General features: G+C 45.0%; 58 protein-coding genes (1 of these 58 running past the window's edge). 13 read left to right on the top strand and 45 right to left on the bottom strand.

What is annotated here, in order from left to right; all coding sequences use genetic code 11:
- Together uxuA and G9U52_RS26780 are read right to left on the bottom strand one after the other, a co-directional pair.
- Positions 1-616: the 5' portion of a mannonate dehydratase gene (gene uxuA / locus G9U52_RS26785; protein ID WP_166153735.1), read on the bottom strand. The gene continues 458 nt to the left of window position 1, outside the view; 616 of the gene's 1,074 nt are visible here — the first part of the coding sequence; its start codon is at positions 614-616; the stop codon falls past the left edge of the window.
- Positions 617-720: 104 nt separating this feature from the next.
- Positions 721-1,407 carry a GntR family transcriptional regulator gene (locus tag G9U52_RS26780; protein ID WP_166153734.1) on the bottom strand — a complete coding sequence of 229 codons (687 nt, stop codon included), beginning with the start codon at positions 1,405-1,407 and terminating at the stop codon, positions 721-723.
- A gap of 656 nt (positions 1,408-2,063) precedes the next feature.
- Here G9U52_RS26780 and G9U52_RS26775 point away from each other — a divergent pair.
- Positions 2,064-3,041: an aldo/keto reductase gene (locus tag G9U52_RS26775; RefSeq protein ID WP_166153733.1), complete on the top strand. Its 978-nt coding sequence runs from the start codon at positions 2,064-2,066 to the stop codon at positions 3,039-3,041.
- 149 nt (positions 3,042-3,190) lie between these two features.
- Here the strand turns inward: G9U52_RS26775 and G9U52_RS26770 are convergent, their stop codons facing one another.
- A complete protein-coding gene (locus tag G9U52_RS26770) occupies positions 3,191-3,376 on the bottom strand; it encodes a hypothetical protein (RefSeq protein ID WP_166153732.1) in 186 nt (61 codons plus the stop codon).
- A gap of 287 nt (positions 3,377-3,663) precedes the next feature.
- Between G9U52_RS26770 and rarD the strand changes: the two genes are divergently transcribed.
- Entirely contained in the window at positions 3,664-4,563 is a 900-nt protein-coding gene (gene rarD / locus G9U52_RS26765; protein WP_166153731.1) for an EamA family transporter RarD, read from the top strand.
- A 110-nt stretch (positions 4,564-4,673) separates the two neighbouring features.
- Here the strand turns inward: rarD and G9U52_RS26760 are convergent, their stop codons facing one another.
- The 10 genes from G9U52_RS26760 to G9U52_RS41035 all read right to left on the bottom strand — a co-directional run bounded on the left by G9U52_RS26760 (position 4,674) and on the right by G9U52_RS41035 (position 16,536).
- Positions 4,674-5,108 carry a DUF350 domain-containing protein gene (locus tag G9U52_RS26760; protein WP_166153730.1) on the bottom strand — a complete coding sequence of 145 codons (435 nt, stop codon included), beginning with the start codon at positions 5,106-5,108 and terminating at the stop codon, positions 4,674-4,676.
- Positions 5,105-6,418, bottom strand: coding sequence for a glutathionylspermidine synthase family protein (locus G9U52_RS26755; protein WP_166153729.1), 1,314 nt, complete (start codon positions 6,416-6,418; stop codon positions 5,105-5,107). Before G9U52_RS26755 ends, G9U52_RS26760 begins: the two co-directional genes overlap by 4 nt.
- A 70-nt stretch (positions 6,419-6,488) precedes the next feature.
- Positions 6,489-6,782, bottom strand: a complete 294-nt coding sequence (locus G9U52_RS26750; RefSeq protein ID WP_166153728.1) for a hypothetical protein — start codon at positions 6,780-6,782, stop codon at positions 6,489-6,491.
- A 42-nt stretch (positions 6,783-6,824) separates the two neighbouring features.
- Positions 6,825-7,283 (bottom strand): hypothetical protein, encoded by a 459-nt coding sequence (locus G9U52_RS26745; RefSeq protein WP_166153727.1) that lies wholly within the window; start codon positions 7,281-7,283, stop codon positions 6,825-6,827.
- A 242-nt stretch (positions 7,284-7,525) separates the two neighbouring features.
- Positions 7,526-8,758 (bottom strand): VWA domain-containing protein, encoded by a 1,233-nt coding sequence (locus G9U52_RS26740; protein ID WP_166153726.1) that lies wholly within the window; start codon positions 8,756-8,758, stop codon positions 7,526-7,528.
- A gap of 3 nt (positions 8,759-8,761) precedes the next feature.
- Entirely contained in the window at positions 8,762-11,374 is a 2,613-nt protein-coding gene (locus G9U52_RS26735; RefSeq protein ID WP_243767580.1) for a DUF5682 family protein, read from the bottom strand.
- Positions 11,287-12,378: an ATP-binding protein gene (locus G9U52_RS26730; RefSeq protein ID WP_166153725.1), complete on the bottom strand. Its 1,092-nt coding sequence runs from the start codon at positions 12,376-12,378 to the stop codon at positions 11,287-11,289. Before G9U52_RS26730 ends, G9U52_RS26735 begins: the two co-directional genes overlap by 88 nt.
- Entirely contained in the window at positions 12,354-14,177 is a 1,824-nt protein-coding gene (locus tag G9U52_RS26725; RefSeq protein ID WP_166153724.1) for a HEAT repeat domain-containing protein, read from the bottom strand. Before G9U52_RS26725 ends, G9U52_RS26730 begins: the two co-directional genes overlap by 25 nt.
- A 54-nt stretch (positions 14,178-14,231) precedes the next feature.
- Positions 14,232-15,746, bottom strand: coding sequence for an SWIM zinc finger family protein (locus G9U52_RS26720; protein ID WP_243767579.1), 1,515 nt, complete (start codon positions 15,744-15,746; stop codon positions 14,232-14,234).
- 394 nt (positions 15,747-16,140) lie between these two features.
- Complete coding sequence (locus tag G9U52_RS41035; RefSeq protein WP_166153722.1) at positions 16,141-16,536, bottom strand: MerR family transcriptional regulator; 396 nt, start codon at positions 16,534-16,536, stop codon at positions 16,141-16,143.
- Between the two features lie 546 nt (positions 16,537-17,082).
- Between G9U52_RS41035 and G9U52_RS26710 the strand changes: the two genes are divergently transcribed.
- The 3 genes from G9U52_RS26710 (at position 17,083) to G9U52_RS26700 (ending at position 20,152) form a co-directional block, all read left to right on the top strand.
- Positions 17,083-17,541 carry a MarR family winged helix-turn-helix transcriptional regulator gene (locus G9U52_RS26710; RefSeq protein ID WP_166153721.1) on the top strand — a complete coding sequence of 153 codons (459 nt, stop codon included), beginning with the start codon at positions 17,083-17,085 and terminating at the stop codon, positions 17,539-17,541.
- A gap of 23 nt (positions 17,542-17,564) precedes the next feature.
- Positions 17,565-18,749 carry an MFS transporter gene (locus G9U52_RS26705; protein ID WP_166153720.1) on the top strand — a complete coding sequence of 395 codons (1,185 nt, stop codon included), beginning with the start codon at positions 17,565-17,567 and terminating at the stop codon, positions 18,747-18,749.
- Positions 18,750-18,943: 194 nt separating this feature from the next.
- Positions 18,944-20,152, top strand: coding sequence for an MFS transporter (locus G9U52_RS26700; protein ID WP_243767578.1), 1,209 nt, complete (start codon positions 18,944-18,946; stop codon positions 20,150-20,152).
- Positions 20,153-20,223: 71 nt separating this feature from the next.
- On the opposite strand, the gene G9U52_RS26695 is transcribed toward G9U52_RS26700, so the two are convergent.
- The 8 genes from G9U52_RS26695 to G9U52_RS41030 form a co-directional block, all read right to left on the bottom strand.
- Positions 20,224-21,897 (bottom strand): ribonuclease J, encoded by a 1,674-nt coding sequence (locus G9U52_RS26695; RefSeq protein ID WP_166153719.1) that lies wholly within the window; start codon positions 21,895-21,897, stop codon positions 20,224-20,226.
- Between the two features lie 192 nt (positions 21,898-22,089).
- Positions 22,090-22,749: a response regulator transcription factor gene (locus tag G9U52_RS26690; protein WP_166153718.1), complete on the bottom strand. Its 660-nt coding sequence runs from the start codon at positions 22,747-22,749 to the stop codon at positions 22,090-22,092.
- A 46-nt stretch (positions 22,750-22,795) separates the two neighbouring features.
- Complete coding sequence (locus tag G9U52_RS26685) at positions 22,796-24,559, bottom strand: sensor histidine kinase (RefSeq protein WP_166153717.1); 1,764 nt, start codon at positions 24,557-24,559, stop codon at positions 22,796-22,798.
- A gap of 377 nt (positions 24,560-24,936) precedes the next feature.
- Positions 24,937-26,829, bottom strand: coding sequence for an FTR1 family iron permease (locus G9U52_RS26680; protein WP_166153716.1), 1,893 nt, complete (start codon positions 26,827-26,829; stop codon positions 24,937-24,939).
- Positions 26,830-26,870: 41 nt separating this feature from the next.
- Complete coding sequence (gene efeB / locus G9U52_RS26675; protein ID WP_166153715.1) at positions 26,871-28,187, bottom strand: iron uptake transporter deferrochelatase/peroxidase subunit; 1,317 nt, start codon at positions 28,185-28,187, stop codon at positions 26,871-26,873.
- 4 nt (positions 28,188-28,191) lie between these two features.
- Positions 28,192-29,028 (bottom strand): iron uptake system protein EfeO, encoded by an 837-nt coding sequence (efeO, locus tag G9U52_RS26670; RefSeq protein WP_166153714.1) that lies wholly within the window; start codon positions 29,026-29,028, stop codon positions 28,192-28,194.
- 216 nt (positions 29,029-29,244) lie between these two features.
- On the bottom strand, positions 29,245-29,385 hold the full coding sequence (locus G9U52_RS26665; protein WP_166153713.1) for a hypothetical protein: 141 nt from the start codon (positions 29,383-29,385) through the stop codon (positions 29,245-29,247).
- The gene (locus G9U52_RS41030; RefSeq protein WP_279538756.1) at positions 29,382-29,516 is read right to left on the bottom strand and encodes a hypothetical protein; all 135 of its coding nucleotides are present in this window, start codon (positions 29,514-29,516) and stop codon (positions 29,382-29,384) included. The genes G9U52_RS26665 and G9U52_RS41030 overlap by 4 nt, the downstream gene beginning before the upstream one ends.
- Positions 29,517-29,609: 93 nt before the next feature.
- On the opposite strand from G9U52_RS41030, the gene G9U52_RS26660 reads away from it, so the two are divergent.
- Both G9U52_RS26660 and G9U52_RS26655 read left to right on the top strand, forming a co-directional pair.
- Complete coding sequence (locus G9U52_RS26660; RefSeq protein ID WP_311764933.1) at positions 29,610-29,789, top strand: ATP-binding protein; 180 nt, start codon at positions 29,610-29,612, stop codon at positions 29,787-29,789.
- Between the two features lie 309 nt (positions 29,790-30,098).
- Positions 30,099-30,818: a hypothetical protein gene (locus tag G9U52_RS26655; RefSeq protein ID WP_166153711.1), complete on the top strand. Its 720-nt coding sequence runs from the start codon at positions 30,099-30,101 to the stop codon at positions 30,816-30,818.
- A gap of 89 nt (positions 30,819-30,907) precedes the next feature.
- Here G9U52_RS26655 and G9U52_RS26650 read toward each other — a convergent pair whose 3' ends face one another.
- Together G9U52_RS26650 and G9U52_RS26645 are read right to left on the bottom strand one after the other, a co-directional pair.
- Positions 30,908-31,477, bottom strand: coding sequence for a histidine phosphatase family protein (locus G9U52_RS26650; protein WP_166153710.1), 570 nt, complete (start codon positions 31,475-31,477; stop codon positions 30,908-30,910).
- 153 nt (positions 31,478-31,630) lie between these two features.
- Positions 31,631-32,599 carry a phosphotransferase gene (locus G9U52_RS26645; protein ID WP_166153709.1) on the bottom strand — a complete coding sequence of 323 codons (969 nt, stop codon included), beginning with the start codon at positions 32,597-32,599 and terminating at the stop codon, positions 31,631-31,633.
- Between the two features lie 396 nt (positions 32,600-32,995).
- On the opposite strand from G9U52_RS26645, the gene G9U52_RS26640 reads away from it, so the two are divergent.
- Positions 32,996-33,502: a C40 family peptidase gene (locus G9U52_RS26640; RefSeq protein WP_166153708.1), complete on the top strand. Its 507-nt coding sequence runs from the start codon at positions 32,996-32,998 to the stop codon at positions 33,500-33,502.
- Between the two features lie 53 nt (positions 33,503-33,555).
- Here G9U52_RS26640 and G9U52_RS26635 read toward each other — a convergent pair whose 3' ends face one another.
- The 5 genes from G9U52_RS26635 to G9U52_RS26615 all read right to left on the bottom strand — a co-directional run bounded on the left by G9U52_RS26635 (position 33,556) and on the right by G9U52_RS26615 (position 37,408).
- Positions 33,556-35,979, bottom strand: coding sequence for a heavy metal translocating P-type ATPase (locus tag G9U52_RS26635; protein WP_166153707.1), 2,424 nt, complete (start codon positions 35,977-35,979; stop codon positions 33,556-33,558).
- 96 nt (positions 35,980-36,075) lie between these two features.
- Complete coding sequence (locus G9U52_RS26630) at positions 36,076-36,276, bottom strand: copper ion binding protein (protein ID WP_166153706.1); 201 nt, start codon at positions 36,274-36,276, stop codon at positions 36,076-36,078.
- 39 nt (positions 36,277-36,315) lie between these two features.
- Positions 36,316-36,648, bottom strand: a complete 333-nt coding sequence (locus G9U52_RS26625; RefSeq protein WP_166153705.1) for a metal-sensitive transcriptional regulator — start codon at positions 36,646-36,648, stop codon at positions 36,316-36,318.
- 86 nt (positions 36,649-36,734) lie between these two features.
- Positions 36,735-36,920 (bottom strand): HNH endonuclease, encoded by a 186-nt coding sequence (locus G9U52_RS41845; protein WP_166153704.1) that lies wholly within the window; start codon positions 36,918-36,920, stop codon positions 36,735-36,737.
- Positions 36,921-36,991: 71 nt separating this feature from the next.
- Positions 36,992-37,408: a hypothetical protein gene (locus G9U52_RS26615; protein ID WP_207953215.1), complete on the bottom strand. Its 417-nt coding sequence runs from the start codon at positions 37,406-37,408 to the stop codon at positions 36,992-36,994.
- A gap of 235 nt (positions 37,409-37,643) precedes the next feature.
- Between G9U52_RS26615 and G9U52_RS26610 the strand changes: the two genes are divergently transcribed.
- Complete coding sequence (locus G9U52_RS26610) at positions 37,644-38,102, top strand: GNAT family N-acetyltransferase (RefSeq protein WP_166153702.1); 459 nt, start codon at positions 37,644-37,646, stop codon at positions 38,100-38,102.
- Between the two features lie 136 nt (positions 38,103-38,238).
- Here the strand turns inward: G9U52_RS26610 and G9U52_RS26605 are convergent, their stop codons facing one another.
- From G9U52_RS26605 to G9U52_RS26575, 7 genes are all read right to left on the bottom strand, one after another.
- The gene (locus G9U52_RS26605; RefSeq protein WP_166153701.1) at positions 38,239-39,816 is read right to left on the bottom strand and encodes an aminotransferase class V-fold PLP-dependent enzyme; all 1,578 of its coding nucleotides are present in this window, start codon (positions 39,814-39,816) and stop codon (positions 38,239-38,241) included.
- Entirely contained in the window at positions 39,813-40,388 is a 576-nt protein-coding gene (locus G9U52_RS26600) for a glycerol-3-phosphate acyltransferase (protein ID WP_166153700.1), read from the bottom strand. The genes G9U52_RS26605 and G9U52_RS26600 overlap by 4 nt, the downstream gene beginning before the upstream one ends.
- 88 nt (positions 40,389-40,476) lie before the next feature.
- Positions 40,477-41,208 carry an aminoglycoside 3'-phosphotransferase gene (locus G9U52_RS26595; protein ID WP_166153699.1) on the bottom strand — a complete coding sequence of 244 codons (732 nt, stop codon included), beginning with the start codon at positions 41,206-41,208 and terminating at the stop codon, positions 40,477-40,479.
- 484 nt (positions 41,209-41,692) lie between these two features.
- Positions 41,693-42,160, bottom strand: coding sequence for a hypothetical protein (locus tag G9U52_RS26590; protein ID WP_166153698.1), 468 nt, complete (start codon positions 42,158-42,160; stop codon positions 41,693-41,695).
- Between the two features lie 35 nt (positions 42,161-42,195).
- Positions 42,196-42,927, bottom strand: a complete 732-nt coding sequence (locus tag G9U52_RS26585; protein ID WP_166153697.1) for a class I SAM-dependent methyltransferase — start codon at positions 42,925-42,927, stop codon at positions 42,196-42,198.
- Between the two features lie 17 nt (positions 42,928-42,944).
- On the bottom strand, positions 42,945-43,970 hold the full coding sequence (locus G9U52_RS26580) for a S66 family peptidase (protein ID WP_166153696.1): 1,026 nt from the start codon (positions 43,968-43,970) through the stop codon (positions 42,945-42,947).
- 142 nt (positions 43,971-44,112) lie between these two features.
- On the bottom strand, positions 44,113-46,041 hold the full coding sequence (locus G9U52_RS26575) for a PAS domain S-box protein (RefSeq protein WP_166153695.1): 1,929 nt from the start codon (positions 46,039-46,041) through the stop codon (positions 44,113-44,115).
- A gap of 416 nt (positions 46,042-46,457) precedes the next feature.
- On the opposite strand from G9U52_RS26575, the gene G9U52_RS26570 reads away from it, so the two are divergent.
- Positions 46,458-46,916: a GreA/GreB family elongation factor gene (locus G9U52_RS26570; RefSeq protein ID WP_166153694.1), complete on the top strand. Its 459-nt coding sequence runs from the start codon at positions 46,458-46,460 to the stop codon at positions 46,914-46,916.
- Between the two features lie 14 nt (positions 46,917-46,930).
- Positions 46,931-47,128 (top strand): sporulation protein Cse60, encoded by a 198-nt coding sequence (locus tag G9U52_RS26565; protein ID WP_166153693.1) that lies wholly within the window; start codon positions 46,931-46,933, stop codon positions 47,126-47,128.
- A gap of 103 nt (positions 47,129-47,231) precedes the next feature.
- Here G9U52_RS26565 and G9U52_RS26560 read toward each other — a convergent pair whose 3' ends face one another.
- The 5 genes from G9U52_RS26560 to G9U52_RS26540 form a co-directional block, all read right to left on the bottom strand.
- Complete coding sequence (locus tag G9U52_RS26560; RefSeq protein WP_166153692.1) at positions 47,232-47,942, bottom strand: AAA family ATPase; 711 nt, start codon at positions 47,940-47,942, stop codon at positions 47,232-47,234.
- A gap of 36 nt (positions 47,943-47,978) precedes the next feature.
- Positions 47,979-48,557: a hypothetical protein gene (locus tag G9U52_RS26555; RefSeq protein ID WP_166153691.1), complete on the bottom strand. Its 579-nt coding sequence runs from the start codon at positions 48,555-48,557 to the stop codon at positions 47,979-47,981.
- Entirely contained in the window at positions 48,558-48,749 is a 192-nt protein-coding gene (locus G9U52_RS26550; RefSeq protein ID WP_166153690.1) for a serpin family protein, read from the bottom strand.
- A 150-nt stretch (positions 48,750-48,899) separates the two neighbouring features.
- Positions 48,900-49,079 carry a hypothetical protein gene (locus G9U52_RS26545; RefSeq protein ID WP_166153689.1) on the bottom strand — a complete coding sequence of 60 codons (180 nt, stop codon included), beginning with the start codon at positions 49,077-49,079 and terminating at the stop codon, positions 48,900-48,902.
- A 35-nt stretch (positions 49,080-49,114) separates the two neighbouring features.
- Positions 49,115-50,707 carry a DUF5050 domain-containing protein gene (locus G9U52_RS26540; protein ID WP_166153688.1) on the bottom strand — a complete coding sequence of 531 codons (1,593 nt, stop codon included), beginning with the start codon at positions 50,705-50,707 and terminating at the stop codon, positions 49,115-49,117.
- A 321-nt stretch (positions 50,708-51,028) separates the two neighbouring features.
- Between G9U52_RS26540 and G9U52_RS40315 the strand changes: the two genes are divergently transcribed.
- Positions 51,029-52,360, top strand: coding sequence for a hypothetical protein (locus tag G9U52_RS40315; RefSeq protein ID WP_243767576.1), 1,332 nt, complete (start codon positions 51,029-51,031; stop codon positions 52,358-52,360).
- 73 nt (positions 52,361-52,433) lie between these two features.
- Here the strand turns inward: G9U52_RS40315 and G9U52_RS26530 are convergent, their stop codons facing one another.
- Positions 52,434-52,607, bottom strand: coding sequence for a hypothetical protein (locus G9U52_RS26530; RefSeq protein WP_166153687.1), 174 nt, complete (start codon positions 52,605-52,607; stop codon positions 52,434-52,436).
- Between the two features lie 109 nt (positions 52,608-52,716).
- Here G9U52_RS26530 and G9U52_RS26525 point away from each other — a divergent pair, with 109 nt between their 5' ends.
- The gene (locus G9U52_RS26525) at positions 52,717-52,917 is read left to right on the top strand and encodes a hypothetical protein (protein ID WP_166153686.1); all 201 of its coding nucleotides are present in this window, start codon (positions 52,717-52,719) and stop codon (positions 52,915-52,917) included.
- Between the two features lie 126 nt (positions 52,918-53,043).
- Here the strand turns inward: G9U52_RS26525 and G9U52_RS26520 are convergent, their stop codons facing one another.
- The 4 genes from G9U52_RS26520 to G9U52_RS41840 form a co-directional block, all read right to left on the bottom strand.
- Positions 53,044-54,078 carry a stalk domain-containing protein gene (locus tag G9U52_RS26520; RefSeq protein WP_166153685.1) on the bottom strand — a complete coding sequence of 345 codons (1,035 nt, stop codon included), beginning with the start codon at positions 54,076-54,078 and terminating at the stop codon, positions 53,044-53,046.
- A gap of 305 nt (positions 54,079-54,383) precedes the next feature.
- The gene (locus G9U52_RS26515) at positions 54,384-55,985 is read right to left on the bottom strand and encodes a glycosyl hydrolase family 18 protein (protein WP_166153684.1); all 1,602 of its coding nucleotides are present in this window, start codon (positions 55,983-55,985) and stop codon (positions 54,384-54,386) included.
- Between the two features lie 210 nt (positions 55,986-56,195).
- Positions 56,196-56,738, bottom strand: a complete 543-nt coding sequence (locus G9U52_RS26510; RefSeq protein WP_166153683.1) for an HD domain-containing protein — start codon at positions 56,736-56,738, stop codon at positions 56,196-56,198.
- Between the two features lie 529 nt (positions 56,739-57,267).
- Entirely contained in the window at positions 57,268-57,570 is a 303-nt protein-coding gene (locus tag G9U52_RS41840; RefSeq protein ID WP_375790291.1) for an MOSC domain-containing protein, read from the bottom strand.
- Positions 57,571-57,671: the final 101 nt, after the last annotated feature.

The raw sequence follows: 57,671 nt of genomic DNA, 5'->3' as shown, positions 1-57,671 counted from the left end.
GGATCGCCATCTTGATCCCATTCAGCTCGGCAACGGGAATAATCTGCTCCAGGAAATATTGCAGATTGTTCCACAAATCCTCCTCCGTTACTTCCCTGTAAGCATCAAACACGGAGGATAAATGCTTCAAGCGTTCCGGCTCCCAGCCCGGCATCGTAAACTCGGGATTTTCGTTAATTTTCGCAACCAATTCCAGTGGATTCATCGCGTCCACCTTCAGCTTTTCATAAAACATCGCTGTCGATCCATCCTCCAGCTCCTTGAATAAATCCGTCCGTACCCAGTCGAATACGGGCATGAAGTTATAACAAATCACTTTGGCACCGACCTTCGCCAGCCTTTCGATCGTTCGCTTGTAATTCTCGATGTAAAGATCACGGCTTGGCAAGCCGAGCTTAATATCCTCGTGGACATTCACGCTCTCAACAACTTCAAGATGGAAGCCGTAAGGCTCTACCAGCTCTTTGTAAGCGAGGATGTCCGCCATCGGCCATTCTGCACCTGCCGGCAAATGATGCAGTGCCCATACGATTCCCTCAACACCGGGGATGTGTTTGATTTGCTCAAGTGTAACAGTGTCATTGCCTTCCCCATACCATCTAAATACCATTTTCATCTGAACTAACCTCCAGAGTCATTCAATCTTATTATATTAATATAACTAGTATACTAGATGGGTTATGGTTTAGTAAAAAGAAATTTATGAGCAGTTTGAGCAATTTATTTGAAATACTTGGGGTATTTCTGCTTTAATTCTTCTTTTTCAATCACAACCAGCTCCAAATGGTCTCTTAATACCTTTTCGGCTTCATCCGGATTTTTATCCCTGATCGCACGGACGATTCCATGGTGCTGGATCATAATGATTTTCCAATCATGGTTGGTCGATAATCTTAAGAAACGGATCCGGTTATAGTGGGTCGTTACCTGTTGAATAAGCCCCCATGCACGGGACCTGCCACAGCCGATAATAATCGATTTATGAAACTCTTCATCCAGCTCAAACAGCCGTTCATAGTTTTCCTCAGACTCGCATAGCTCCTGCAATGAAATTAGGTTCTGCAGACCCAGCACCTGCTCCTTATTCAGCTTCATACAGGCTTCACGTACGATAGCCGCCTCCAGTGTTTCCCTAATAAACCGGGATTCCTCGACATGCTGCAAATCGATTAAAGAAATCATAGAGCCCTTCTGGGGTGTAGTCTCAATAAGCTCCTCCTGCGATAATTTAACAAGTGCTTCACGTATCGGCGTTCTGCTGACCTCAAGCATTTCCACCAAATCTTTTTCCGATATTAAACGGCCTGGCTCCAGCCTTAATTCCATAATATTTTTTTTGAGTGTGTCATAGACATAATCCCTGATTAATCCTTTTCTATCTTTAAGCGCCGTTATTTGAGTAGACATCCCAATCCCCCTGTGCTCCTGTGAGCTTATACTAAGCTAATAATTCTAGTATACCTCATATAAACAGCGGAAGGGTACCCACGAATATTTGTTTATAAACTCTTTTGGCAAATACTGAAATTAGTAATAGGAAATCGGTTGTGGGAGTAAACATACGTGTGGAGCAAAATATAGGAGGATATCGATTACGACATCGATAGTACTGACCAAATTACATTTGACTATATCAAAGAGGATGGTGACCGCAAATTGGAGGGCTGATCAAAATCGCAGTTAAAAAGGTACACAAGGATTTGGGCGCGGATATATTCGGGTTTGGCGAGCTCGTCCAGCAAAAAAAACCTGAAGCCTAGCATCAGATTCATTTAGAGATCTCTTGTTTTGAGCGTATGGGTATAGGCCTTTTTCATAAACGTCGCTTTTAAACCTCTGTCCATACTATTGTCATGCAAAATCAAATAAAAGTTTGACATAAAATGGTGCCAGTTGATTTTGGTTTGTTTTACAATGTCTTCCATGTCGCCTCGCCTCACTTTAATTATTGATTAATAGTTATGTTTACCCTGTTGCGAGCTTTTTTAATCAAGACTCATCTCTGGGTTGAGGGTTGAGGGCAATGAAGGAAGATGCAAAATAAATTTTAGAGGCGGCATAACATGAAGTATATAAATTTGGGACGTACGGGCTTAAAGGTAAGCCGACTTTGCTTGGGAACGATGAATTTCGGGCAAAGTACGGATGAAAAAGAAGCCTTTCGTATTATGGATACGGCGCTGGATGCAGGCATTAGCTTTTTCGATACAGCTAATGGCTACGGTGGCGAGAAACGTGGGCTTACCGAGGAAATCATCGGCCGGTGGTTCGCCCAAGGAGGCAACCGGCGCGAGCGTGTTGTTCTGGCTACCAAGGTATACGGCAACATGGAGGACCCGAATGACGGACCCAATACAGAGAGTGGATTATCTGCCTATAAAATTCGCCGGCATTTGCAAGGCTCCTTAACCCGGCTGCAAACCGACCATATTGAGCTTTACCAAATGCACCACATCGAACGGAATGCTACCTGGGAGGAGCTCTGGGAGGTCTTTCAATCGTTAGTCCAGCAAGGAACCGTCGATTATATCGGCTCCAGTAATTTTGCAGGCTGGCATCTTGCGCTGGCGCAAGCCGAAGCGAAGTCACGGCATATTCTTGGGCTGGTATCCGAGCAGCATAAATATAGCCTATTATGCCGTGAGCCCGAGCTCGAAGTGCTGCCGTCGGCGCTGCACCACGGGATCGGCGTTGTCGCGTGGAGCCCGCTTGCCGGGGGCTTGCTGGGCGAAAACGCGCTTAAGCCGCACCGAGGGTCCAGATCGGCCCAAGAGCGCGTGGCGATTGAAGCCAAGCGGGCACAGCTGGAGCGCTTCGCCAGCCTTTGCTTGGAGCTTGGCGAAAGCCAATCCAATGTAGGCTTGGCTTGGATTCTGGCCAATCCGGCTTTAACGGCACCGATTATAGGTCCTCGCACCCAGGAGCAGCTGGAAAACGCTCTGAGGGCAGTAGAGCTTGTATTGGCTGAGGATACCATGGCCGAATTAAGCCTTATTTTCCCCGGCCCTGGCAAGCCCGCACCTGAAGCGTATGCTTGGTAAAACGGGAGGCTAATGGTCCACTTTGAACGGAGTACCCTACATAAAAGAACCTCCACCCACTTTCAAACAGTGGGTAAGGAGGTTCTTTTTCTTATATGGGGTTAACTGCTCATCAGCTTCGCATGGAGTAAATTTGGGGTAAATACCACTCAGCTGGCAAGCCTATTATTCTCGATCCATTTATAATAAATATCCAAGACAGTGACCAAAGCGTGGCTTTTCTTGTCAACATACTGCACATAGTCCGAATCCTGTTGTAAAACCTGCAACAAATCCTTTTGTAAAAAGCTTAATTTCACTTGCAGCTCTTTTTCTGCATATTCCAAAATAGTCAAATCCATCCGCCCCCTCATGATTTGCGCAAACGAATATCTGATCCTATCCTTATTAAAACATGGGAATGTTAACGCTGCTGCTCAACTAAGTAAAGGATTTGTTGATGCCATTAGGTTTCGCTTTGATACTCGCCCCCTTTCAGTAACTCCAAAGATAATCGAGCGAGATGATCGTACAAAACCGCTGTGTGCCTTGTCAAGCTTGTCATTGCATTTTATCATACTTCATGCTATATTTCATTTGTTTGAATATAGTCGAACATTAGAACATATAAGGAGCAGCAAATATGAAGCAGGGTATCATCTATGCCGTTTTTTCTTATTTGACATGGGGGCTTCTCCCGTTATATTGGCGGATCTTTACCGCGATGCCGGCGTGGGAGATTTTAGCACATCGTATTGTCTGGTCGTTCGTATTTGTTGCCATCCTTGTTACGTTTGCAAAGCAATGGAAGCAATTAAAAGGTGTTGTTGCCAATAGGCGAAGCAGGATTGCCGTTGTCCTTTGCTCCCTGTTAATTAGCCTGAACTGGTTACTGTTCATATGGGCCGTTAACAACCATCAAGTGCTTGAAACGAGCTTGGGCTATTATATGAATCCCCTTATTAGCGTCTTATTGGCGGTTGTTTTTTTGAAGGAAAGGCTCTCGCCAGGGCAATGGTTCTCCATTCTGCTGGCAGGATCCGGCGTTCTGATTATGGCGATTCAATATGGGCATATCCCTTGGATAGCGATTGCGTTGGCAGTTTCCTTTGCGCTATATGGGCTTGCCAAAAAGGCAGCGAAGTTAGATATTCTGCTCGGCCTGACTTGGGAAACCATCGTCGTATTGCCGATTTCGTTGGGCTATCTGCTCTATATTCAAGCGCAAGGAACAAGCACCTTCACGGATTTGTCGGGTACATCGGTTGTGCTTTTAATGCTATCCGGCGTAGCTACAGCCTTACCTTTGTTCTGGTTTGCCAAGGCAACAAAGCTGTTGCCTCTTTCATTGGTTGGGTTTATCCAATATATCGCCCCAACAACGAGTTTGCTGCTAGCGATCTTTTTGTTCAATGAGCCTTTTACACAGTGGCAATTGATCAGTTTTTCGTTGATCTGGCTTTCATTAATTGTCTATACCCTGGCGTCGTTCAAAAAATCAAATGCTAACCGCCGTTTGGCGGAAATCCAGAAGGTTTCCTGAGCGAGAATGCGCAGTGAGAACCCGATAAGCTGGGATTTAGGCAGGGCAATTAAAGAAAAACAGATGAAGGATCAAGCGGTGAAATTTCTCCGCTTGATCCTTTGTTGCCCTTAATAGCTAATTAACGAGGCCATCAGCAAACCCGAAGCTATGCTTAAAAAGCAGGAAAATAACCCGACCGACACATTACCCTTCGGAATTTCAGCCAAAACCTTGAACGGAGCAAGCATTCCAAATAAATAAAAGACAATAATTTGAAAAGCGATCCCCAGCACACCCCATATTACCAAATCCAGCAAGCCGATCGAATGGTAAACTGCTGAGGCAAGCACTAAGGCTTGGCCGACAATTTTGCCACCCAGGTCGTAGGCTGCCGCCCGAGCCGCTCCTACTTTTACCGGGTCTGTCACATCACTGCCCTCTCGGATTAATTTAAATTCGCTATACGGCGTTGTAAATACAAAAAATAAAAGGCCGATCCCCAATAACGGTACGGTAATCCCCAAGTAAATCAAGAAATCGATAATGGATTGCCACTGCATCATTGCTCCTCCACCTCTTTCGTTTCATCAAAGCCCACTGGTAAATAATAAGATAAGTTGCTCGTAATTAAACCGCCAACCCGAGCCACAACGGCTGAGGCTTGCCCTCCAATCAAAAAGCAGCCCCAAAGCAAGCGCCCCGTCACCGGGCCTTTCAGCGTTTCTACAGTGATTTGCGGTAGCTCTATGTAGGTTTGGTAAATCATCGGCTGGTTGGCATATTCATCCTCACCGCTTTGCTCCCAAAGCGAGCCGTCTGGACCATAAATGGCCACTCCACTGCCTTCTCTGCCGAATATCGGCTTCACGACATATGCTTCATTACGCACATCCGTACCCTGACTCTTGGAAAAACGATTTTCCAAATAGGTGGGCAGCATATAAGCTTCAATAATGGCATGCTCCTCCGCGCTATAAAACTGGTTCTGCTCATGCAAATTCCAGATTAACGCCTGTAACGCCTTGGTCTGTGCCAAAAAGCCTGACGGTGGATTTATTATAGCCAGCTGCCCCTGAGTGATAAGCTGAAGCATATGCTCCCCTGTGGGATAACCATCCTCGTCCTGCTCCTCAGCCAGCTTCTCAATCGCATGCAAGCGATAAAGCAAATCTACAGGCGATAGCTGCTGCGTCGCTTCATCGATCACCCATAATCGGTCGCCATCTACGCGCAGCTCGGACAGAGGCACGAACCTCCCGGGCAGCTTGGATTGCCCGAGCAGATAACGCGTTGTCCCTGCGTCCTCCTCATGCCAGTCGAGCGCACTGAAATACATATGCTCCGTCCGGAAGCCGGCTGCGCGATAGGCTTCGACGGTTTCGGCGAACGCCTGCTGCAGTGAGGCCGTACAGCCCTCGTTGGGGTCCTTCGCTCCATACACGGCACATACATGCCCATTGACATGAAAAGCCTCGACAATACCTGTGGGCGTGTCGCTGTTGAATTCCAGCATCTTGATGTCCGAGCCGTTGACGGCAAAATCGAACCTGCCGATCATCGTCGGCAGCAATGTATCCATGCTTAATCGAACAGCCGCATAGGTTGAAGGCGCAAGTCCAAGCTCGCCTAGCAGTGCATCGTCGGCCTGCTGGACAATCTGTACAGTGCGGGCGTATACCCGCTTAAGCCCTTCCGCGGCTTCCTGCATTCGGCGGTGCAGGCTACGGTCCAACCACTGGATGCCGGCCAATGCATATTCATCGCCGTACATCATGTCCCAGGTGAACACGCCTTCCGCCTTTAGCGGTCCGTAAATCTGCTCACGCCGAGCTGCATAACCAAGCTCCTGCCTATCGGCTTTCAAAAGTACCATATGAACCTCCCCCTGTTCTTTCCTCATATATACCCAAGTACAGTAAAGCTAAGCTGCACAGCCAACAGGTTTATGAGGAACTGGAGCCAGAGCTGCTGCCTACCCCGCCGTGAGGTGTAGAGCCCTTGGAAATACCCGGGGATGAATCGTTAGTGGAGCCATTATTGGTTCCTACACCGGAGTTGCCCCCACCGTAAAAATAGCTGCTTCGCGACCCACTTCCATTATCGCAATAACCATCCTGATTGGCATCCACACAGTTGGAATTGGCAGCTCGATTCGTGCACCCTGGGGCTGCCACTAGCGCTGCCGCTACAAACAAAGTAACTAATTTGTAGGACTGGGATTGCTTTTTATTTTCCATCGTCCTTGTCTTCCCCTATCCTGTTAGTTTGCGTTCGTATAGCTAGGTTTGAGAGCTCGCCAGGACTGCATAATATACGTAGGTTTCCCGGTCCTCATCAATTTCTGTCGAGGTGCGTGACCATTCTACGCCTTCCCTGTACACATAATTGGCCTGCAGTCGCAGCAGCATTTCCAGGCTTTTCTGAAAAACAAACGTATGAATAAGCTTGTAATCCGCTGTGTACTCACTAAACTCACGCAGCTCCAAGCTTAAGCCATTGGACTTCCCTTGCCTAGGGCTGCCCCATGGGGCAGGCTTCTCCTCCAAGGATCGCTTGACGTAAATCACATAACCATCTACCTCTGCCGCGCATGATGTTTTTTCATAAACGGTGCCTTCTTTAATAAAATAATCACAAGCAAATCGCATTGATACCTCATCCAGATCGATGCGGTCATAATAGTACAGCACCGGGAACGTGTTTCCCTCTCCGAACAGCCGATACTCCAAGCGTGCCATAACTCTCCCCCCTTCCTTATGAATATACGGCTAATTGTTATAGAAATTACCGCTTTGCCAATATTTGAGCGAGAAGATGAAAGAGCTGGAAAAACTAATGAAAGCTCCAGCAAACCCTAGTGCCTCAGCTCCTATTTTGTCGAAGGACATACAATTAAGCGGACACAGGAGCCCATATTGGTACGAAATCAATAGTACGCCTATTATCGACTAGTTTATGGACAGAGTCAGTCCGTTCCCTCTTATTGCTTTGCACCCGCTTGTACTCGGTCTGCCAGCATTTGCAAATCTAACCCTTTAAGCGCTCCTTCAATAAATTCCGGAAGCCGGTCAGGTGTGCAGCCAAAGCAAGGAATCCCGAATTGGGCCAGCTTCTTGGCAACCGTTTCATCGTAGGAGGGCACCCCTTGATCGGATAAAGCGAGCAAACAGATCGTTTTCACTCCAGCCTGCTGCAGCGCGGCCAACCTGCGCAGCAGCTCAGAGCGGTTCCCTCCTTCGTACAGATCGGTTACCAGAATGAACAAGGTTTTCTTCGGCTCCGTGACAAACTGCTCGCAATAAGCGACCGATTTATTAATGTCGGTGCCGCCCCCAAGCTGGATGCCGAATAACATGTCCACCGGATCCTCTGCACATTGCTCCGTTAAATCGACCACCTCGGTATCGAAGGCTACGACGCGTGTATCCAGCGCAGGCATACTGGCGAATATCGAGCCAATAATCGACGCATAGATAACCGAGTTGGCCATCGAGCCGCTCTGGTCGATATCGAGGATCACGGTCCATTCTTTGCTTTTGCGTGCGCGATCAAAGAAGTAGACCTTCTCGGGAATTAACAGCTTACGCTCCATATCGTAGTGCTTAAGGTTTTTCTGGATCGTGCGGTTCCAATCCAGGCCTGTGAACGAAGGCAGCGGTGAATGCCTCCTGCGGTTTAAGGCTCCTGTGACAGCACGCTGGATGTTTTGCGACAGCCTTTTAATAATCTCATCGACGACGGCTTTCACCAGCTGCCTTGCCGTTTCTTTGGTTTTCTCGGGAATCTTGCCCTTTAGCGCCATTAAGGTTGCTACCATTTGAATATCCGGCTTTACCTGCGCCAACAGCTCCGGCTCAAACAGCAGCTGCGTCAGCCCTTTGCGCTCAATCGCGTCTGCCTGAATAACCGATACGACATCGGCTGGAAAAAAAGTGCGGATATCGCCAAGCCATTTGGCCAGCTTCGGCGAGGATGCCCCGAGACCCGCTGACCTTGAACGGCTGGAGCTGCCTCCACCCCTATCTATGCTGCCCGTGTCCGCTGTATCGTCATAGATCGCAGCCAGCGCCTCATCCATTAAGGCTGCATCATGATCCAGGATACGACCTGAACCCGATCCGGAGCCGCCTCCAAAACATTGCAGCTTTTCCTCCGAAGCCGCTCCCAGCACCAACCTCCAGCGTTTTACCTGCTCCTGGTTGATCGTTGTCATCGTCTACAAATCCTCGAAGTCAAAGTCGTTAAGCTCATCGAGTTTCCCCTTTTCTTCGTTAGTGAGTGGACGCTGCAGCATTTCACCTGTCTGGTCGGCATCGAATCCCCAAATATCGCCCATCATTTCGGCAATCGCCGCTTTTTCTCTGGGTTCAAACGAACCAAATGCCCTTCGAAGAAATACGAGCGACCGATGAAATTGTGCTTCCTCCAACGATTCCATATAGCTATCCAACTGCCGCCACAGCGAAGTGCGGGACAGCAGGGCATAACGGTTGCGCATAGATAAGCCTTCAAACCAGCCTGCTCCCAAATCAGCCGGAATCCCGGGGGACAGCCGCCGCGATACCTCTTGGGCACTTTGATCCTCCGATACCTCATTACGCTCCAATAAAATCGCAAAGGCAAAACCCGAGCACTTTGCATTCCGGTCGTCGCGCGAGGCGAGGTCTTGCAGCTTATGTATCCACAGTGCATCATCGACACTATCAAAATGCTCCTGTGCCACCCCATGCAGCGTATGGATAGCGGCTATCACAGATTTCGAGGCATCATCATTACAATTGGCTGCATCACTAAGCAGCAGAGCCCCCCTCAAAAATAGCTGTTGCAAGAGCGGCACTAATGAATCCGTATCCATTCTGCGTAAGGAGCCATATTGGATGAGCACGGATAGCTCATAAGCGGCAGCAGCGATTTGGTTGAAATTACCTGCGTCAACGGCAAGCTCCTGCAGGCTGCCCCGCGCTTGCTCCATCAGCTTGGGCAGATCACAATCACAAGCAATACGGATTAGCTTGGAGGCTTCGGTAATATCACCGCAGGCCTCAAGCCGCTCATTCAGTACAAAAGCAGTGGCGAGCTCAATCGTCTCGCCTTTTAACGTCGATTCGACTACCTGAATCTCCGCTTCGGGTGTCCATTGCAGCACCCAATTCTCGGACCATGAAGCCGCACCCTGATTGACATATTGCTTGCGGGCAAAGTTAATGTCCAACAGCTTCAGCCGATGCAGCAGCACCGAACGCTTGAGGTCGATAAAGGCGGCCTCCTCCGATTTCACCCGGCGGTTTTCCCGCAAATCCAGCTCTAAAGTCGTCGCTACGGTGGATTTGTATTTCTCCAGCTTCAGCCGCTTCAACTCGCGGTTCATATCGTCCTGGATTGGCGTTTGGCTAACGCCCTCCGGGAGGCTCCCGATCGCGGTGCCCACATCGGTTCTGGCCAGAGCTTCGGCAATCGTGCTGAGCTCTCCATAGCCCAAGCATACAACCGCCGCATCGCGCAAATCCTGCCAGGTCGGCTGGCTGCCTCCTTGCATAGAGGCCAAGGCCTCGGCTAACCGTACCGCTTCTATTAAAGCCGCGGTGGAGCGGTAGTTGCCTTCCTCACGGAGACGTGCAGCCACGTGGGAAAAGTATAGTGAGGGCAGCCCGCTCAAGTCACCCTTTTTCAGACATTCCCAGAATAAAGTGAAATAAGCCGGCGCTTGGTTGCCCGCCCCATAGCCCGAGTGGGTGGAAAGCTTGTAAAAGGAGTACGGCATTAACGTTAGCTTAGTTGATGCCTTCGGCAAGCTCGCACGCTGCTTATCCGTCATTACCGGAAGCCGCAGATCCAGCGCGGAGGCATGATGCGCACCTGTAACTACAACGACTTTACCAGGCACATGCCCAGCCTTCAGCACCTCTTGAATACGGCGCCTCATATAGGCTTCACGTATTTCATTATAGGCGGTCTCCGCAGCGTCATGCTCACGCTCATCAAGCTCCGATATTTCCCTCATTTGCGCCGAAAACTCATAAACCGCATGCCGATAGGCATCCTTTTGCTGGTTATGCTCAAAATGGCGCTCCCAGTAGGAGTCATAATTCGGCTCACCCGCCAGCTCGGCAATCTGCTCATATCGCTCATGCTGCTTACGAAGATAAGTCTGCAGGCTGTTTTCAGCCTTGGCTTCTTCGGGCGGAGCTGCTTGCAGCCCATCCTCAGTTGGAGCTCCTTGTGGACCAGTCCGCGAGCCATCCTTTGGCTCGTCCTCGGGCTCCATCGAGCTTTTGCGCCAAGCCCGCCGCTGCTCATGAAGAGCCAGCGCCGTCTCGGAGGGCAAATCGATAAATTCCGTGTGCACACCATGGCGGTTCGCCCATAAGAAGGCTTGGTATTCGGGCGAATACTCAGCCATTGGATAGAGCAGCGTCCGTATAGGAAGCTCATTCGTATAGGCCAAAATAGCAATGGGAGGCACCACGCCGCGGGAGGTCATGTCCGCAATAACGTGACTAGCATCACTAGGCCCTTCGACTAAGATAGCCGTCGGCTGGACCGTATCAAGAAAAGACAGCAAATGGTGGGCACCTGCAGGGGATAGATGCCGAATCCCAAACACATGAAAACCTTCATGCTGTTCACTGCCCTTAAGCTGGCTTGTCAGGCTTGTTTCGCTTGTACTTGCCTCACTCGAGGAGCTTGACAAGCTTGACGAACCGCCAGCAGCCCTGCCAGCACTCTTGATAGCGCTCCCGCTCAACCGTTCATCTCCGAGCAAGCGTTGTACAAGCTTCTCCATGATGATCCCCGCTTCTTCATCACGTTTTCCAAATATTCCTTCCATACCAGACGATCCTTTTCCTCGTCCTTCACAATTGCGCCTTGCAGGCCCGCAGCAACATCCTCATCGGTAATCGTGCCATTACCGAAGCTAGCCGCCAGTGCCATGCTGCCTGTTAAGAGCGAAATCGCCTCAGCCGTCGAGATGACACCACTTGGAGGCTTCACCTTATTTTTACTGTCTACGGTCATCCCGTTCCGAAGCTCACGGAAAATCGTTACGACCTTTAGAACGGCATCATCATCAGGAGGTGATGCGTTCAATTCATAATTGGCGGAAATTTCTCCAACCCGCTTGCGGACAATGCCGACCTCCGTATCAATATCCGAGGGTGCAGGCAGTACAATAATATTAAAGCGCCTTTTCAGCGCCGCTGACATTTCATTAACCCCGCGGTCACGCGTATTCGCCGTTGCAATCACGGAGAAGCCACGGGCTGCCGAAAGCTCCCTATCCAGCTCGGGAATCGACAACGTTTTTTCGGACAAGATCGAAATTAGCGCATCCTGCACCTCCGAGGCGCAGCGCGAAATTTCCTCGAATCTTGTGATTCCGCCGCTTTCCATCGCCCGAAAGATCGGGCTTTTGATCAGCGCTTGATCCGAAGGTCCTTGCGCCAGCAGCATCGCATAATTCCATGAATAGCGGATATGCTCCTCGCTTGTACCAGCGGTGCCTTGAATCACCTTGGAGGAATCCCCATGTATCGCGGCGGTCAGGTTCTCGGACAGCCATGATTTGGCGGTACCGGGCTCACCGATCAGCATAAGCGCCCTATCCGTAAGCAAGGTCGCAATCGCCATTTCCACCAAGCGCCGATTCCCAATATATTTGGGTGTAATATCGATGCCTCCAGCCTTGCCTCCTGTTATAAAGGTTAACACCGATTTAGGTGAAAGCTTCCAGCCCGAGGGCAGTGTATCCTTATCAGCTTGCTTCAAAGCTTCTAGCTCATGCTCATATAAACGCTCAGCAGGCAGCCTTAAGACATCTTGCTTTTGATCCATCCCCATATTCCCGCTCCCTTCTCATCTATAGCCGATTCTTCTGGTTTTTCTGCTATTTGCTCGGCAACATCAAGTACCTGCCTTTTGACACTTTCATAAGTTAAGGTTTCCGCGAATTGCTTCAGCCTGTCAGCGTAAGATCGCGGGAGCATGTAGAAAAGTGCGTATTGCACCTCCGAGAAATAATATAAATCCTTTTTTTCCTTCTCTAGCACACTCATTAGCATCTCGGGAGCTTCTTTACACCCGATACGAAACAGCGCAAGCAGGATACTAGCCGTTTGATGATTGAGTTTGGGCTTAAGCTGGAAATTGCTGATCAGGTATGCTTCCACTTTTTTATCAGGCGTCTCCGCAAGCTCTGCTACCAGCTCCGGCTCATTAATATCCATTAAAACATGAATCCATCTAGGATCCAGCCGCTTCTCATCTTTATAAGGCGAATAGCCATTTCCGGCAAGATCCAATTTACGCTTCCATGAGGGCATCAAACGATGCAACGCGGAAATCAAGAAAGAATGCGCCCATGATTTCTTTTTCTGGGTCTTCAGCTCTTTGGCATACCGTTCATAGACCTCATCAGCGGGCAATGTTCGGAAAGCGGCATTAAAGCTTGTGATCATATACCTGCCCTTATAAACCGGCTGCAGGCTAACCAAAAATTCATAAGCCTCGGGAGTTCCCATCCACAGCAAAATATTGGCGGCATTTTCCTGGATTGCATCCGTTTCTGGAATCATAAAGCCTTCTGTTAAGAGCAGCTTTTTCAAAAAGGTAAGCACCTCTTGCTGCTGTTTGCTCCCATCCAAGCATACAACATCGGCCTGCAGCTGTAAGCATGCTTCCTGCATATCCGTGCCGCTAACGATTCGCTCCAAGGCTTCCTCCGCATTAGCGATTATTTTCAGCGTAAGCTCGGGAACCTCACAATCGCTTGCCGTCTCCACAGCGATTTCACGGTCTTTAACCGTTGTTATTGCCTTAAACAGGCGGTCTACAGCTTTCTCGGTTCCAAGCTTTGCCAAGCCTGCGAAGGCTGCCTTACGAATTTCCTTTTTCTTATCATCGGCTTGCTCCAGAATAAAGCTTTCTTGCTCGGGGTAATTCCCCAGCAGCTCAATAGCTGCGGTTCGGACCTCTGTAGAGCCCTCGCGCGCAGCTTGTAAATACAGCTCTAAACCGGATTCCTTTAAAATCGGATACATCAGGTTAAGCCGCCTTGCATGCGAGCGCCCTCCCAACAAATCGAATTGCTTGCGGAGCAATGGGAGTGCAGCGTCCCCAAAATCAGGGATCACCTTTTCACTTACAAAATCAGCAACCTCCGCATAACCATCATCAAGCGCGTTTACAGCAACAGTGAGAATCCGAAAGTCCTTCAGCAGTTGGTTCTCATAAGCTTGGTTAAGCCGCTCCATCCTTCCTTGCCCCTTGGTCGTCAACGACTCGATAATCGGGCTCAGCTTACGGTAAGCAAGCTTCGTGGATAATTCAATATCCGTCCCCTCAACCTCCACGCTTTCCCCCTGTACCTCAGTAGCGCCTTGTGTATATAAAATTGAATTTAGCAATGTGCTTAAATCCAGCAGCTTTACAGCTCCGCCATCATTTTTACTAGCGGGCTCCACGACCTCCGTGAGCGCCTGTGCCACTCTTTTAAAAACCGCTGCGGTTTCGCCAAGCTTTTGCAATTGGGGCAGTATTTTGGTCAGGCGCAAATCACCTTCAGCCATCCTGCTCCCGGCAATAAATAAACGCCTTACCTCAAGCTGTAAATCATATAAAATATGTATACTCATCAACTTATCTCCTAACTTATTAAGTCCAGCTAACAATCCAAGCCAGCATCTAAATTAATATAAGAATCGGATGATATCTTCAGTCGCCACAATGCTTAGGGGCTGTGCCTGTAGCTGGTTTTTATCCATATTATGGCCAAATTTAACGAGTATCGCCTGATTCTTCACATATTGCTTATTCAATAAAGCAACCAATGAGGTCGTATCATGGTCAGGAAAAGCGATATTGGCCAATTGCAGCTGTTTGCCCTGTGCATCTACAATTATCAGGGAATCTTCAATTTGCCTGATTTCGCTATAAAACAGCAGCAGGACGGGATGCTTATCCGACAACGGATTTTTAATCTGGTTTTTGACCAGCTTAATCGCATCGGGAAAGGAAGTGTATGCTGCATTTCGGATTACCGCCAAATCTTCGATAGCCACTCCACGCAAGGTGGAGGTATCCCATCGAACTCTCGCATTGAGCTCTCCAGGGTACATAACCAGCTCTTCTGTGATGACGACCTCATATACCGTATCTTCCTCGCGCATATGCTTTACCGCTTTAAAAGGACGGTAAGAACGGGTGACTTCCAATTTACCCGTCAATAAATCAAACCAATAGCCCTCATCGACGAATTCGCTGCGCGCTTGATCCGCATAGGAAAGCAAGGATAGCTGCATCAGCTCTGCGCCAGGACGCACACGCCCTTGCTCACGAAGCTCTGTAAGCTGCCAAGCGTGGCCGATCCACTCCTCCAGCGTCGTTTCACTGTCTATCGGAGTTTCGGGATTCTCGAGGCGTCCGCTTAAATACTCCCGGCTTTTCTTCACCAAGGTATGCAAAATACCTAAGCTCTCGACAATCGAGGTATATAAGGATTCCTTCATTTCAGAGCTGCTTGTTGCCTGCAACGCATTCAGCTTAAAAAGCAAGGCACGAAAAGCGGTTTGCAGCCCCGGGATGTAATAGTTACCGAGCTGCTTGGCTTGATCCTCCAAGGTTTTCACTGTTTTCTTGTCCAGACTACCGAGACCCGAATTCGTTAGCTGATGAATAAGCTTCTCCAATAAAGAGATGCCTTCGAGCTGTGATGCTATTTTTTTGAGCAAAGCCGACTGATTCGTTTTTTTACGTTTCTCCGAAACTTCGCCTATCGGTTCTTTTTTCTTTTCTTCTTTCTTTTCTTCGCGGATTTCGGCTTTCTCCCTTTTCTTGACAATGTCCTCGGGAATATCAGCGATTTCAAAGGTTTGGCCTAGTGCATAAGCGTACATGAGTCCCAGAATATGCTTGCAGGGAAATTGCCGGCTTGGGCAGCTGCAGCGAAAAATGGGCTCCTCCAGTTTGATATAATCGACGGAGCAGTGATAAGGCTCTTTGCCGCTGCCCTTGCACTCACCGAAAATGATCGTCTCATCCGCGGATTTACCCAGAATGGGGAAGCTGTTCTTTTTAACCAGATCACGGCCATTTTTCATTGCGCTGCTGTTGATTGCCAAAGAATCTACATGTGCTTCATTAAAAGAAATCATCGTTGTTCCTTTCTTGTACAGAATAGTGGGATGAATTAGTGCTTTGCACAATAAAATAGATGCTTTATACGACAAAAACTGCTTTATACAAGCAAGCATAGATTTGGTATTTTTACCCTTTAATTAAAAAAACGAATCGTAATATGGGATTATTTTGCACATGAATTTATAGTAAAGATGACTCTCCACTCATCTATGCACATATATCGGCTAACGTGGCAGTAAGCGTAAGTGATAGCCATGGTGAGTCCCTTTCATAGGGTAGGTATATGTACACGTTGTGAGCTGCCACATAGGGTTTACATTGTTCAACTAATTGAAGTATTCTAGGCGAATCCCCCTTGCTAATCCTTCTAGCCTCCATCACAATCCTCCTCATAAATAATAGGGTAAACTCAAAAAAAAAGGTCCAGCATTAAGCCAGACCCTTCTTCTAATATTCCAATTATAATGTCGACGTCCAGGCTGCACCAGGTTTGATCCCCAGCTTTTCGCCAGATTCCAATTTAAAGTCGATTAAATCCAAGATGACTTGCAGATGCTCCATTTGGGCTTTAATTTTAAGCTTATGCTCCTGCAATAGGGCATCTTGCTCAGCAGCTGTTTGTAGACTCTCTCCATCCGCAAGCAAATAAAGCTTCATTTCGTCTAACGACATCCCTGTTTTTTTCAAGCAAGTAATCATATGCATGACTTGCAAATCCGCTAAGCTATACATACGGTGGCCATTACCCTTACGCATCGCTGGTGGGAGCAGTTGGATTTTTTCATAGTAACGAATCGTATCTTCGCTGATCCCGGACTGCTCCGATATTTGTTTAATGGAGAAGGATTCGCCCACCCTGCTCACCTGCTTTCTAATTTAAATTTACATAGCCTTATCATACTACTTGGAGCCAGCTCCAAGTCAAGCGGCATTAGAACCGGATGCCACGATTTGACAGAGTATGACTGGAACCGCTTTATGGCATAGACAAAAAAGCTCTCGATCCCGAAGAAAAAGGGCTATTCTATGCTTATATTTACTAATGGCTTGGGAGACAATACCTGTTGTTGCATGATACTTATAACCTTATAAAGGGTTCTTTTTTTGCGCTAAAAGTTCTACTAAAAAGATATTAGCCTTAATGGTTTGGTCGTTTCTATCGAGTTTCACAAAAATCCATTCATTCCTTCTATTAATAATAGTGCCTTTTCCATCGCGTGTTAGAACTCTTGTTTCATTTAACTTGACTGCAAATGGATACTGTACGGACTGACTACGAAGTATTTTTCGGGGCATATAGACCTTCCCTCTAATATAATTGACAATTAATTAATGCTGTACATATAATATACATATATATAGTTGCTATAGCAATTAATTTATTAGAGAGGTGATCCTAATTTGAATGAGTCCCATGATACTAATGATTCCATCGGTGTTCTAATCAGCCAAACTGCCAGAAGGCTGAACCAGCTTTTAACGTCCAAATTTCAATCCTTCGATATTACGTCTGAGCAGTGGTCTTTGCTGCTCCGCTTAGCTAAGCAGGATGGAATCACACAGAAAGAGCTTGCTATCCGCAGCTTTAAAGACCCGACCAATGTCACAAGAATATTAGACCAGCTGGAGCGAAAGGGTTGGATTCAAAGAGTCCAAAACAACGAGGATAGGCGATCTTTTTTAACCTATGTAACCGAGCAGGGCAGGCTGTTGAATGAACAATTGTTGCCTGTAGAAGCTGAATTCTTAAATAACATCGGTGCATCCTTATCAGATGGGGATCTGTCCCAGCTTCGAAAGACATTAACGCAAATTAACACGAATATTGATGCAAGCTTGAAGACAAGCTTAAGTAAATAACAAATGGAAGAAGAGTACCTAGAATGCAAAAGACCACTTTATGGAACAAAGATTTTATATTGATTAGTTTAAGCAGCTTTTTTATATTTATTACGTTTTATATGCTGGCTGTTACGCTTCCTTCCTTTGTCCTGGATGATCTGCAGGGCAGCAATCAGCAAATCGGCCTGGTGACGACCGTATTCATTATTGCAGCGGTTATTTTCCGCCCGTTAACCGGACTTTGGTTTGATGAGCTTAACCGAAAAAAAATCATTTTTTACTCGCTAGCCCTTTTCACCGTATGCAGTCTCTTATATCTTACAATCCATAGCTTTTCCATGCTGCTCATCCTGCGGATTGTTCACGGCGTTGGATTCGGCATTGCAGCTACCGTTACGTCAGCTATTGCGATTGAAATTATTCCAGTGCAGCGTAGAGGTGAGGGGATCGGCTATTTCAGCCTTTTTATGAGCCTTGCTATGGTCATTGGTCCTTTTTTAGGACTCACTGTTTTGTCCCATTATCATTTTACTGCCTTATTCGGGGCATGCTTCGTTTTCTCTTTATTGGCATTCGCTTGCAGCCAGCTAACACGAATTCCACTGAAGCTGAAGCTGCAGAATCAGCCTGCTATCGTAAAGTCCTATAATTGGCGCAGATTTATTGAGCCTAAAGCGATCCCCATCTCTCTTGCCGGGAGTATATTGGCCTTTTCCTACGGAGCCATTTCTACGTTTATATCGGTGTATGCCAAGTTCTTAGGGATGGAACAAATGGCCAGTTATTTCTTTATGGTGTTTGCCGCGATGATCCTGGTATCCCGTCCCTTCACAGGCAAGCTATTCGACCGAGCAGGCGAGCATGTTCTTGTCTATCCAGGAATTGCTCTGTTCGTGATCGGCATGCTTTGGTTAAGCCAGGCCCATTCAGTAGCTGTATTTTTAGTGGCGGGTGCAATTATCGGCTTGGGCTTCGGTGCCTTGCTGCCCAGCTTTCAAGCAATAGCCGTGCAAGTCTCCCCTAGCCATCGCAGAGGCTTGGCCATGGGCACTTACTTCATGCTATTCGATTCTGGCTATGGGCTTGGCTCTTATATTCTTGGCATGGTAGCTGCCAAATCGGGTTACCGAACGATGTATTTGGTAGGCAGTCTTATTGTTGCTTGTACAGCTATCATCTACTATATGCTCCATCATCGACGCTCGAAAGCCCGCTTGGCGCAGTGACTTCCCTTCCAGACATTCTATTAAACAAACAACCCAGCAAGCAAAGAAGCCAGTCTAACACGGAATAAAGTGTTGGATTGGTTTCTTTGCTTTAATCAAAATTATCGTTTAATAAAATTCATAAATGCAGATCATACTACAAATGGAGATAGGCAGGCTGGAACATTTGGGTTACCAGAAAAGGTGGAGTTAGTTTGGATAATACTAAAAAGCTCGAACTTGCGGCCGTAGCCTCCGTGCCCATTATTATGACATTGGCAAATTCGATGCTTATCCCTTTGCTGCCGATTATGGAGAAGCAATTAGGCATTTCTTCCGTACAATCCAGCCTTATTATTACCGTATATGCTGCCATTGCTATTATTTTCATACCCATTGCCGGTTATTTATCAGATCGATTTGGTCGTAAAAAAGTTATTATACCCAGCCTAATCCTTGCCGCTGTCGGAGGCGGCGTATCAGGATTAGGAGCTTGGCTTATGGGTGGTCTAGAAGCCTATTGGGTAATACTTGCGGGGAGATTCGTACAGGGGATTGGAGCCGCGGGTGCTTTTCCTATTGTAATTCCTCTCGTCGGGGACATGTTCAAGAGCGAAGAAGAGGTGACAAATGGGCTTGGAATCGTAGAGACCTCTAATACGTTTGGCAAGGTACTAAGCCCCGTGTTAGGCTCTGCACTTGCTCTTCTGTTGTGGTTTCTACCCTTTCTCATCATCCCCTTGTTCTGTCTGATCTCCATTCTGGCAGTCTCCTTCCTGATCAAAATACCCGGTGGCGAGCTGGATGAAAAGCTCACGCTGAAGGTATTCGCAAACTCAATCAAACAAATCCTCCAGCAAAAAGGACGCTGGCTCTACACCATATTTGGTATTGGTGGCATCAGCATGTTTGTGCTATTCGGGTTTTTATTCTACCTTTCCTCAATACTTGAAGATAGGCATCAGATCCAGGGAATTCAGAAAGGGCTGATGCTGGCGATTCCACTTGTCGCTGTCTGCTTCTTCTCATTCTTAACTGGAAAGCTGGTCGGCAAGAACAAACAACGGATGAAGTGGCTTACTTTTACAGGGCTTGTAATTGTAACTGCAGCGATGCTGGCCTGTGGCTGGTTGCAGGTTAAAGCGTTATTTCCATTAATGTCCCTTCTTTTTGCCACGGGTATTGGTATTGGTATCGTATTGCCTTGCTTGGATGCTATGGTCACCGAAGGTATTGATAAAAAGCAGCGCGGCACCATTACCTCACTTTACAGCAGTATGCGATTTATCGGTGTAGCAGCAGGTCCCCCTCTCACGTCATTGCTGTTGGGCAATGAGACAGCTTTATTCTATACATTTGCCGCTATTGCTGCTGCGGCGGCGTTGTTCGCTCTGTTCACGATTAAGCCTAAAACGGCGGGATGAGCTATCTATAATTTATTTCTGGATAAAAACGTGTAAGAGGAGCTTCCATTGGCAGCTCCTCTTACACGTTTTTATATTTCCATAATAATAGGCAGAATGACCGGCCTTCTTCCCGTATGCTCATACAAATACCTTCCCAGAACAGCCTTCACATTGATTTTAAGGGAACTCCATTGATTAATATTCTGGGCCTGCAATTGATTGATCGTGTCTTTAACGATACGGTTCGCTTCATCTATTAAAGCTTCGGACTCACGAACATACACGAATCCCCGGGATATTATATCTGGACCTGATATGATCTTGCCGTCTGTCTTACTAAGTGTAACCACCATAACTAGAATACCGTCCTCCGATAGATGCTTGCGGTCACGCAATACGATGTTTCCTACATCACCCACACCCCATCCGTCCACGAGGGTGTTTCCCGCTGCTACTTTCCGATTCTGGCTGGCGACTTGATTCTCAATATCGACGACATCACCAATATTAATAATGAAGATATTGTCACTTTCCACTCCAACGGATTCAGCAAGCAAGCTGTGCTGGTGAAGCATACGGAATTCCCCGTGAATAGGAATAAAGTACTTCGGTTTCATTAATGTCAGCATTAATTTCAACTCCTCTTGACTTGCATGGCCAGAAACATGCATACCAGTCACCGAGCCTGAGCCATAGATAACTTTGGCGCCCAACTGAAATAAATTATCTACAATACGCGCTACATTTCTTTCATTTCCTGGTATGGGCGATGCAGAGATAATGACTGTATCTCCAGCGGCAATTTCTGCTTGCCTATATGTTGAGCTGGCAAGGCGGGACAAAGCTGCCATAGGCTCCCCTTGGCTTCCAGTGCACAGGATGGCAATTCTATCCGGAGCCATCCGGCTGATCTCATTAGCTTCCACGAGCATACCTTCAGGAATGTGTAAATACCCTAGCTCTGAAGCAATTCTTACTACATTCACCATGCTTCGGCCTAGTAAAGCTAGCTTTCGATTGGTTAGAACCGCCGCATCCACAACCTGCTGAAGTCGATGTACGTTTGAGGCGAAGGTTGAGATAAATACTTTTTGCTTGGCTTTACTGAAGGCTTCTTCAATATGCTCACCAACAATACGCTCTGAAGGAGTAAATCCCGGACGTTCTGCGTTTGTGCTTTCAGACAATAGAGCTAAAACACCATTCATGCCTATTTCGGCCATCTTGTGGATATCCGGATATTGTTCGTTTACTGGTGTTAAATCGAATTTAAAATCCCCAGTATGTACAACAGTTCCTTCAGGTGTGTGAAAGGCAATGCCCAGACAATCAGGGATACTATGATTAGTTCTGAAAAAGGTCGAAGTGATAGATCCCAATTCAATCCTTGAATCAGAATTAATTTCAACCAAGGTGGCGTCCGCAAGAAGTCCAGCTTCTTTTAGCTTGCCTTCTATTAATCCCAGAGTTAAACGTGTTGCATAGATCGGCATGTTCAACTGCCTTAATATGTAAGCTACGCCTCCGATGTGGTCTTCATGGCCGTGGGTAATGATTAAAGCTCGTACATTATCTTTGTTTTCCAGCAAGTAGCTAATATCCGGAATAATTAAATCAATACCTAATAAGCTTTCATCGGGAAATTTGGATCCACAATCGATGACTATAATATCATCCTCGAATTGGATTACATACATATTTTTCCCGATTTCATTCACGCCTCCTAAAGCGAAAACGGACAGCCGCTGTTTGTTAATGTGCATAATCATCCCCCTTTTTTGGCATGCTTCATTCATAAACATTCAATGAATCACGTTCCATCTAAAGTATTGCCATTAAGGTATTGGATAATGCTTAAACAAACCGAACCTGCCATATACAACAACAAAAAAACAGAATCCCTTGTTAAAGAAAGGTTCCGTTTTTTGTATACAATTTGTCACTATCACTATTAGCTATTTCAGTATTCCCAGCTCTCTTGCCAGAACGATCGCTTGGCTCCGCCTTTTCACATCAAGCTTGCCATACAAATTGAACACATGATTTTTGACAGTGCCTTCCGTAAGTACGAATTGATCCGCTATTTCCTTGTTCGATAAGCCTTGTGCCAAGGCTTTCAATATCTCAATCTCACGGTTCGTCAAGGGTTCAACAAGCTTCCCTCGGTCATTCCCATTCAGTGATGGAAGCGCTGCTTCCTTGGAAGGGGATCGAGATGGGGCTGTAGCCGCTGCCTCTGCCTGCTGGAGATTTCGCGCCTGCTCAGCAAGCACCCTATGGAGCGTCTTATTTAGCCTTTCTTGGGATACAGGCTTTACAATATAGTCATAAGCATGGACGTCAAAGGCCGACAATGCAAATTCCTTATGGGAGGTAACGAATACAAGCTTCACCTGCACGCCGCTTGCCCTCAATCTTTTGGCAAAATCAAGGCCACCTTCCCTAGGCATACTAATGTCTACAAACACAAGATCCGCATCATGGCTCTCTAAATATAAATAGGCCGTTGCCGTGTCCTGGAAGCATTCCACGATTTGGATCTTATCGAACTTGCTCAGCATTCGTTTCATGATCAAATGCATGGCTCTTTCATCATCAATAACAACGACCTTCACAGCTTTTTGCTCCTTCCGTATTGTAGGGTAGAGCCAGAATCTGCTTTTAGGAAGAAGCAGGAATGGAGAAGTAAAAGGTGCTGCCCTGCCCAAGCTTGCTCTCGAACCAAATTTCCCCCCCATTCATGCGGACAAATTCCCTGCATAGGGTAAGCCCCAGTCCGACGCCTACCTCCCCGGCTGTTCCCGCTAAGGATACCGGCATCCCTTCCTCTTGAAATAACGTTCTCGCCTGGTCTGGGGCAATGCCTGTTCCCGTATCCCGAACGGATACAATGATCTTACCCTCTGCCTCGTCGGCTTTTAAATGGATGCTGCCTTCATATTCCGTAAATTTGATAGCATTGGAAAGCAAGTTACGAATAATCAAATCAAGCATTTCTTTGTCAGCCAGCACCAACATACCTTTAGGGATATGGGAATGGATTTGAATATGCTTGCCCTCACTTCGTAATTGCAGCAAATAGATGTTTTTTTGCATAACGTCAGATAAGTCTCTTGGGACTGGGTTAAACAGCATCCCACCCCTTTGGCTCCGAAACCAATCCAACAAGCTTTCCACCAGTGTATATGTATTTTGGATTTGCTGGCCCATTTCTTGCATAACTTCCTCATGCTCATTGCCGCAATCCTTCATCTCATCCTCCATAAGCTCCATCAGACTGATCAGTATGGCCAACGGATCCCGAATATCATGGGCAATGACATTAAATAAACGATCCTTAAGCGTATTGAGTTCACTTAACTGCCTGGTGTTAGCAAGCATCCTCTCCTCGGAAAGCACTTCCTCCGTAATATCCCTTAGTACAATCATTTTTCCGACCACTTGCTGTCTACTGTCCGATATCAGTGATAGGCTGACATTATAAAATTTGGAGTTGGCTTGATCCGAAATTTTCACTTTGAAGTCCGTTGAAAATTCTTGCTCAATCTTAGCGACCAAATCAGGATACATCGAAAAAATGGGCACAACGGACTTTCCAATCAGCTTTTTATAATTAAACCCGAACATAAATCTTTTGGCCGACTGGTTGAAGCTGGTGATTCGATGATCTAAATCCAGGATAATAACGGCATCCTGCATCGATTCAAAAACCTTTTTCAAAGCCAAAGGCGCCAATTTTAGCAGGTTAAATTGATAGATGCCCCACATAAAAAATATACCCGAAAATGCAAATCCGAAGGGAGATATGTCAATGGGTATGTATAAGGCTCCAATCAAATAAATAAGCGTAACTCCATAAGGCCCACAAGAACCAATAATCATAAACGCAATTTGTTTCTTCATATAAATAGGGGCATGCCAATACATATGGAGCAATAGAACCATGCCAATTATGAAAAACGTATACGAATAGCCAACATGCAGCTTGTACAAGGGACCGGTAACCAAATCAACGAGCGGGAATCCTTCTGACTCATCCAACTCCATACTCTTGTAGAATAGATGATGCCAATCATTCGTATAATGGGCAATAAACGTAACGATAGGAACGACAAGCAATAGAGCAATTCTCCACCGGGAAAGTAGGGCTTGACGGCCTGTATACTGCAAGACCATGATAAACCAAATCACCGTACCAAATGGAATCCCCATATATTCAATTTTAAGCCAAAATTTAATTTCCTCCAATGTGGAGCTAACAATTTCAAAAGCATAACCGAATGTATAAAAGACACTGGTCAATAAGCCCAAGCCATAGCTAACTACAATTGGAAGCTCTCTTCTTTTCCATGAGAGGTAGCACATAAACAATGAGCAATAGGTAACTGCCATTAGCAATGCAGATAAAAACAAATCGATGCTCATTAGACAGCTAACCTCCGTGCAGGACTCGTCTCTTGTATGCTATATCTATTCTACCAAAAATCATGGACTAAAAAAATAGAGAAGCTTGTATGCTGAACCTTATATTCTCTTTATATTTTATATACCCGATATTTAAACCCTTTACGCTTCAACTAACAAAATTATCCAATTTATACAGCTTATCATGAGCATATAGGATCGCCTGAAGAATGATCTCCGTAACTATATTCTCCTCCCGTTGCTATCCATAATGCCGCCAGCGGCGATGACTAAGAATGTGGGTTCATGAACAAAAAAAATGCCTGCCATAAAATGACAAGCATCTCTTTTCTTATATTTCAAAAATCAAAGTAACCAGCTTACATTCTTTCAAATTGTCATCCTGTCCTTTTCATTCTCCAGCCAATAAAGACCAGTATGGCGAGCTGCGGCAATGTCGATTCCCAAGTCGGATAAAAGCCAAGCCAGCTCCAAGCCGGAAGTTTTGGAAGGGTATGAGCGGACAAGCTTCCTGCCACTTGAAGGGAATGAATGCTTTGTCCAAGAAATTTAAAGACCAGATAATAAATGAGCACGGTAGCCACGATAAAAAACGGTCGGATTGGCAACTTTAAGCTGCCTTTCACCATCACATAACCAAGCAGCAGAAGCACGGCAAACGCACAGCCGATACCTAACAGGAGCTGGTCAGTCGCAATAGAAGGAGCCATACCGATATAGAAAATCGTCGTTTCTGCTCCCTCACGTAATATCGCCAAGCCTGCTACTACGAATAAAGTCCATAGGTTGCCGTTCTCCAACGCTCCCCCTACACGACCCTGAATGTATCGGTTCCAGGATTGGGCTTGGGTCTTGCCATGAAGCCAAGCACCAACTGTAAGCAGCATAACCACAGAAACCAGCCCTGTGACGCCTTCTATCATCTCGCGCGTGCTGCCCGCTGCTATACTTGCCATAGTGAAGGTTAGCAGCATGGCTAGCGCTCCACTGAGCAATAGACCGGTGAAGGAGCCCCACCATACCCACTTTTGCTTGGCTCCGTTGCCAGTACGGTTAAGGAATGCCAGCAGTGAGACCAGCACGAGCAAAGCTTCTACACCTTCACGCAGCAGGATTAAAGCCGCATCCCATGCAGTATAACTGGATAAGCTTTGAAACGGCTCCAGCTCGGAAATCATGGTTGCGATTCCCACACTGGCTGCTTCTGTTTGGGGTGGCTTCGATAGCAGCTGGCCGGCGGCCTCTGTCATTTCATTCTCAATCTTGGCGTATACACCTGGATCTCGTGTGGATACTGCACCTTCAACCGACGGCCAAATTTGGATAAACCTTTGTAGATGACCTACTGCTGAAGACGGGTCACCCGCAAGAACCGCAGCTTGTGCTTGCTGGAGCAATTGCAGGACATCACCGATTGTATAATTCTCATTAGCCGATGCTGAATCAACCTGCTGAAGCTGACCATTCGAATAGTCCTCGATTTGCTTCATCAAATCCGTGATCCCCGTTAACGCCTCATCCATCCTCGGCGGCTCCGCCTGCAAAGCGATCCGGGCAAGGCTATGCTTCGTCTCAATAGCGCCATATGCTGCTTTATGATCAGAACGGATCGCACCTTCCGCTTTCGACCATTGGCCGTCGAAGCGTTTGTACTCGCTTTTCGCCTTGGCTATATCGTTCCTGCGAACCGCGTCCAGCGTTTGCTGGAGCGCGGGCAGCAGTGTTTTTGCCAAGGCTTTGCCATCCGCTTTGGCAGTTGCGGGCTGCTGGGCAGCCACATAAGCGCCGGTAGCTTTCGTCAGCAGCGAAATCGCCTGATAGGCTTGGTCTGGCTGGGCTGCTGCATCCTTAAGCGCCCGCTGGGCTGCGGCTAAGGCAGCGTCCACATTGCCGGAAAGCACAGAAGCGGAAGGAGCTATAGCTTGCCATTCTGCTTCGAATTGCGCCAGCTCCTTGGCCGCCTCCGGCCAATCCTGCTGCCCGGCGTGAACGATCGCTCCGCCGGTGATCGGCAGCAGCGACTCCACTTGGGGAGCAGCTGCGACAGCTGTAGCTGCGGGCACCGGAGTAGCCGCGGCAGTGGTCCTAGCGGAAGCCATGGCTACTACAGCGGCTGTACCAGCTTCCGCATCTTCCGTAGCTTGCACAGCAGCCGCATTCACATCATTGGCAGCCGAACCTATTCCCCCTCCGATCAGCATGAGGAGGAACGTTATGATGATAACATGCCAAACGGGCTTGATTACAAACCATCCTCGCCTTTTATTCATCTCAGGCCATTCTCCTCGTTCTCGTTCTCGTTCCCGCTGTCTCATCCCTCAAAAAGCGCCTGCCCGATGTACCCGCCGCCCTCCCGAACACCGGGAAAACATGCGAATACGGCACTTCCGACATGGCTGATATATTCGTTAAGCTTATCCTGCCTGGCAAGACGCTGCTGGATTGGAATAAACTGCTTGACCAAGCTGCGCTGGTAGCTGACGAATAACAGCCCAGCATCAAGCTGCCCAGTCTGGCGATCGATACCGCTTGAATAAGAAAACGAGCGGCGCAGCATTTTCTCCTTGCCTTCCGAGTGAGCAAGACGAACGTGGGCATTCATTGGAATAACCGGCTGGCCGTTCTCGCCCTTGGCTTCGAGTGGCAATGCATCCATTTCCTTATTGCCGCCAAGCGGCGCACCGCTATCCCTGTAGCGCCCGAAGGTAGCTTGCTGGTCACCTAGCGTGGAGCGATCCCACACCTCGATGCGCATCCGAATACGTCTGACGGCCATATAGCTTCCACCCGCCAGCCAAGCTGGACCGTCTGCTGGCTGCGTCCAGACGAACTCCTGCATAAGTGCGCCATCTTTGGTATCAAGGTTGGCCGTGCCATCCTTGAAGCCCAGCAGGTTACGCGGTGTATCGCTGACAGTGGCGGCTGCAGTTGAAGTCCGCTGGAAGCCTTCTTGGGTCCAGCGAAGTACGGCTGTCCCCCGTGCGATTCTCGTCAGGTTGCGTACGGCGTGAAACGCGACCTGCAAATCATCCGCGCATACCTGCACGCCGATGTCGCCCCCGCACCACTCGCTGCGCAGGTTGTCTCCCCCGAATGCGGGGAGATCGGCCAATTCGGCAGGGCGTTTGGCGGCAAGCCCCAAACGCGCATCGAACAGTGAAGGACCAACTCCGAACGTAATCGTCGTATTGGAGGTATGCAAACCAACCGCCTCACCCGTATCCACTGGAGGATGCGCCGAATTGCCCGTTTCGTCTCCGACGGGCCTTCCACTGCACATCATGGCGGACGCACCCGTCCATTCCCGGAATAACTGCTGCACGTCACCTAGGCTCGTTGTCGAAAGATCGAACGAAGCGAAGCAGATGAAGTTTTGCGCCGGTGTAGCAATTCCAGCTTGATGTTCGCCATAGAAAGGAACTGTATCCTTAGCAGCTTCAGCAAAATTGCTGCCAAGCGGGGTTCCTTTTAATAGGCCGTCTATGCCCATCGAGCCCAGCAGCAGACCCAAGCCCCCGGCGCCTGCCAGCTTAAGAACATCACGACGTGAAATGCCGGTATTTCCTTTAGATTCTTCAATCTTGCCGGAGCGCTTCTCCTCTGCCGCTTGTTGATCGATAGGCTCCATAGTCTTAAGCTCCTAACTTTTTGCCCATATTGGACAAAGGCTCTGCTAAGGCATCGATAGCTTGACTCAGTTTTTTCGTCTGGTCGGAAGTCAATTCCGTATATAATACATAGCCTTCACCCTTTTTAAAGGGTGCCAGCTCTTTGGTTAAGGCAGTAAACCGATCCTCAATCGTTTTAGAAAGCGTCGCATCTTTCTTCTGGAGCTCCGGCTTCAGCAATTCAAAAATTTTGTCTGCTCCCTCAACATTAGCCGCAAAATCATACAGGTCGGTATGCGAGTAGCGCTCCTCTTCACCGGTTACCTTGGATGAAGAAACCTCGTTTAGCAATTCAACGGCACCTGTCAAGAGCAAGCTGGAATCGATTTCGACCGTTTCTACCTTTGCACGAAGCAACTTACTGTTTTTCAATAGCTCGTCGGCATATTTCTCCTGACCTTTGGTTGTTTTATCGATCCACAAGCCCTTTTCGATCCGATGGAATCCTTTCCAGTCCTTATCTTCTACATCACCCTCACGTGCATCGATGTCTGGATCCAAATTGTCGAGAGTTTCAGCAATAGGCTCGATCCGTTCATAGAACATCCGGGTTGGAGCGTACAAGTCCTGGCTTTTCTTAAGGTCTCCGGCATTTATCGCAGCTACGAATTCGCCTGTCGCTTTAACAAAAGCATCACATTGCTCGATCACATATTTGCGATAATCGTCCGTCGCCTTTTTAAGATCAGCGCTCTCGGCTTTAGCCGTGGGTTGGCTCTTGCTGGCGGAATCGGCTCCGCACCCAGCAAACAATAAGGATGAGCAGATAACGGCAACGGTCATAAAATTACGGGTTTGCATAAGCATGGACATCTCCTTAAATAATAATGATAATCAATATCAGTTGAAAATAACACAAATGAACCTAATTTTCAATTCATTTTTCTGGAAAGATGTGACGAATCTGCAATCTTCTATCTTTTCTTTTTTTAACGGTGGCTCTATCTCAAAATTGGATATACTGGAGCGGCATTTGTCATTTCCTTTTTGCTTTAGTCACGTGCAAGCAATCCATGTCTAGGCATTGGCTTTCACCTTGCTCGCCCGCTTTCTACGGTTCCACATCTTTTCAAAGTAATACGTACCCATAACAAATACGGACATGATACCGAAATACGTTACCAAAACCTCTAACGCATTAGCGCTGCTGCCTTTCATGCCTTCTGTACCTCGCTGTATCCCTTCCTGCCCCTTTTCTCCTCCCCCGCGGAAAGCTTGTTCTGAGACCCCTTGAGTGCTTTGCTTGCCTTGACCCTCCTGTAAACCTTGGCTTCCTCGTGCTCCTTCAACTGACTGCGTTCCTCCTTGCTGGCGCCCTTCCATCGCGTATGGAGCCCGGCCTCCACCTTCGCCGAACAGGTTGGCCGTTGAGGCTACCTTTTGTGCAGAAAGTGGACAAAGCTCGCACCCGCGGCGAAGGCGGAACGGGCCTCGGCTTATCTATCGTCCAACGCATTTTGGATTTGCACCAGATGGGATATGGAGCGGCCAATGTGGAGGGCGGCGTGACGTTCTGGTTCGAGCTGCCGCTAGTTTCTGCCTTCAATGAATTGAAGGATTAAACTGTCACTACCGGTTTATTACCGAAATTGTAGCAACCAGTCTTGACGCGAAGCCAGGAAGCATTCGCTACCACAGGTACTTGAGTATGAAGCAGATCATCGCAGAGATCTGCTTCTTCGTTGTAGTCACTGATATTAAGCCTATCATTGTCACTTACTTGTTGAGTGAGGAATACACCAATCTCGATTCTCAACCACTGGTTTTTGTTTTGAGCCTTTAACGGTTTTTTTCAACATTCTGCCAACACAATAGAGTTGTATATTGAAGCTGTAGGAAACAACACTCTCATAAATAAAGGAGCCAATACCATGAAAAAAACTACATTAAGTCTAGCCCTTATCAGCGTTCTATCCTTATCCATCCTGGGAGGCATGACCGCATTCGCCTATAGCAATGCCGGTCACCAACAACGTCCACCTGCCGCACACAAAGCTGAAAAGTCTGGGAAGCCCGCCCAAGGCTCTGGCCAGGCTACAACGCCATCCTCCAACCAAGGTGCACCTAAGGCTACAACCTCTACCACTACCAATCCTGAAAATGGTACTTCCGTTGTCATATCCGGTGGGTTTGACACCGACCAAGTGGATCATGGCAGACCGGTTGTGCTAATTGCCGCGGCGCTTGGAGTGCCCACAGAGGTATTTAGGCAAGCATTTAGCGGAGTGACTCCTGCAGGAACGGAAAGCGGTGGACCCAACTCAGCACTCGCACTGCGTAACAAAGCTGCCTTGCTTAAAGTCCTTGCACCTTATGGGATTACAAATGAACGCTTGGATGAGGTGTCCAACTATTATCGCTATAATGGAAGCAGAGGTGAGGTCTGGTCAAGGACTCTGGCCACAGCAACTGCAACAGTTACGAATGGCGTTGTGACGGAGATAACGATTACGAATCCAGGGGCCGGCTATTCCTCCAATCCGACGATAACGGTAACGGGACCAAGCGGCAAGGTGACTGCGACCGCTACGTTATTCTATACGAAGGATTTTAATAGTAATGGAAGTCTTTCGGCTATCACGCTCAACTAGCTTGATAAGAATGCATGAATAATAAAGGACCGCCAGATAAGATCATCTGACGGTCCTTTATTGTGCAAACACACATATTACGTTAATACTCATTCCCAAATCCGCTCGACCTGCTCTAACCGATTTTGACTGAAAGTCATTCTGTAGATGTCAGGCTTGGAGGTCGTGTTCCAAAAATCAAACCCATAGCTAGGGTCGTAATGATTCATAATAATCGTCATCATGTTGCCATGTGTGCCAATGACTACAGTGTTCCCCCGCTGCTCCTCTAATAGCTTCTCCAGAATAGGCACGGCTCTTTGCTGCGCACTTCTTGTGGTTTCGCCACCTTCTAGAGCAAAATCCTTATCGTCAAAAGATTGACGGATCGCTTCATATAATACATCCCATGCAGCTATGTGGTTCAAGCCCATGATCGAGCGCTCGGCGAGCTCCTCGAACTCTATGATTGGCAAAGACTTTTGCTCAGCTATATGCTGAATGGTCTGCTGGGCTCTGGCATAGGGACTGGATACGATATAATGAACGTCAATATCAGTAAATAATTGGGCTACCCGCTTCGCTTCTACAAAGCCTTCTGGAGATAGCCCGCGTTCTCGCTCTTGCCCGAATGTAAAAGGAGATTCAGCGTGTCTTACCATATAAATAGTCGTTTGCATGGGCTTCCCCTTTCTTATTCCACCTGTGTGGCGAATCATTGGTTTCTAGGCTACAAATTTCCAAGATTGTTCTCTTTTCCCTCTCTGATTCCTCATTTTATATTACCATATTTAGGAACCTACTTTAAGCTAAAGAAGGCTTTAATAGAGTTGCTAGATTCCCGAAAAAATCTCCGAAAGCCTCCCCCAATTACTGCCCACCCAAATATTTTCTTGCCTGAATCTCCTTAAGGGTGCGTAATCCTGCGCTTTGTCAACTTCCAGCCATCCGGCTTCTTTCCACCACGTTAATTGAATGGACCGAATAAGCTTCTCGACCGAGAGCGACCGGTGAGCGCGATAACCAGCCACAAAAGCAGAAACTAACTCTATGCGAAGCTCGTTCCCATCTAATGCACAAGACAAAATAGCTCTCGATATATCGAATTCCGGATATACATAATGCACACGGTCAAAGTCCAAAATAGCAGCGACCGATTCAGGTGCAAATAAAATATTATCTACAAACAAATCCCAATGGCACCAGCCAGGCTCGCATTGCGAGAAGATGGAGATATCGGTTTCTTGGATAATTTTCTTTTGGATGTCCAGCGCTGCCATTGTCGCTTCACTTTGAAGGGAATGGGCTTCAGACCATCTTGATGTCCAGCTTGCCTGCAAGCTCTCCTTTGTCCAAATATGCCAATGCATTTGCAGGCCGCTCGCCGGATTGGCATTTAAAAGTTCATGCATGCTGCCGGTTATGTTTCCCAAGCTATGCATTTGGTGCTCATTCGCAGAGCCCGGTTTAATCATATTCCCCGCACAAAAACTCATTAAAACGAACCGTGCCCCCGAAGGAGTACTTAATACATAGTTCCCAGCATAGGAGAACAGCTTTGGAGAAGGGATGCCATTCGCATGGAGATGAGCTTGGTGAGACAAGGAAATTTCCAGCCCTTTCATCAGCTTCTCGGGATAGCGGGTTTTGCTATATTTTTTGACGAATAGCTTGCCTTGATCGGTTTCCAATTTCCATTTTACATTCAAATACCCCAACTCGATTTGTGCATACGCCACAATGTTGATGTTAAACATAGCTTTGATAGATTCAAATATCTCATCTCTAGCTTTTGTATGCACAACAAATCTCCTCCAAGCCCAGTCAAGGATCGAAATTATGTTCGAATTTCTGGGTATTTTCGGGTATTATATGACCGCAGTAGCTGTTATATGCCGCTATTCTACCTTAGTGATCAAATTGTCTTTTCCGTTACCAAACGGATGAATTCATTCATCGGCATTAACGAAGTATCCAACTCTGGCAATGGTTCACAAAGTCAAGGGGTACTAAATTAGAAAATTCTAATTGCATTTTAATAAATTCAGCTGAAGCCTTGTGTACCAACGGTTTTACCACAGGGTGCCAAATTATAGGATGTTTTATAACTGTTATACTGAGCGCAGGTTAGCAAACAAGCAAGCGCTTTTTTTATAAGACAAGCCTAGCTGAAATTTATTCAAGGGGGAATTTACGAAATGAAATTACATCAAGTATGGGCTAAGCGTTTAGCCATTATGACTTTAGTAACTACTATCGGTATCAGTGGGGGAGTATTGGGTAATCCTCAACATGCATCCGCAGCTGAATCTGCAGTATCCACATCCGCAGTGTCGAAAGCAAGTAAAATTATTTCTTTAGGCCTCAAGTATAAAGGTACTCCTTATAAATTTGGCGCTAAGGTTGGCCAGACCCGTACATTCGATTGCTCGACCTTGACAAAATTTATTTACGGAAAATATGGCATAAACCTGCCTCGAACATCTGCACAGCAATCAAAAATGGGAAGCTATGTATCGAAACGAAACTGGAAGAAGGGTGACTTGCTTTTCTTCTCCGTTCCTGGTCGGTCAGGAGTAGGGCATGTTGGAGTTTATGTGGGCAATAACAAAATGCTGCACACTTATGGAGCAGGTGGGGTGAAAATCTCTACGGTTAACTCCTATTGGAATTCTCATTACATCACAGCACGTCGTGTAATTTAAGTATTAACTAAACATCGTATAGCCTAAGGGTAGCTACCCTTAGGCTATTATCATTAAAGTTTAATCCGCTGAAGTCTAAGTGCATTTAATACGACGGATACGGAGCTCAGCGCCATCGCCGCACCAGCAAGCCAAGGAGCCAGAAAGCCTAATGCTGCTATGGGAATCCCAATTACGTTGTACGCTAAAGCCCAAAACAGATTTTGTTTGATATTTGCCATTGTTTTTTTGCTCATAAATATCGCATCCGGTATGCTGTTTAAATCGCCGCGCATTAAGGTCACATCAGCGGCCTCCATGGCTACGTCTGTACCGGTTCCCATCGCCATTCCTATATCCGCAGTTGCCAGAGCGGGTGCATCGTTAATGCCATCTCCAACCATGGCTACCTTTTTCCCTGCTGCCTGCAGTTTTTTAACCTCAGCCGCTTTGCCTTCCGGTAAAACTTCGGCCAAAACCTGGTCAATACCTGCCTGAGCCGCTATCGCTTTCGCTGTCCGCTCATTATCTCCGGTGATCATGATGACCTCAATTCCAAGATTTTTTAGACGGGCTACCGCCTCTTTGGACGTATCCTTGATCGTATCCGCTACGGCAACTATTCCCGCATACCTGCCATCGATAGCAACCAGCATCGATGTTTTACCAGCTTCCTCTAATCGGCTCATCTTTTCAAATGCAGCCTCAGCATCCACTTCATAGTTGTCCATTAGCTTTCTTGTCCCAACCAGCACTTCCTTACCTTCAACGACAGCACGAATCCCATAACCCGGAATAGCTTCAAACAGCTCAGTCTCCAGAAGCTCGATTCCTCTTTCCTTGATTCCTTTCACGATGGCCTCAGCCAAAGGATGCTCCGAATTTTTTTCGGCTGCACCTACCAAGCGCAAGAAGATATCCTCTTGCATCCCGTTAGCGGTAATGATATCGGTGAGTTCCGGTTTTCCATTTGTGACTGTTCCGGTTTTGTCTAAAATAAGGGTCTCAATACGATGAGTAGCTTCCAGGTGCTCTCCACCTTTAAATAGAATACCCCATTCTGCTGCACGGCCCGACCCTGCCATAATGGACGTAGGAGTAGCAAGTCCCAACGCACAAGGGCAAGCTATAACAAGAACGGCAATGGCTTTTTCTAAGGCACTCGAGAAATTGCCTGGTTCTACACCGAAATACCAAATTAAAAAGGTTAAAATGGCAATCCCGACTACAATAGGAACGAAAATTCCGGAGATGGCATCCGCTACTCTTTGGATCGGAGCTTTTGAGCCTTGTGCTTCCTCTACCACCTTAATAATTTGGGCAAGGGCTGTTTCCCTGCCTACCTTCGTAGCTTCAATTTTTAACATGCCATTTTTATTGATCGTAGCTCCGAAAACGGAATCACCAGCACGCTTGTCCACTGGGATGCTTTCGCCTGTTAGCATGGCTTCATCAACCGAGGAAGCCCCTTGTATAACTACGCCATCTACCGGTATTTTTTCTCCGGGTTTAACTACAATGACATCTTTAACCGCTACTTCCTCTATGGGTATACTGATTTCTTCCCCTTCACGGAGAACTATTGCTGTTTTAGCTTGAAGCCCCATGAGTGTTTTTATGGCTTCAGAGGTCCTGCCTTTAGCCAAGATCTCAAATAGCTTTCCAAGCAGAATCAGTGTAATCAGGACAGCACTTGTTTCATAGTATAAAGCCACTTCATGATGGACATTATTATTTAGTGAACGTATCGTTTGATATAAGCTGTAAAAGTAAGCCGCGGAGGTTCCGAGTGCAACCAGCACATCCATATTTGCACTGCCGTTACGAAGCGCTTTATAGGCACCTATATAAAACTGCCAACCGATAATGAATTGGACAGGAGTCGCCAGAGCTAATTGGAACCACGGGTTCATAAACAATTCCGGCAGCCATATAAACGAAGTAAAAGAAAAATGGCTGACCATTGCCCAAAGCAAAGGCAGAGAAAGAATCGCAGAAGCAATCAGCTTAAGCTTGTGGTTTCTCAGTTCTTTTTGCCGATAATCTCCTGTTTCCTGCTGTTCTTGTTTGGGAAAGGCTCCATATCCCAGCTGCTTTACTTTGCCCACCATATCGGCAACCGATACTATGGAGGATGAATATTCTACATGGGCAGTCTCTAAAGCGAGGTTTACCGTAGCATTTGTAACACCCGGCATTTTGTTCAATCCTTTTTCAATACGGGTAGCACAAGCTGCACAGGTCATCCCTGTTATTTGAAAATCTGCTGCATCTTTCACAGTTCCATATCCCAAGGCCTCGATTTTTTGTTCCATCTGCTCCAGATTCGCCTTTGCAGGGTCGAAAGTAACGGAAGCTTGCTCCATGGCAAAATTTACGTTTGCTTTGGACACACCTTCGAGCTTATTCAGTCCTTTTTCGATCCGATTAGCGCACGCAGCGCAGGTCATTCCTGTTATTTGCAAGGTCGTCTGCTGTTGTTCTAAAGCCTTTTCCATTGCATGTGCCTCCTGATACCACTGGGGGGTATATTTTCACGAAAAAAATATAGATTTGAGCACAACGAGTTTTAACACGCTGTGCTCGCTTTTTTTTCAGCCTACATCGTATCCTTGATCCTCGATGGCCTCTTTAATCTTGTCTAATGAGAGCTTGCCTTCATCGAATTGAATCTGTACGGTTTTAGCTGATAGATCTACTTTTCCTGTAGCTCCTACGTTCTTAACCGCACCTTCAACCGAACTCACACAATGCCCGCAGGTCATGCCTTCTACTTTTAAGGTTATATGTTGCATATCGTTTCCTCCATCATTCATTATTATTTCCATTCGTTATTATTTCATTAATTTGTTTACGGTAATCAATAACTCATCTATAACTTCATGTTCCCCTGCCTGAATGCGTTCGATCACACAGCTTTTCATATGGCCTTCTAACAAGAGCTTGCCCACACTGTTTAGTGCCGCCTGAGCTGCAGCAATTTGATTTAATACATCATCACAGTAAGTATCCTTTTCTATTAAACCCTTAACGCCTCGAATTTGGCCTTCGATACGATTGAGTCGTGTCACTAAATTTGCTTTTGTTTTATCGGAATGATGGCTTTTCCTCGCATTGCCACAATGGGCTTCTGAGAGCACTTCTGCATTTTCTTCAAGGGTTTCCATATGGTTAGCCTCCTATCCTTCTTAACTATTATTATACCATACCCCCCAGTGGTATGTAAAGTCAGTTAGTGGAGGAGAACGACCTGCTATGTAGTACAAATTAATTGCATATTAGATACATCATTGGCTCCACTCAGAGCAAGAGGTACCATGTGTTCGAAGTTATTTTCAGATAATTCTGTTATCCAATAGGTCAGGCTGGAGCTACAAACTACACAAATTCCTTGATCCCTCGAAAAGATCAACTCTTTCACCCACGCTGGAATATCCATTATCTTCAACACACCCTTACTTTTCAAAGCTCCTGCCGAGCTTGAATTCAATCCATCCACTGACATCGAGCTTATGTACGGGCAACCCTTCGATTAAATTCAAGTAAAAATCCCCTGTTAGCGAACAGGATGGGAAATATGTCATTTGTCAGCTCTTGAAGCAGCTCTTGCCATTTATCATTCAAAAACTCATACATATATGCGTTGATCATGTCATCAATATCGCCTTTTAATTGGGAGTTATCTTCCACCCACCTTTGAAAGCTCAAGTGATCTATATGATACACCATCAAAACAAGGTTCATCCAAAATGGCTTTATGTCTCCTATAGCTTCCTGAGAGCCCAATCCATCTACAGCCCCACATTTTTGTTCAAATTCTTCATAAAAAAACCGTTCCAACATAAACCGGATAAATTCATGAAGATTACTGTCCTGCGCAAAATTCCTGGAAAAACCTTGGCTAATATTATAAAAATCATCGAACAAGCGTACGGAAGGATTTGTGAACATAGTAATCATAACATTTGCGAGATAATTGGAGCTATAATGGTTTATATGAATCGGCCAAGTATTTTTCATTAAATACGTGCTCATCCAGTCAACTCCACCCATAATTTTATTGTAAAATGTGTTTATATATGTTAACTTTTCTTTATATTACCACTAAAAATATTAAATTCCCAAATCATCTCGGCAAATCATATAAAAAGGAGTGACGGAAATGCATAATCCCTTAATTGCTAAACAAGCAACCCTTGAAGATCTTGAAGATTTATCGATTTTATTTAATGAATACCGAATATTTTATAAGCAAGAATCTGATCTTGAAGGAGCAAAGCGCTTCTTATTTGAACGATTCGAGCATAGGGATGCTGTTATATTTATTGCCAAGGATAACGAAATGAATAAAGCAATTGGATTTACACAGCTATATCCGTCCTTTTCCTCGGTTTCAATGAAGAGATCATGGATACTTAATGATTTATATGTAGCCGATACCTACAGAAAACGAGGTGCCGCCCAATTGCTTCTAGAAGCCGCAGAACTATTCGCCAAATATACAAAGGCAAAGGGACTTGGACTATCCACGGCAATCGATAATGAACAGGCACAAAGGATATATGAACGAAATGGGTATAAGAAGAATACTGATTTTTATCATTACTATCTAACTCTATAACCTGGATCAAAAAAAAGAGCTGCAGGATCAGACTCCTCAGCTCTTTCATTCTCTTCCATTTACAGCTTGCAGTTAAAGCAAATCATCAATAATCTCCCGCAGTTGATCCGCTATGTGCGAAGCACCCTTATTCCACTCATTTATGATCCAACACCCAAGTTTCCAAGGATTGGACCAGCTCAAGCACTTCGCTTCGCTGTATGCCGATAGTGGCAATCTGAAGAAAGTTATGCTCTAGTAAATATTCACTTTCATATTGCAAATGAAAGCCTTTCTTCGCCAAAGCATCTCCAATTTGTTGAGAGCTAAAGGGCTTATAAATCGGTATAGTTACAATCAGGGGAGCTGCATGCTCCTTATCCGTCAACGTCCTTAGGTCTAAACGCTTCAGCTCACGGGTTAATAATTGATGGATCTCGATTAACTGTTCATACGGCTCATTAGTAGCATATTTCTGTAGTGCCAAATCTAAAGCGCTTAATAAATTAGAAGAATGGGAGAACGGCACACTTTGCTTGGCCACATACAATCCAAGATCCAAGTATCGTGGAAGCCGATGGTCGGGTGTCACATCCTCCTGATGAAAGACGAAAGCCAATCCCGTATAAGCGCCAATCGCTTTCCCACTAACGCCACTAGCCATATAAACACCCGACAAATCAATCGGTACGGCACCAAGGGAGCTTATACAGTCTAGAAACAGCCATATATTGTAGCGCTTGCAAAGCTTCTTGATCCCTTCGGTGTTGTTCAGCATACCTGTGGAGGTCTCGCAATGAACCATCCACAACCAAGCATAGGGCGCTGCTTGCAATTCGGCTTCAATGGCGTCCAGCTTGAATGGACTGCCATAGGGCTCTTGCAAACAGGTAAAAGGCAAGTTCAAACGTTCGGCATGATCCACCAAACGATACCCAAACTCTCCATTTACCAAAATAAGTCCTTGCCCCTTCCATCTGGAAATCTGGCCAGCTACAACATCATTGGCCAAGGTTCCCGAGCCGAGCAGAACCTGTACGTAATTTGCTTGGGTCATAGCGGCCAAAGACTTTTGTACGTTGGACATTAGATCCATAAATGAAGCGGAACGGTGTGATAGGGGCTGTTGCTTCATCAGTGTAGCTATGGGTTCTGTTATTTTAACGGGACCCGCACAAAAGGATACAGGCTCTATATGCGCAAATAGTTTAGCTGTCTCCGAGCCACCAAAGCTCTCTCTTGTCATATACATCGGCTGGTAGCTTGCCTCGGCTGTACCCACAATATGGGCAAAAGGGACAAACCCCAATCTACCATAAAGCTTCAGCTGTCGGGTTGTTCCAGAGATCAAGGCCAGATCAATATGGTGATTCCATAAATATGCTTTTAAATACTGGGCAAGTCCATAAAACACTTGGCCTGAGCGATGCTGCTTATCCACTGCCAACAGGCGAATTTCCACCATCGATTTTGGAATAAAAGGTAGGTAACTATCCAACTGAGCCAGCTTTTCATCCAACGAGAAGGGGCGCTGGTGTCTAATCGCCAGCATCGCAACAAGCACCCCCTGCTTCATCCCTATTAAATAAGTATTCTCCTGATGAAATCGGTCGATTAGCTGCCTGGATGCATGAGGGGAATGCTGAGGAATTTCTTCAACGAAGGTGCGGTAATTTAATTGATGGATTTGCTGCATCTCTTCTTGGCTTGAGGCTATTGTAAACTGTATGCTCATCTGGACCAACTCCTGATTAATTCCTTAATATTGCTTCTATGCGCATGAATCACAACAAGTATCGTGAATAAACCAATGAGTGCAAAGCTCCATGCTTCGTAAAATAAATAAATCAGAAACGGATAGGTCAGCAGGGCCGTCAGTCCGGCAGGTGTAAATCGCCGAAATACGAGCAGTAGCAAGCCAGCAATCAACAACATAATCAAGAAAATTCTCCAATCGATCATAAGCGCCCCTCCTGCAAACGGAGCCATTCCTTTACCACCCTGAAAACCTAAGAAAACCGGATAAATATGCCCAACAATTACGATCAAACCTATTACCGCCATATAAGCAAGTGATTCCGTGATCCTAGTTGCCAGGTAAATCGCTAATGCAGCTTTTGCAGCATCCCCCAGTAATGTAATCATAAATGTGGAGGAACCGTACATTCTTCCAGCATTTCGTGCACCCGCAGTGCCACTTCCAAGCGTTCTAATATCTTGCCCATATTTCAGCTTCACCCATAGGTAGGCGACTGACAGGCAACCCAATCCATAAGCCACAAACAGAAAAATAATGGGAACGATCATCCATGATCACTCCATTCATAAGTGTGATGTTATTTGGCTTATTGTGTGGAAGCTCCCCCATGCATGCAACATCCCACACCATTCTTCGTTATTCCACTAGATTAGCAAGCACGGAGCAGAACTCCAGCCTGTCCTCATTGATATCTGCTTTTCCGTATGCATCGAGAAAGGTATCCTTGTATTGGTCCGTCTTTAAATTATACGCCAACGTCCAGAGCCCCCAGTAAAGGTCATAGTGTCGATCTCCTATTCCGCCAGAACCCAAGTCAATAAACCCTTTGAATTGATAATGCTCCATAATGATATTAGGAAGGCAATAGTCTCCATGAATAATGACATCATCAACAGGGCTACCCTTTAAATGCTTAAGGATTTCCATATCTGCATGTTTGTTCTGTGCTTCTGCCAGCATTTCAGCTGTTCTAGAGGGATAGGGACAGCCTGTGGTAGGGAGGGAATGAAGCAGCCTTAAATATTCCCCAAATACATGAGCCAATTTCGAAGGATTGTCTAGATGTCCACCAGATACACCATCTTCTCCAGTAACCGCTTCCATGAGCAAATAATCTTCGGACACGTCTGAGATATAAGCAATGACTTTGGGTGCAAGCCCTTCCCGGCTTACAAAATCCATCATTCGGCTTTCTTTTTCAAGAGCTCCTTTCTTGCCCAGCTTCAAATAGCTTCTTACCGTACCATCAAGAAAAAAAGTTCTAGCATTTTCAGAACAACTGCTATCATAGATCCTTGCTGCCTTCGCATATTCCTGAATAATTAAAGGTAAAGCTTCGATATTACATACAGTTTCCACTCTCTTCATTCCTGTCATCTCCCTACAATGGTCTCAATTGCAACCCTGGGCTAGCTCTAATCGCTTGGCTTGAAATCAAAAAGCGGAGAAGCCTACTTAGTTAAAATAAACTTCCTTATAGCAAGATCTTTTCGTTCCTTCAAGAGCTTAATGAGACTTTCGTCAATCGATCTGAATGTATCATTATATTCGTTGCGTACTGCTTGAAATTCACTCCAGGACATGTACTCCTCCTTTCATATTCCTATTTTTCCAAGTTGATTGTAGCATCCATGTATGTACTGTACCAAAATATGCCCTAATAAAAAACTTCTTCAGATATTTCCAGCCTTACACATACCTCCTTGGTGTTTGGTTGGCTGATTTCAGCTCCATCATGTGTTTTTCATAAATTCCATAGCTTCCGCTGTCAAAGCAAACAAATACAATTCTTTGACTACTGCTTCTACTTCGATATCTGCTATGGTTCTTCTCATTGTAACCCTCCTTAAATTTAGAAAGATCCGCCGCAGAACAGTTGGTTCCATGCTTCCAATTGAGGGATGGAACCACGCTTTATCTCGGAAGGAGAGATCGGGCAGACTTGCTTGGGCTTAGCTTCTGGACTGAATGTAAGGATTGCCCTAACCTTCATCGGGTTGCCGTCCACCTCGAAGGTTAGCTCTGCATGCCCTGTGCTGAAACTGTCGTCGTCATAATCGGCGTTCACCTTGTCATATGACAGAAGCCTAAAGCCCTCTTCATGCAATTTCAACAAGCCTTGCGCCAAAGTTTTCTTATCTGCCGTGCTACCAAATAGCTGGGCGGCTTCCTCATACTGCTTCACCTGTACGGCTTTCAGAAACGCACTGGTTTTATTTTGTATGGCAAATGGATTTCCCATCAATGTAACTCGATAGACCATAGAAAATACCAAAAACAACAGCATTAAGGAAACGCCTATTTTCAGTACAAGCTTCATGGTACACCTCATTTGGCTTCGTTTTATTAATGCTACTAAACCTTTTTCCGTGCCTTAACCATTAGAAAATGGGGATTGGTCGAAAGACGCTCAAACCATCGCTTATACCAATCAAGCGCTTCAGGCTTGTCTTTGGAATCCAAATCTGGTTGCGGCTCGACGATCCGTTCGATTGTAAATTGTGCGGCTGTTACATTAACAATTTCTTGAAGAGGCCTCCGGTAGAAGGTGACCTCCACTGGACCTGACTCCTTTTTATTCCATGTTTCCATTAATAGCTCATGGGCGAAGTAATAGGACCTTTCAAAATGCTTAAAATCCATAAAAGGGTGATGTATTGAGAACATCAACTGCCCACCTGGCTTCAGTATCCTATCAAATTCTTGAAAGGTCGGCACCCAATCATCGATGTAGTGAAGCGTTAATGAGCTTACAATCAGGTTAAAGGTCCCGTTCTCAAATGGAAGCGTTTCAGCTAAATCACAAGTGAATACGGCTGCTTCATTGCCGACTCGCCTTTTACAAGCTTCGACCATAGCGGGACTTAAATCAACAGCCGTAACCTGGGCGCCCCGTTTTATCAATTGCTCCGTATACCAGCCCGCGGCACAACCCGCATCCAATACTGCAAGTTGATTCATATCATTGGGCATAAGCTTCATCATTGCTGGCCGTTCGTAATAAGCATTATGCCCACTCTGCGTATCTACATGTTTTTCATAATCTTTAGCAAGCTTGTCATAGGCTTCGAGCACCTTTTCCTTCATTTTCTTCACACCTTCCATTATTGAACCGCAGCTTCTTCAATTGAAAAATGGATATGCTGCTCATGAACAGCATGTAGACGAGCATGAACACCATTAGGAAGTACCATCATGGGATCTGTGTGGCCAAAATCTGCATCATATAATACAGGAAAATGATACCCTCTAGTTACGCTCTTTAAAAGCTCTTGTAAGGAATCCTCTTGATTAAACCCTACTTTTGGATGAAATCTTCCGATAAGCAGAGCAGATATTTGCTCGAAAATACCCATTTGTCGAAATTGTGTAAGATATCTATCAATTGTACTAGGCTGCTCACTCTCGTCGTCTTCTAAACATAAAATCCTACCTTCAAAATCCGGAAGGTAAGGCGTGCCTGACAAAAGGAGAAGAGTTCCCATATTTGCAGCTAGGATTGGTCCCTCTGCTTGCCCAGGCTTTAATACTTTTATTCCTGGATTAAGCTTGGTCTCTCTTGGACGTGTATCTTCTATGTCCCATTTCAAATGCTCCTCAATCCATTCGATGCTTGCGTTCATCATGCCTATCGGTTGATCACTCATTAACGTTTTCTCCAAGGATTTTTTGGTGAATTCCATAAGTCCACCGTATTCTCCAAACTGTGGCATAATGGCGGGTCCCATAAAAGTAATGAGATTCGTTTTGGCATGTATGCCTGCTAAAAGTGCTGTTATGTCGCTGTACCCCATTATTATTTTAGGATTTTCACTAATCAGTGGATAGTCTAGCTCTTCAAGTAATTGATGGGAATTGTATCCTCCTATTGTAGCAATAATTGCTTTGACATCAGGGTTCCTAATCATGTTGTGAAAATCCTCTAAGCGATCTTTTATACTACCGGCTGTATGACCTGTTCTTTGTGCAGCATGCTGGCCGACGATAACTTTAAACCCCATATTATCTAAAGCATGAAGTCCACGCTTCAACCTATTTGGGTAAAAGGAAGCAACTGGCGATGACGGTGAGATAACTCCAATGGTATCCCCCCGCAGTAGTCTCTTAGGTTTTAAGAATAAGGACGACAATTCATGACCCCCTATAGATTATTATAGTTTGGCACCGTGTAATCCTTCGATATATTCTTGGCATACATCGGCAATCGCATATAATAAAAAACCCGCGATTTACGCGGATACTAATTGGACTATGTTCTTGTCACCCGACATTTCAGTCATTTGACTTTGGGGCCAACTTTTTGAGGCTATGGAATTTATCAAAAATATCTGATAAAGCACTCACACTAATAGGCTTGCTTATATATTCATCCATACCAGCCAATATGTATTTTTCGCGGTCGCCATTTATTGCATGTGCCGTTACCGCTACAATATAAGTGGTGTGGTTAGACGACAAGAGTTCTCTAATCAAGTTAGTAGATTCTAATCCGTCCATCAAAGGCATTTGTATATCCATAAAAATAATATCATAAGGATAACGCTTAACCGCCTCAACTGCTTCTTTTCCATTCTCGACTACAGTGGCGTTATAACCAAGTTTTTCAAGCATTTTTTTCAATACAATTTGATTAACTTTATTATCTTCTGCTATCAAAACCTTGAGAGATGATTTTATTGAATTACCTTCTAGGAGTGAAATATCAGCTTGGCTGGATTCCGTTTGAACTTGAAATGCAGCAGTGAATGAAAAAATAGATCCCCATTGATCTTTGCCCGGTTCATACCAAATTTCGCCATCCAATAGATGAACGAGCTTTTTACAGATAGCTAATCCTAGGCCAGTCCCTTCAGTTTTGCGCGTCATAATATTGTCTACCTGATAAAAAGGTTCGAACAAATGAACAATTTTCTCTTCAGGTACACCTAGACCTGTATCCCGAACCGCAAATTGAAGGCATACCTTATCCTCTATTTGCGAAATGCTTTCAACTAATATCGCAACGGCTCCATTCGGAGTAAATTTAATGGCGTTACTAAGCAAATTCATAAGAACCTGTTTTAGCTTCGTCTCATCCCCTTTAATAACGGTGGGAACATTAGCTGAAACGGTAGTAGTAATTTCCAAATTTTTCTCTAACGCTTTTGGCAATATAATTTGCATGGATTCAGATATAGCGGACCTTAAATTAAATGGATCTTCATTTATTTCATTCTTGCCTGATTCAATTTTCGAAAAATCCAGAATGTCGTTAATGATCGTAAGAAGTGAAGAACCACTTCTTTTTATAATTTGGACAAATTCAATTTGCTCAGGATCCAAATTCGTATCTAAGAGCAATTCCGCTACACCAATCACACCATTCATAGGAGTGCGGATCTCATGACTCATCATGGCTAAAAAATCACTCTTAGCCTGATTCATCTTTACAGCGGCTTCTTTCTCAATAATTAACCGCTTTTGTTCTGTCATGTCTTTCACAATGATGTAAAAACCCATATTTTCGTTATGAATGATTATAGGAGCTAAGGTTGCCAGCACTTCAACTTCATGATTATCTTTATGTTTAATGTAGTTTATACCTTTTTCTGTTCTCGTGTAGTCATTTGGAATCGTTAATATACTGTTAAGATTTTTTTTGCCAATCAATTTGGAAATGCTCACTCCGACGAGTTCTTCAATCCTATAGCCGGTCAGGCTCTCCGTCATTTGATTTCCATGGATAATACATCCATCTAAACCAAATGAAAGGATGGCATCGTGGTTGTACTTTTTTAATGAAGTATACCGTTCAATACTTTCCTGGAGCTTAAGTTCTGAGAGTTTGTTCTTTGTATTATCAATAATTTGTAAAATAAAGCAAAGAGGCAGTTTCTGATCATGTAGTAATGATACATGTAAAGATGTCCAAATTAAACTTCCATTTCTATGTATATACCGTTTTTCTACTTCAAAAGTTGAAATAGCCCCATCTAGCAATTCTTTTATTAAACCCTTGGTGTTGTTAATATCCTCAGGATGGGTAACGTCATCTGTCGAACACATCAATAATTCGTCTTCGGTATATCCGAGGATCTTACTCAACGCAGGATTTATATTTAACCAATTTAGCTCCATCGATACCAAGGCGATGCCAATCGGAGCATCATCATAGAGGTGTTTAAATAAAACTTGATGGTCAACGGCACTTAATTTCTGCATATTACGCCTCCTTAAAAAATTGTATCTCAAAAAACGTCGATGCTGAGGGTCGTCCTTATTAACATTGTACTACACTATTTATTCAATGTATAAATTCATAGCTCAACTTCAAAGCGTATGATTACTCTAAACATCCACGATATTCGCCATCAGCCTGCAACCTCTCCTTACGAAAAAAAGGAGTCCGCCGTGGCAGATTCCCATTCCCATCCTTGCTCTGTTTTTCAAGCGCGGCTCCATATGTCACCCACTACCTGCCTAGCTTGCTAGAATATTACCTTTTCCCACTAACATCTGATAAAATAGTCGAAAGGCTTCCTTTGGGGAGGCCTCTATTACTATGGGAGGGATTTGTATGATAATGGCAAAGATTGGCGCGGCGATTGGTAGCTTTCGTGATGGAGGGGAAATCTACTATGAACCATAGGCTTGAAAACGTTTCAGTTTCAAAAACACAATTGATCAATCAGCTTGTATACTTTGATGAAGAGAAATCAAATTTTCTTAACCTGTATTTCCCTGCTTACGGAAGAGAACGAACGGATATGGACCAGCTCCTTGTTTCCTATTGTGAAGAGCTCGAGCTGATTCTAACCCATCCTGACGAGAAGAGCATACATTCGACGGTCTTGATTGGCTCTCAAGTAAAGCTGCGTTATCTAGACGACGATTTCATAGAGAGTTTCTCCATCGTTTTTCCCGAACAAACCAAGCCCGATAACAATCACATTTCATTTTTGTCTCCGATCGGGAAACAAATATTATTGTCAAAACCGACACAAGCCCATCAGTTGTACGTACCTTCGGGTGTAATTCATCTGAGTATTGAAGAAATTCAATATATGAATTGGGGCGACCTGTCGAAAACCCACTAAAAGGAGGTGGAAAAATGATTCAGGTAAAAGAATTTATTGATACGGATAGTTCCTATGCAGAGAAAAATGCTAATGAATTTCTAGCGGGCTTGAGCGACGAACAGGTCATCAACGTATGCTACAGTTCGGTCGTCAAGTCAACCTCTTCAGGTGCAGAGCAGCAAAGAAGCACAATCTTGATCGTCTATAAATTACAGGCACAAGTAAAGTAAGACTCCCTGATGTACACCAAAAGGACTATTACCTGGTCATTATTGACTGGGCGATAGTCCTTTTTGCATGAAAAGCTGCTCCAAAGCTCTTATCCTTGGATTATTAATCGTCAAACAATTCTTTTAAAACCCCGTTCCTATTTTCGAGAAAACGTTTGGTAATGATATAATGCAACGTGTCTTCATATCGGATCTCTTCGACGGGCTGATCATCAAAATTCAGTATTTGTGCATGCGGATATCCGAGTAATATCGGTGAATGTGTAGCAATGATGAACTGCGCTTCCTTCTCCAGGTCTTTAATGATTCGCAGCAAAGACAACTGTCGTGCCGGGGAAAGAGCCGCTTCGGGCTCATCCAGCAAGTAAATCGCCTTTTTCCCAAATCGATGTTTAAATAGGGATAGAAACGCCTCTCCATGTGATTGCTCATGCAAAGAACGACCACCGTAATAGCTCAGGCTTTCGGGCAACGTATCCAGATGCGATGCAAATTGATAAAAGGTTTCTGCCCGCAGGAAAAATCCATTCGTTATCTTGGGCATCCACGAGAGCCTTATATGATCTCCCAGGATAGACCCGGAAGCATCTACTTCATAGGTATTGTTCCTTCCCCCTCCAGCCGTATTAAATCCGCACTGATAGGCAATAGCCTCAAGGAGTGTTGATTTACCGGATCCATTTTCCCCAACAAAAAAGGTCACGTTCGTTCCAAAAGAAAGGGAGCCCAATCCTTTAATAGCAGGGATGGAAAAGGGATACACCTTCGAGTTATGGTCATTTTTTTTAAGAAGCTCCAGGCTTCGTAAATACATAGTGTTCAACTCCAAGCTTTATTTGGCAACTTATTACTACCTGAACCAAGTGATTAAAAGTGTACTTAAAATCCCTACAATAGCTGCTGGCACGCCGATAACTAACCCTATTAACATACTTTTTTTCGTATAACCCTTCAATGATTCATTCGTACCCAAGTCCACTTTTTTTGCATGGTAGACCAGTCCAATGTTCACAGCGACTAAAAGCACAAGAACAACCGGGATAGTAATGAGCATGGTGTCTTTCAAAGAAAAATCAGCAGTATTTGGTGGATGTTGTAGAAAGGATTGTGCTAAAAACATAACTGAAATGAATAATTGAGAAGCAATTTGGGTCCATCGCATTTTCTGGTATTCGTTTCCCAGTTTATTTTTTTCGTACTTCATAAGCTCTCTCATAGAAGGAAATAGTCCATATATATTTAAATCCGTAGTCTTCTTCAACATACTGAAAATGGCAACAACCAAAATAATAATGCCTACTACACGTTGGAATGCAGATAAGGAATACATATTTATAAGCAATGTGAATGTACTTATCGCTACCAAAATAAAAGAATTCGTCCATATAAATTGTAGGATGCGGAGTTTTTTTAATCGAGCTGGATCCATCTAGCACTTCCTTTCTCGAGCGACTTTTTTCGCAACCCGCCCATTTGTTCTATAGTAAACCCAGCTAAATGGTTCGACAACGGACCCTACAAAAAGCCAGGCATCGGTCTGCCGGTCTTCAATCGTGAAGAAGAACGGTCGGTTTATCTTCATCTGGAACGGTGTATCGATCTGAGCGGAAGTCCCTGCCATCTCCCAGCCGCCGCGGCTTGTCGTTTTTCCAATGAAGCCGGTTTTGCAGAAGGATTACCACACACAGTCACAATCAGTACCAGCAGTATGTCTGCCGCAAGAAGTTTACTTTTTCTGAAATTTTCATGCAGCAGATTTCCTTGTCTGTTCTCAGGAGGATGAGCTGCTTATAAAATGAATAACCCCAATTGAGATGAGTAAGAGTAAGAAAACAACTACAAATCCAATTAGAAACTGTAATAGCCCTGAAGAACGCCGCTTTTGTTGGAGCTGGTTTTCAACATTTGTTAATCTTTCTTTTATTTCTTGGACTTCCTTCTCAGTTTCCATGGTAGCATCCCCCGTTTATCAATAGTTTTGTTTTTTTACTTCACTACCTTTATGGATTTATCCACTGTAGATACGATTAAAATCAAGTCGTTGTAAGCAAAAACATCTGAAGCCTGATCTGTAATGGCTACATAGAGGTTACCCGATTTGTCCAATATCTTAACCCCATAATCTTCCCCTGCTGCAAGCTTGCCTATGATTTTGTCATTCACTAATTGGACGCTTTCTAAAGGCTCTTTGAATACAAGCGTATCTTCTTTAGCTGGATCTGCTTTGTAAAGATTTAATAGTCCCTTTGTATTTGCAACCGTATAGTATACATGGCCGTCTATTTCGTCATACCAATTTGCGACTATGCCGTCCGATAGTTGTTGCTCCGCTGTTCCATCCTTATTTGATGAGTATAAAAAATGATCCGCATCTTTTACATAATAAAGTTTGTCGTTTTTAATTTTAAAATTGCTCACTTCATCATTTACAATCTTTTCAGTTTCGTTTGTTGTTACATTGATTTTATAGATCTTGTTTAAATCTCCTGTTTCAGTAGGATACGATGATGCCAAAACGTAGATATCGTCGCCTACTATTGTGGTGGAAAGATCACCACTAAAACCCCTGCCCCTTCCATCGTCTCTTATATGCCACCCATATATAAGGCTTGGAATTCCTACGCTTGTACCCTTTTTAGCATCTTGCCCCGTTGGCACCCATAAAAGATTGTTACCTCCTGGCGGTACGCCTTGATCGATACGCAAGGTTCCAGACGGAGCACTTTTGAAATCGAGATATCCACGTTGCTCTATGGTTGCTATTCCATTATCGTTCACCTTGCCATATACATCCGAGCCCATGGTAGCTCCACCAACATGATAAGAAAACCAAAGCTCGTTAGCTCTGATCTCAAAATTCAAATGCTTATTAAATCCATAGGAGCTATCCAGATCATAATCATATACCCGTTCTTTGTTCGACAAGTTATTGTCAGGTACTCTGTAGATTTGGTTATGGTTGCCTACTGTTTCTGTATAATAATAATATCCTTCAAAACCTGCGACATCATTTTCACCTGCGAATGCTGGAAGATCTACCGTTTTCAATTGTGGATTATTAGAATTAATAGCAAGTCCTTCTGAGTTGTTCCACACATATTCCCATTCGAATTCATCATGGGCAAATTTCCAAGTTAAAGGGAAATAAATAACATCTTTAAAGCTAATAAGTGGATATTCTTCTTTTGAATTGTCCACTCTCTCTCCATTTATTAGGGTCTCAAATGTAGGTATTATTGCCTTATTACTTTTCAAATTCTTGATATGGGTTTGGTATGGCACATAAGATGAGGTTACTCTCCCTTTAGCAATGCTAAGGCTATCGTTTGGTGTTATTTCCGTTTCTAATCCCAAAAGCCTACAATCGTACCATGTCATTGGAATATAGGTTATATCCTTATATACTAAAAGTGGATATTCCCGGTATTGATTTTCAACCCTATTGCCATTAAGCGTAACCACAAAATCTGGTAATGTAACCCTTATACTTTGCTCTGCAGCGAAACTTTCTTTAGGAGACACCATCAAACTCAAACCTATCGTACACAAACCTATTAATAAAAACATCTTATTTCTCATATCCATCATCTCCTAACGGCTGCTAAGCGGTAGCCTACAGTGATAAAGCCTATATTCCTTTGCGTGCCTTCTCGGAATTGAGGGTAGCCATGATGAGCTTGATCATACATGGAATGGGCACAGCTAAAGCGAGATTGTCCCGAATAGCAATCGCCTCCTTTATAAGGCACTACATCCTCTAAACGCCATAAATTGGAAAAGGTTGCACTCACTCCGACTTTTCAGCTTGATAAAGACTGCGCATTACACCGTGTTAGGTGTTGTTACTGTCTCCGATCACATGGGGCTAGAACTTAAACAAGATAGGAATGGAGGATTAAAATGAATCAACCTAAAGCATATGGAGCCTTTGAGAAACGGGGCGACAACACTTTTCGAACGTCGACATTCATAGAATGGGGCAGCGAGTCTGAAAAATCCATCGGTGCATGTTTATTATTGAATCCTGGAAAAGCTAATTTTGATAAAAGATTTGAACAATACCATTCTCTTCAAATATTGGGTCATGCTACGGGCGAGATCCAGATAGACCCGACGATGAGACAGCTCATCCAATTATTGGAGGGAATTTATGGAACAGATCATCCATTAAAGGGACGCTTCCACATATACAACCTTTTCACTTTGCAAAACACATCATCGAGTCATGCGATAGATCAGTTTGAAAGCTTGGTCAATCGTGGGGAGTATGATATTTCGGAATCATTAGTTGTTCTTAAAGAGTTGCAGTCCCATCCATGGATCCTTTTAGGTTGGAGTGTTGAACAAAACTCAAGATGGAAGAATCTTGAGCTTACCAAAGATCTCTGGCGGAGACAGATCAGCGAATCAAAAGTACCGACATTCGGTAAGAAACACATTAATAGAGATGATTACTATCATCCATGTCCTTTGATTTCCACTCAACGACCGACCACGTTAACAGAACTCATCACGTTATATAAACAGAAATTCAAGAAACAACGGTTTCCCGCCCATGCAATAAAACCGAATCTGCTTATCGATTCAAAGCCCGTTGAAGATTCGAATGAATTGGACTATGGATGGTTCAAGTCCCCCACAAATCCAGAGTCCATTGTAAGAGGATTTTCACACCTACGCATTAAGAATAGCTTTAAATTGCGGGCTTATCTATACACCGAACGCGGGAACGGAAACGGAGTTGTATACGCTATACCTATCGATAAAGACTTGCCATATCCAGAAGAGTGTGATCAATCGGATGACCCCTTCTTATCCGCACCAAAACCATCCTTTGCCTTAGACGATTTCATGCAAGCTATTGAAGGCGACAAGACACCATTATCTTATTTACAAGCCTCCATACTATTTCATGAATTAAAAGAATTTGGGGCTAGGTGGCATGGTACGTCTTGGAGCCGAGATATTATCCTCCCTCTTAATGAAGGGCAAAAGACACACTTTGACTATTGCGAATGGGAAATGCTCAAAGATGAGCCTGAGATTATTGAACCTCACTTTTATTACAGTTTCGAAGGAAACCCAATCGCAATATTCCATACCATAAACGACATTGGGACAGTAACCTTGAATCGCTATGTCCATACTTTCAACAAAGAAGACTATACCATGCAAGTTGAACTGACTTGTATTGCCACAGCCGCAACATTGAGGGACGATATTTACAAGTGATAATGCATACAAAGAAGCCGAGTAGATTGTAGGAGCGGAATCCTGCAATCTCTCGGCTTTAGAAGTCTGTTCTTTATAATAGCTCAGCATTTTTCAACGCATGCTCCCAACTCGGAAAATAAAACAGCGCATTTCTCATCAGCTCAGGTTCGTTTTGCTTCACTTGTTTTTTACTAAGCAGGCTTCCGTTTGTATGAAGCTGTTTGATGCGGCTAATTACTTCATCAGCCCTCAGTGTAGTTTCCATTGCATTCACTCCTTCCCAGTCTATATCCTATCCACATTTTTTCCGTTATCTGTTAGTTCTATACAATTAGACGTTTGTCCCGTTTACGCGACCATGTAAGGCTGTCGAAGTGGTCGAATATGAAGATAAGGCACGCAAATTTACGGTTTATCACTTGCTGTCTGAGGTTCCATTTGCGGTATTCAAGAAGCTTTTTGAGCTGATCGTTCAGAAATGTAATCGAACAACACGCCGGAAATTTGATCGACTCGAGCGCTTTAAACAAGAGGGGCAATCGTTTGTGATCCGTCTACGGGACAATTCCAATTAAACTTCCAGTTACTTCAACAAAGCAAAAAGAAGCCTATTCGACGGGCTCCAGGGCAAACTTTTTCTGTTAGTATTTTATCTCCCGATATGCAGCCGATCAGTTGTTGATCGGCTGCATTCATCTTTACTACTCTTTCATTAATATAGATGTTATGCCAGGTTCAATTAAATCAATAAATTTTACCGCATCGTCTCGGGTGCCGACTACATCGGCGTAATGATACGGGATTACAATACGCGGATGGATAATATTTGCTGCTTTAGCCGCTTCCTCGTAAGCCATCGTATACGTACCGCCCATTGGAAGGAAGGCAACGTCTGCATCAATGTCTGTCATCTCCGGAATCAAATCCGTATCCCCAGCCATATAGTAAGACGCTCCGTTCACCTTAATAATATACCCTACCCATTCCTTATCTTTCGAATGATTACTGGTTTGTGTATTATACGCCGGTACAGCCTTATAGGAAATACCATCTACAGTCCCTTCTTCATTAGGAACTGCGCCGACCACTTTCTCGAATCCGGCTGCTGTCACTTTGTCCAGTTCTTTAGTCGGAAATACAATTGTAGCATCTTTTTTAGCTACCTTTTGGATTTCATTGATGTTGAAATGATCGCCATGCGTATGCGTAATAAAAATAATGTCTCCATCCATAGGCTCGCCGTCAACCTTGTAAGGATCGACGTAGATCACCTTCTCGCCGGTTAATTTCACCATCGACTGCTTGTACAACTGAACTCCCTTTAACACATTCGATTTGGTTGATATAGATACCGTCATTGTCTCTTTATTCCAGACAACTCCACCACCCAGCTTGTCTTGAATGAAGGCAAGATCGACATAAACCCGGTTATCCTTCAGAAATGGCTTATTCCCGCTCATAATAGTTTCCGGCTTAAACGTTACAATTGTATCTCCCTCCCCGATACGTACCGACTTGGAGTTCACATCCCAAATAACAGGAATTCCCATATTTTCGGCAACGATCCGGACGGGGACATAGACGCTGGCCGTTACCGAATAAGGCTTAGCGTCCGGAAACACAATATTGCGGCCGTCCACCTGGACAGTCGCCATCGTTTGATCTACTGCGAATAGCGTCCCCGCACCTGAAAAAGACAGGAGCAAGACTAGTAAAACGGCAACACTCAACTTCATTTGGATACCCTCCTAAATATTATAGTGATGATTACCCTCTGGAATGTTAACGAACCGAAGTCTGATTATTTAATAGCCATCAAACTTTAGCCGCAGTTTTCCATTGACGTTAACATTCTACAAGTACCCATAAAATTCCTTTATTTAGGAGAACAACATATATAAATTTACATTACTGCCCGATATCGGAACAGCCAAAAAAAGAAAAACTGACTGTTCACGCAGCTCCTAATTCAAAATGATATAAATTCTTTAATGTTACCAAAAAGTCACCTTCTTTTCCAAGAAGGTGATGTTAGATGGCGTTATCTTTTGGCGATCGTATCCCAATCGGCTGCGGTGAAATTGCCCATATGCCAGAGGGAAATGCCTTTGAGGCTGTAGACTTTGGCGAGCCAGATTTTTTTGGCGATGCTTTGCGTGTCTTCATAATAAATTTCGTTGGCAGTGCTGCCATCCTTGTACTGGATCAGCTTCAGAAAATACGGCATGCTCCAGGTTTTGGCAGCAGTCGGATCCTCGAGGCGTTTTTCCACCAGATCAATGCCGGGCCCGGCCGTCGTCACTTTACCATTCGTTGTGATCCATTGGTTCGCCTGCTTCGAAATGCCTAGCACCAGCTTGCTGGCCGGCACGCCCTGCCTGAGTGCTCTCTCCACCCCGTCCCTGACGAGTGGCAGCGGAGCCGAAGGAAGGTTCGAATCATAATGCGTAAAATCGTAGGCCATGAGGTTAATGGTGTCGGCCGTTTCGCTGAGCCCTTTTAAATCGTAACCTTTATAATAATAATCCGGTGGTACGGAAACGGTGAGGGTTTTACTCCCTATGGCCACTTTTACATCCCGGACAAATTGCAAGTAATTCGGCGCATCTGACGCATCCATCAACCCTTCAAAATCCAAGGAAACACCGGAAAACCCGAATGCCGGATCGCGGAGTTTGGTGACGAGCTGGCCGATAAACGCCTCCTGTGCTGGCGCGTCTTGCAAAAATACCGACAGTTTCTTGCCATCGTTATAAAAGACCATCAGTTCTTTATGAACACGCGCCTGGTCGGCCGACTCCACCACGTCCGCGTACCCATCCGGAACTTTATAGGTGGTCGTATCCGTACCCAGCTTAGCCGTACCCGCCGTATCGTATTCGAGATGGGACCAGCCCATCGCGACGTTGTCGACGAGTGGCATGCGACCGATGGCAGGGCTCGATTTGATCGCGTAAAATCCAGTTACCTCCAATTCCTTCTCGGTCGCTTCAATATCGATCAGGCGGTTAATCACGACGGCGGCTTCGCTGCGGATCAATCCGCTTTTCGGACGGAATCCCTGATTATCACCTTCCATGACGGTCCGGTTTACCGTGTAAAACACGTACGGAGCGAGATTGGCATTAATTTTCGAGCTATCGGTAAACGCTCGTTCATCTCGTTCCTTCGACCAATCTCCCGATGTCCACTGCGAGCCGGTCATTTCCGCCTTGTCCAGCAGATACTTGCCGACGGTAGCAGCCACTTCTTCGCGCGTAATCGGCTGCTCCGGTTTCAATTCGCCGGCTTCGTTCACCATAAATTCGATCCAGTGCCGCTCCGAAGCGACCGCTATGTATGGAGCCGACCAGCGACCGGCCGCATCCGCAGGCACGGACCCCGAAGCATGGGAAATATCCAGCTTGGCCGTAGCGACCAACAGCTTAATAAAGGTTTCACGGGACAACGCTTCTTCGGAATGATAGCCGGAATCCGGATACCCCTCAATAATACCGAGCGCCGATAAAGTGTACACGTAATCTTTTTCCCAAGCTTGGTCCGCTACATCCTTGTATGTAACCATTGGGACGTCGTAGGCATAAGTGTTTCCAGCTGTTGCGAGCAGGAACACAACAGCAAATCCTATAATTTTCTTGTACATGTTTCTCTCCTTCTCTGCGACATCCACTCTATTACGTTCAGAAGAGTAAAATAGTTGCTAGAAACGCATATGCAGAAAGAATGGTTAGTTTTCTATCGAATTAGCTGTTTAATATACATAGCACCTTAGTCAACTGAAGTCCTTCGGACTTTTACTCTGAATAAAAGCTATCTCATGCCAAGCTCCTCAACTATCGTACACGTAGCGTAATTAAATGGTTTGTAATCCTTCTCTTAAATCTCTTATAAAAGCATTTGCAAATTCTTGCATTTCAAAGAATATCGCTTGGGCTTCAGGCAAGTAACACTCACCTTTGCCAATTACATAATTCTCGAAGTAATCCAGTGTTTGTTCCAAGCTTTGCCCCCTTGCAGTACCTGTACATAATGATTTTACGATTAGATACGTCTTTCCTCCCTCAATCATGTGAGCATCATGTAGGAGCTTTCCTTCCAGCGTTTCTGGAATCTTATCTTTCTGAGATTCCCATGAAGTTTTGACGATTTTTCCGACTTTTTCCTCGCCCAATCCTTGCTTTTCTAAATAATCTCTTATTAAATCTTCCCGCAAATAAATAAAACCATGAAAATAACATCCATAATAAATCAAATCTGTGTCCGTTATCTCTGGATAGTATTTCAACAGTTTATTTGTGGAATTGATCATCCTTTCGATATGACTCAAATCGTGCATGATATCCTTATTTGTATAGAATGGACTGACAAATTCAACAAGACCACTTAGATTAATCATGTAACCCCCTCCGCTAATACATATTTTACCATACCTTATAATGCCAATAGATTCAACCTGTGTTCTTCAGCAATCCAATGGTATATAACAAATAATAGTCCAATATTATCGCTCATGTGTTGATTTCTATTGGGAATTTGCCGTATTCTTGGTAGAGCACGTTTGTCAAAAAAGGGGGGGAATAATGACGACTGAGGAACAACAACTGCCAAATAGAGAACGGAGCCATGATCCCGTTCAATCACTTTTGACAAGAATATATATCCATAAAATGAAAAAAGCCGCGATCATGCGGCGTCTTAAGCGTATGAGTTCTTGTCACCCGACAATGAATTAAGGAAGGACTCCGTGGGATCGAACAAAGGCGAAGTTATAGCCCAAAGTTGCTTCAGTGCGGTCTTCTGGTAAGGACAAATGAACTTTTGGCAATGAATGCAAGTTCTTGTCCTCCAACACAATAGAAAAGAGGAGCTGCTGCATAGCAAGCTCCTCCACTATCGTATCTGTTCGTTTAACAACAGGATCCGTTTTACACTCGTTCTAAAGGACGAAATGGTTCAGGTGGTAGGTCAATTCGGACTGGGTCCCCAACTCGAACTACTCCCCCAGTTAGGACGATAGCCATCACACCAGACTTTCGTATTAGATTTCCATTCTCATCGCGGTCCAAAACCGCATTCAATAACCCTGACTGGAAATTATCTATTTGTGCACAAGGATTGCGAAGTCCCGTGATCTCAACACCAGCTTTTTCACCGATATACAGCTTTGTGCCTGTTGGCAGTCCAAGTAAGTTAATACCACGGGCACGCCTGTTGATTAACCATTTCATGGGAAATCATCAATCGACAATAGTGTCGTCTGGGCAAGAATCCATTGAATGTGGACTTTCCATTCACCAAGACTGTATTTTCCGTTGTCCCGAACAAAGTA

Origin of the sequence: Paenibacillus agricola, from assembly GCF_011440305.1 — a bacterium.
Taxonomy (GTDB): domain Bacteria; phylum Bacillota; class Bacilli; order Paenibacillales; family NBRC-103111; genus Paenibacillus_S; species Paenibacillus_S agricola.
This window is presented reverse-complemented; position numbering and strand designations above follow the sequence as displayed.

What these genes read in the sequence shown, in the direction of transcription:
- G9U52_RS26780 (WP_166153734.1), bottom strand. Translation starts at nt 1,407, where the DNA reads ATGTCTACTCAAATAACGGCGCTTAAAGATAGAAAAGGATTAATCAGG.
- G9U52_RS26775 (WP_166153733.1), top strand. Translation starts at nt 2,064, where the DNA reads ATGAAGTATATAAATTTGGGACGTACGGGCTTAAAGGTAAGCCGACTT.
- rarD (WP_166153731.1), top strand. Translation starts at nt 3,664, where the DNA reads ATGAAGCAGGGTATCATCTATGCCGTTTTTTCTTATTTGACATGGGGG.
- G9U52_RS26760 (WP_166153730.1), bottom strand. Translation starts at nt 5,108, where the DNA reads ATGATGCAGTGGCAATCCATTATCGATTTCTTGATTTACTTGGGGATT.
- G9U52_RS26755 (WP_166153729.1), bottom strand. Translation starts at nt 6,418, where the DNA reads ATGGTACTTTTGAAAGCCGATAGGCAGGAGCTTGGTTATGCAGCTCGG.
- G9U52_RS26750 (WP_166153728.1), bottom strand. Translation starts at nt 6,782, where the DNA reads ATGGAAAATAAAAAGCAATCCCAGTCCTACAAATTAGTTACTTTGTTT.
- G9U52_RS26745 (WP_166153727.1), bottom strand. Translation starts at nt 7,283, where the DNA reads ATGGCACGCTTGGAGTATCGGCTGTTCGGAGAGGGAAACACGTTCCCG.
- G9U52_RS26740 (WP_166153726.1), bottom strand. Translation starts at nt 8,758, where the DNA reads ATGACAACGATCAACCAGGAGCAGGTAAAACGCTGGAGGTTGGTGCTG.
- G9U52_RS26735 (WP_243767580.1), bottom strand. Translation starts at nt 11,374, where the DNA reads ATGGAAGGAATATTTGGAAAACGTGATGAAGAAGCGGGGATCATCATG.
- G9U52_RS26730 (WP_166153725.1), bottom strand. Translation starts at nt 12,378, where the DNA reads ATGGATCAAAAGCAAGATGTCTTAAGGCTGCCTGCTGAGCGTTTATAT.
- G9U52_RS26725 (WP_166153724.1), bottom strand. Translation starts at nt 14,177, where the DNA reads ATGAGTATACATATTTTATATGATTTACAGCTTGAGGTAAGGCGTTTA.
- G9U52_RS26705 (WP_166153720.1), top strand. Translation starts at nt 17,565, where the DNA reads ATGCAAAAGACCACTTTATGGAACAAAGATTTTATATTGATTAGTTTA.
- G9U52_RS26695 (WP_166153719.1), bottom strand. Translation starts at nt 21,897, where the DNA reads ATGCACATTAACAAACAGCGGCTGTCCGTTTTCGCTTTAGGAGGCGTG.
- G9U52_RS26685 (WP_166153717.1), bottom strand. Translation starts at nt 24,559, where the DNA reads ATGAGCATCGATTTGTTTTTATCTGCATTGCTAATGGCAGTTACCTAT.
- G9U52_RS26680 (WP_166153716.1), bottom strand. Translation starts at nt 26,829, where the DNA reads ATGAATAAAAGGCGAGGATGGTTTGTAATCAAGCCCGTTTGGCATGTT.
- efeB (WP_166153715.1), bottom strand. Translation starts at nt 28,187, where the DNA reads ATGGAGCCTATCGATCAACAAGCGGCAGAGGAGAAGCGCTCCGGCAAG.
- efeO (WP_166153714.1), bottom strand. Translation starts at nt 29,028, where the DNA reads ATGCAAACCCGTAATTTTATGACCGTTGCCGTTATCTGCTCATCCTTA.
- G9U52_RS26665 (WP_166153713.1), bottom strand. Translation starts at nt 29,385, where the DNA reads ATGAAAGGCAGCAGCGCTAATGCGTTAGAGGTTTTGGTAACGTATTTC.
- G9U52_RS26655 (WP_166153711.1), top strand. Translation starts at nt 30,099, where the DNA reads ATGAAAAAAACTACATTAAGTCTAGCCCTTATCAGCGTTCTATCCTTA.
- G9U52_RS26650 (WP_166153710.1), bottom strand. Translation starts at nt 31,477, where the DNA reads ATGCAAACGACTATTTATATGGTAAGACACGCTGAATCTCCTTTTACA.
- G9U52_RS26640 (WP_166153708.1), top strand. Translation starts at nt 32,996, where the DNA reads ATGAAATTACATCAAGTATGGGCTAAGCGTTTAGCCATTATGACTTTA.
- G9U52_RS26635 (WP_166153707.1), bottom strand. Translation starts at nt 35,979, where the DNA reads ATGGAAAAGGCTTTAGAACAACAGCAGACGACCTTGCAAATAACAGGA.
- G9U52_RS26630 (WP_166153706.1), bottom strand. Translation starts at nt 36,276, where the DNA reads ATGCAACATATAACCTTAAAAGTAGAAGGCATGACCTGCGGGCATTGT.
- G9U52_RS26625 (WP_166153705.1), bottom strand. Translation starts at nt 36,648, where the DNA reads ATGGAAACCCTTGAAGAAAATGCAGAAGTGCTCTCAGAAGCCCATTGT.
- G9U52_RS41845 (WP_166153704.1), bottom strand. Translation starts at nt 36,920, where the DNA reads ATGGATATTCCAGCGTGGGTGAAAGAGTTGATCTTTTCGAGGGATCAA.
- G9U52_RS26610 (WP_166153702.1), top strand. Translation starts at nt 37,644, where the DNA reads ATGCATAATCCCTTAATTGCTAAACAAGCAACCCTTGAAGATCTTGAA.
- G9U52_RS26605 (WP_166153701.1), bottom strand. Translation starts at nt 39,816, where the DNA reads ATGAGCATACAGTTTACAATAGCCTCAAGCCAAGAAGAGATGCAGCAA.
- G9U52_RS26600 (WP_166153700.1), bottom strand. Translation starts at nt 40,388, where the DNA reads ATGATCGTTCCCATTATTTTTCTGTTTGTGGCTTATGGATTGGGTTGC.
- G9U52_RS26595 (WP_166153699.1), bottom strand. Translation starts at nt 41,208, where the DNA reads ATGAAGAGAGTGGAAACTGTATGTAATATCGAAGCTTTACCTTTAATT.
- G9U52_RS26590 (WP_166153698.1), bottom strand. Translation starts at nt 42,160, where the DNA reads ATGAAGCTTGTACTGAAAATAGGCGTTTCCTTAATGCTGTTGTTTTTG.
- G9U52_RS26585 (WP_166153697.1), bottom strand. Translation starts at nt 42,927, where the DNA reads ATGAAGGAAAAGGTGCTCGAAGCCTATGACAAGCTTGCTAAAGATTAT.
- G9U52_RS26575 (WP_166153695.1), bottom strand. Translation starts at nt 46,041, where the DNA reads ATGCAGAAATTAAGTGCCGTTGACCATCAAGTTTTATTTAAACACCTC.
- G9U52_RS26570 (WP_166153694.1), top strand. Translation starts at nt 46,458, where the DNA reads ATGAACCATAGGCTTGAAAACGTTTCAGTTTCAAAAACACAATTGATC.
- G9U52_RS26565 (WP_166153693.1), top strand. Translation starts at nt 46,931, where the DNA reads ATGATTCAGGTAAAAGAATTTATTGATACGGATAGTTCCTATGCAGAG.
- G9U52_RS26560 (WP_166153692.1), bottom strand. Translation starts at nt 47,942, where the DNA reads ATGTATTTACGAAGCCTGGAGCTTCTTAAAAAAAATGACCATAACTCG.
- G9U52_RS26555 (WP_166153691.1), bottom strand. Translation starts at nt 48,557, where the DNA reads ATGGATCCAGCTCGATTAAAAAAACTCCGCATCCTACAATTTATATGG.
- G9U52_RS26550 (WP_166153690.1), bottom strand. Translation starts at nt 48,749, where the DNA reads ATGGCAGGGACTTCCGCTCAGATCGATACACCGTTCCAGATGAAGATA.
- G9U52_RS26545 (WP_166153689.1), bottom strand. Translation starts at nt 49,079, where the DNA reads ATGGAAACTGAGAAGGAAGTCCAAGAAATAAAAGAAAGATTAACAAAT.
- G9U52_RS26540 (WP_166153688.1), bottom strand. Translation starts at nt 50,707, where the DNA reads ATGAGAAATAAGATGTTTTTATTAATAGGTTTGTGTACGATAGGTTTG.
- G9U52_RS40315 (WP_243767576.1), top strand. Translation starts at nt 51,029, where the DNA reads ATGAATCAACCTAAAGCATATGGAGCCTTTGAGAAACGGGGCGACAAC.
- G9U52_RS26530 (WP_166153687.1), bottom strand. Translation starts at nt 52,607, where the DNA reads ATGGAAACTACACTGAGGGCTGATGAAGTAATTAGCCGCATCAAACAG.
- G9U52_RS26520 (WP_166153685.1), bottom strand. Translation starts at nt 54,078, where the DNA reads ATGAAGTTGAGTGTTGCCGTTTTACTAGTCTTGCTCCTGTCTTTTTCA.
- G9U52_RS26515 (WP_166153684.1), bottom strand. Translation starts at nt 55,985, where the DNA reads ATGTACAAGAAAATTATAGGATTTGCTGTTGTGTTCCTGCTCGCAACA.
- G9U52_RS26510 (WP_166153683.1), bottom strand. Translation starts at nt 56,738, where the DNA reads ATGATTAATCTAAGTGGTCTTGTTGAATTTGTCAGTCCATTCTATACA.
- G9U52_RS41840 (WP_375790291.1), bottom strand. Translation starts at nt 57,570, where the DNA reads ATGAAATGGTTAATCAACAGGCGTGCCCGTGGTATTAACTTACTTGGA.